Origin of the sequence: Desulfohalobium retbaense DSM 5692 (genome assembly GCF_000024325.1) — a bacterium.
Classification (GTDB): Bacteria; Desulfobacterota; Desulfovibrionia; order Desulfovibrionales; family Desulfohalobiaceae; genus Desulfohalobium; species Desulfohalobium retbaense.
The window spans coordinates 2266312-2323982 of the sequence record NC_013223.1 but is presented as its reverse complement, the minus strand read 5'-3'; the positions used below and the strand labels follow the sequence as shown (position 1 = coordinate 2323982).

General features: G+C 56.5%; 53 protein-coding genes (2 of these 53 only partly in view). 35 read left to right on the top strand and 18 right to left on the bottom strand.

The window, feature by feature from the left end:
• The 21 genes from ffh to thiL all read left to right on the top strand — a co-directional run.
• Positions 1–691 carry the final stretch of a signal recognition particle protein gene (gene ffh / locus DRET_RS10115; RefSeq protein ID WP_015752452.1) on the top strand. The gene continues 791 nt to the left of window position 1, outside the view, so the window shows 691 of its 1482 coding nt (coding positions 792–1482); its start codon lies off the left edge, out of view; its stop codon occupies positions 689–691.
• 207 nt (positions 692–898) lie between these two features.
• A complete protein-coding gene (rpsP, locus tag DRET_RS10110) occupies positions 899–1144 on the top strand; it encodes a 30S ribosomal protein S16 (protein WP_015752451.1) in 246 nt (81 codons plus the stop codon).
• A 127-nt stretch (positions 1145–1271) separates the two neighbouring features.
• Positions 1272–1505: a KH domain-containing protein gene (locus DRET_RS10105; RefSeq protein WP_015752450.1), complete on the top strand. Its 234-nt coding sequence runs from the start codon at positions 1272–1274 to the stop codon at positions 1503–1505.
• 14 nt (positions 1506–1519) lie between these two features.
• The gene (gene rimM, locus DRET_RS10100) at positions 1520–2068 is read left to right on the top strand and encodes a ribosome maturation factor RimM (protein WP_015752449.1); all 549 of its coding nucleotides are present in this window, start codon (positions 1520–1522) and stop codon (positions 2066–2068) included.
• 22 nt (positions 2069–2090) lie between these two features.
• Entirely contained in the window at positions 2091–3368 is a 1278-nt protein-coding gene (gene trmD / locus DRET_RS10095; RefSeq protein WP_015752448.1) for a tRNA (guanosine(37)-N1)-methyltransferase TrmD, read from the top strand.
• A gap of 102 nt (positions 3369–3470) precedes the next feature.
• Positions 3471–3827: a 50S ribosomal protein L19 gene (gene rplS, locus DRET_RS10090; protein ID WP_015752447.1), complete on the top strand. Its 357-nt coding sequence runs from the start codon at positions 3471–3473 to the stop codon at positions 3825–3827.
• Between the two features lie 178 nt (positions 3828–4005).
• On the top strand, positions 4006–4599 hold the full coding sequence (locus tag DRET_RS10085; RefSeq protein WP_015752446.1) for a ribonuclease HII: 594 nt from the start codon (positions 4006–4008) through the stop codon (positions 4597–4599).
• Positions 4581–4985, top strand: coding sequence for a YraN family protein (locus DRET_RS10080; RefSeq protein WP_015752445.1), 405 nt, complete (start codon positions 4581–4583; stop codon positions 4983–4985). Before DRET_RS10085 ends, DRET_RS10080 begins: the two co-directional genes overlap by 19 nt.
• Positions 4927–5766, top strand: coding sequence for a 16S rRNA (cytidine(1402)-2'-O)-methyltransferase (rsmI, locus tag DRET_RS10075; protein ID WP_015752444.1), 840 nt, complete (start codon positions 4927–4929; stop codon positions 5764–5766). The genes DRET_RS10080 and rsmI overlap by 59 nt, the downstream gene beginning before the upstream one ends.
• Before the next feature lie 8 nt (positions 5767–5774).
• Positions 5775–6512: a PTS system mannose/fructose/sorbose family transporter subunit IID gene (locus DRET_RS10070; protein ID WP_015752443.1), complete on the top strand. Its 738-nt coding sequence runs from the start codon at positions 5775–5777 to the stop codon at positions 6510–6512.
• A 24-nt stretch (positions 6513–6536) separates the two neighbouring features.
• Positions 6537–6872: an HPr family phosphocarrier protein gene (locus tag DRET_RS10065; RefSeq protein WP_015752442.1), complete on the top strand. Its 336-nt coding sequence runs from the start codon at positions 6537–6539 to the stop codon at positions 6870–6872.
• Positions 6873–8672 carry a phosphoenolpyruvate--protein phosphotransferase gene (gene ptsP / locus DRET_RS10060; protein ID WP_015752441.1) on the top strand — a complete coding sequence of 600 codons (1800 nt, stop codon included), beginning with the start codon at positions 6873–6875 and terminating at the stop codon, positions 8670–8672.
• 92 nt (positions 8673–8764) lie between these two features.
• Positions 8765–9220, top strand: a complete 456-nt coding sequence (gene smpB, locus DRET_RS10055) for an SsrA-binding protein SmpB (RefSeq protein ID WP_015752440.1) — start codon at positions 8765–8767, stop codon at positions 9218–9220.
• A gap of 14 nt (positions 9221–9234) precedes the next feature.
• Entirely contained in the window at positions 9235–10629 is a 1395-nt protein-coding gene (locus tag DRET_RS10050; RefSeq protein WP_015752439.1) for an FAD-binding oxidoreductase, read from the top strand.
• Positions 10629–11783, top strand: coding sequence for a (Fe-S)-binding protein (locus tag DRET_RS10045; protein WP_015752438.1), 1155 nt, complete (start codon positions 10629–10631; stop codon positions 11781–11783). The genes DRET_RS10050 and DRET_RS10045 overlap by 1 nt, the downstream gene beginning before the upstream one ends.
• Positions 11784–11793: 10 nt before the next feature.
• Positions 11794–14304 (top strand): preprotein translocase subunit SecA, encoded by a 2511-nt coding sequence (gene secA, locus DRET_RS10040; protein WP_015752437.1) that lies wholly within the window; start codon positions 11794–11796, stop codon positions 14302–14304.
• A gap of 106 nt (positions 14305–14410) precedes the next feature.
• Positions 14411–15589 carry a bifunctional glutamate N-acetyltransferase/amino-acid acetyltransferase ArgJ gene (gene argJ, locus DRET_RS10035; RefSeq protein ID WP_015752436.1) on the top strand — a complete coding sequence of 393 codons (1179 nt, stop codon included), beginning with the start codon at positions 14411–14413 and terminating at the stop codon, positions 15587–15589.
• 51 nt (positions 15590–15640) lie between these two features.
• Positions 15641–16261 (top strand): HD domain-containing protein, encoded by a 621-nt coding sequence (locus tag DRET_RS10030; RefSeq protein WP_015752435.1) that lies wholly within the window; start codon positions 15641–15643, stop codon positions 16259–16261.
• A 1-nt stretch (position 16262) separates the two neighbouring features.
• Positions 16263–16862 (top strand): hypothetical protein, encoded by a 600-nt coding sequence (locus DRET_RS10025; RefSeq protein WP_041282008.1) that lies wholly within the window; start codon positions 16263–16265, stop codon positions 16860–16862.
• A gap of 15 nt (positions 16863–16877) precedes the next feature.
• Positions 16878–19022 (top strand): ATP-dependent helicase, encoded by a 2145-nt coding sequence (locus DRET_RS10020; protein WP_015752433.1) that lies wholly within the window; start codon positions 16878–16880, stop codon positions 19020–19022.
• Positions 19023–19148: 126 nt separating this feature from the next.
• Positions 19149–20138: a thiamine-phosphate kinase gene (thiL, locus tag DRET_RS10015; RefSeq protein WP_015752432.1), complete on the top strand. Its 990-nt coding sequence runs from the start codon at positions 19149–19151 to the stop codon at positions 20136–20138.
• A 274-nt stretch (positions 20139–20412) separates the two neighbouring features.
• Here thiL and DRET_RS10010 read toward each other — a convergent pair whose 3' ends face one another.
• Positions 20413–20952 carry a hypothetical protein gene (locus tag DRET_RS10010; protein ID WP_015752431.1) on the bottom strand — a complete coding sequence of 180 codons (540 nt, stop codon included), beginning with the start codon at positions 20950–20952 and terminating at the stop codon, positions 20413–20415.
• Entirely contained in the window at positions 20953–21567 is a 615-nt protein-coding gene (gene rdgC, locus DRET_RS10005; RefSeq protein ID WP_015752430.1) for a recombination-associated protein RdgC, read from the bottom strand.
• 574 nt (positions 21568–22141) lie between these two features.
• On the opposite strand from rdgC, the gene DRET_RS10000 reads away from it, so the two are divergent.
• Complete coding sequence (locus DRET_RS10000) at positions 22142–22684, top strand: hypothetical protein (protein WP_015752429.1); 543 nt, start codon at positions 22142–22144, stop codon at positions 22682–22684.
• A 267-nt stretch (positions 22685–22951) separates the two neighbouring features.
• The gene (locus DRET_RS14020) at positions 22952–23317 is read left to right on the top strand and encodes a prepilin-type N-terminal cleavage/methylation domain-containing protein (protein ID WP_083777256.1); all 366 of its coding nucleotides are present in this window, start codon (positions 22952–22954) and stop codon (positions 23315–23317) included.
• A gap of 104 nt (positions 23318–23421) precedes the next feature.
• Here DRET_RS14020 and DRET_RS09990 read toward each other — a convergent pair whose 3' ends face one another.
• Complete coding sequence (locus DRET_RS09990; RefSeq protein ID WP_015751006.1) at positions 23422–24648, bottom strand: ISL3 family transposase; 1227 nt, start codon at positions 24646–24648, stop codon at positions 23422–23424.
• Positions 24649–25132: 484 nt separating this feature from the next.
• Between DRET_RS09990 and DRET_RS13955 the strand changes: the two genes are divergently transcribed.
• From DRET_RS13955 to DRET_RS13765, 4 genes are read left to right on the top strand one after another with little or no spacing between them, the layout of a single operon-like run.
• Positions 25133–25597, top strand: a complete 465-nt coding sequence (locus DRET_RS13955; protein WP_167317803.1) for a GspH/FimT family pseudopilin — start codon at positions 25133–25135, stop codon at positions 25595–25597.
• 14 nt (positions 25598–25611) lie between these two features.
• Positions 25612–25968, top strand: coding sequence for a type IV pilus modification PilV family protein (locus DRET_RS09980; protein ID WP_015752427.1), 357 nt, complete (start codon positions 25612–25614; stop codon positions 25966–25968).
• Positions 25969–25977: 9 nt separating this feature from the next.
• A complete protein-coding gene (locus tag DRET_RS09975) occupies positions 25978–26343 on the top strand; it encodes a prepilin-type N-terminal cleavage/methylation domain-containing protein (protein ID WP_015752426.1) in 366 nt (121 codons plus the stop codon).
• Positions 26344–26401: 58 nt separating this feature from the next.
• A complete protein-coding gene (locus DRET_RS13765) occupies positions 26402–27280 on the top strand; it encodes a hypothetical protein (protein WP_167317802.1) in 879 nt (292 codons plus the stop codon).
• A gap of 312 nt (positions 27281–27592) precedes the next feature.
• Here DRET_RS13765 and DRET_RS09970 read toward each other — a convergent pair whose 3' ends face one another.
• The 7 genes from DRET_RS09970 to DRET_RS09940 are packed head-to-tail and all read right to left on the bottom strand — an operon-like array spanning position 27593 to position 36738.
• Positions 27593–28816, bottom strand: a complete 1224-nt coding sequence (locus DRET_RS09970) for a type II secretion system F family protein (RefSeq protein WP_015752424.1) — start codon at positions 28814–28816, stop codon at positions 27593–27595.
• 24 nt (positions 28817–28840) lie between these two features.
• On the bottom strand, positions 28841–30544 hold the full coding sequence (locus DRET_RS09965; protein ID WP_015752423.1) for a GspE/PulE family protein: 1704 nt from the start codon (positions 30542–30544) through the stop codon (positions 28841–28843).
• Positions 30545–30559: 15 nt separating this feature from the next.
• Positions 30560–32209, bottom strand: coding sequence for an AAA family ATPase (locus DRET_RS13105; RefSeq protein WP_015752422.1), 1650 nt, complete (start codon positions 32207–32209; stop codon positions 30560–30562).
• Between the two features lie 43 nt (positions 32210–32252).
• Positions 32253–33752, bottom strand: coding sequence for a secretin N-terminal domain-containing protein (locus tag DRET_RS09955; RefSeq protein ID WP_015752421.1), 1500 nt, complete (start codon positions 33750–33752; stop codon positions 32253–32255).
• A gap of 15 nt (positions 33753–33767) precedes the next feature.
• A complete protein-coding gene (locus tag DRET_RS13100; RefSeq protein WP_148214050.1) occupies positions 33768–34286 on the bottom strand; it encodes a GspB domain-containing protein in 519 nt (172 codons plus the stop codon).
• 6 nt (positions 34287–34292) lie between these two features.
• Entirely contained in the window at positions 34293–34871 is a 579-nt protein-coding gene (locus DRET_RS09945) for a hypothetical protein (RefSeq protein ID WP_015752419.1), read from the bottom strand.
• 1 nt (position 34872) lies between these two features.
• The gene (locus DRET_RS09940; protein ID WP_015752418.1) at positions 34873–36738 is read right to left on the bottom strand and encodes a type IV pilus biogenesis protein PilM; all 1866 of its coding nucleotides are present in this window, start codon (positions 36736–36738) and stop codon (positions 34873–34875) included.
• A 540-nt stretch (positions 36739–37278) separates the two neighbouring features.
• Between DRET_RS09940 and DRET_RS09935 the strand changes: the two genes are divergently transcribed.
• From DRET_RS09935 to DRET_RS13095, 3 genes are all read left to right on the top strand, one after another.
• On the top strand, positions 37279–38523 hold the full coding sequence (locus DRET_RS09935) for an EAL and HDOD domain-containing protein (protein ID WP_015752417.1): 1245 nt from the start codon (positions 37279–37281) through the stop codon (positions 38521–38523).
• Positions 38524–38715: 192 nt separating this feature from the next.
• Complete coding sequence (locus DRET_RS09930; RefSeq protein WP_015752416.1) at positions 38716–41178, top strand: glycosyltransferase; 2463 nt, start codon at positions 38716–38718, stop codon at positions 41176–41178.
• A gap of 244 nt (positions 41179–41422) precedes the next feature.
• Positions 41423–42166: a hypothetical protein gene (locus DRET_RS13095; RefSeq protein WP_015752415.1), complete on the top strand. Its 744-nt coding sequence runs from the start codon at positions 41423–41425 to the stop codon at positions 42164–42166.
• 181 nt (positions 42167–42347) lie between these two features.
• On the opposite strand, the gene DRET_RS09920 is transcribed toward DRET_RS13095, so the two are convergent.
• The 8 genes from DRET_RS09920 to DRET_RS09885 all read right to left on the bottom strand — a co-directional run bounded on the left by DRET_RS09920 (position 42348) and on the right by DRET_RS09885 (position 50571).
• Complete coding sequence (locus DRET_RS09920) at positions 42348–42713, bottom strand: amphi-Trp domain-containing protein (RefSeq protein ID WP_015752414.1); 366 nt, start codon at positions 42711–42713, stop codon at positions 42348–42350.
• Positions 42714–42908: 195 nt separating this feature from the next.
• On the bottom strand, positions 42909–44114 hold the full coding sequence (locus tag DRET_RS09915) for a GAK system CofD-like protein (protein ID WP_015752413.1): 1206 nt from the start codon (positions 44112–44114) through the stop codon (positions 42909–42911).
• On the bottom strand, positions 44084–45211 hold the full coding sequence (locus DRET_RS09910) for an HprK-related kinase B (RefSeq protein ID WP_015752412.1): 1128 nt from the start codon (positions 45209–45211) through the stop codon (positions 44084–44086). Before DRET_RS09910 ends, DRET_RS09915 begins: the two co-directional genes overlap by 31 nt.
• A 97-nt stretch (positions 45212–45308) precedes the next feature.
• Positions 45309–46187: a GAK system ATP-grasp enzyme gene (locus DRET_RS09905; protein WP_015752411.1), complete on the bottom strand. Its 879-nt coding sequence runs from the start codon at positions 46185–46187 to the stop codon at positions 45309–45311.
• A 167-nt stretch (positions 46188–46354) separates the two neighbouring features.
• Positions 46355–48001, bottom strand: coding sequence for a PhoU domain-containing protein (locus tag DRET_RS09900; RefSeq protein ID WP_015752410.1), 1647 nt, complete (start codon positions 47999–48001; stop codon positions 46355–46357).
• 124 nt (positions 48002–48125) lie between these two features.
• Positions 48126–48395, bottom strand: coding sequence for an amphi-Trp domain-containing protein (locus DRET_RS09895; protein WP_015752409.1), 270 nt, complete (start codon positions 48393–48395; stop codon positions 48126–48128).
• A gap of 79 nt (positions 48396–48474) precedes the next feature.
• On the bottom strand, positions 48475–49626 hold the full coding sequence (locus DRET_RS09890) for a hypothetical protein (protein ID WP_015752408.1): 1152 nt from the start codon (positions 49624–49626) through the stop codon (positions 48475–48477).
• Positions 49627–49941: 315 nt separating this feature from the next.
• Positions 49942–50571 carry an NUDIX hydrolase gene (locus tag DRET_RS09885; RefSeq protein ID WP_015752407.1) on the bottom strand — a complete coding sequence of 210 codons (630 nt, stop codon included), beginning with the start codon at positions 50569–50571 and terminating at the stop codon, positions 49942–49944.
• A gap of 254 nt (positions 50572–50825) precedes the next feature.
• On the opposite strand from DRET_RS09885, the gene DRET_RS09880 reads away from it, so the two are divergent.
• The 5 genes from DRET_RS09880 to DRET_RS09860 all read left to right on the top strand — a co-directional run.
• Positions 50826–52106: a DUF401 family protein gene (locus DRET_RS09880; protein WP_015752406.1), complete on the top strand. Its 1281-nt coding sequence runs from the start codon at positions 50826–50828 to the stop codon at positions 52104–52106.
• A gap of 352 nt (positions 52107–52458) precedes the next feature.
• Positions 52459–53679, top strand: coding sequence for a glycogen synthase (gene glgA, locus DRET_RS09875; protein ID WP_015752405.1), 1221 nt, complete (start codon positions 52459–52461; stop codon positions 53677–53679).
• 75 nt (positions 53680–53754) lie between these two features.
• Positions 53755–56496: a PD-(D/E)XK nuclease family protein gene (locus DRET_RS09870; RefSeq protein WP_015752404.1), complete on the top strand. Its 2742-nt coding sequence runs from the start codon at positions 53755–53757 to the stop codon at positions 56494–56496.
• A 52-nt stretch (positions 56497–56548) separates the two neighbouring features.
• Positions 56549–56953 carry a VanZ family protein gene (locus DRET_RS09865; RefSeq protein ID WP_015752403.1) on the top strand — a complete coding sequence of 135 codons (405 nt, stop codon included), beginning with the start codon at positions 56549–56551 and terminating at the stop codon, positions 56951–56953.
• Positions 56953–57671: the 5' portion of a UvrD-helicase domain-containing protein gene (locus tag DRET_RS09860; RefSeq protein WP_015752402.1), read on the top strand. Its footprint extends 2680 nt past the window's final position; the window shows 719 of its 3399 coding nt (coding positions 1–719); it begins with the start codon at positions 56953–56955; the stop codon falls past the right edge of the window. The genes DRET_RS09865 and DRET_RS09860 overlap by 1 nt, the downstream gene beginning before the upstream one ends.

The window sequence follows — 57671 nt, the reverse complement described above, 5'->3', positions numbered from 1 at the left end:
CACCGGCAAGCCCATCAAATATATGGGGGTTGGGGAAAAGCTTAAGGATATTGAGGCTTTTTATCCTGATCGTGTGGCATCGCGCATCCTGGGTATGGGCGATATCCTGACCTTGATTGAAAAAGCCCAGACCGATGTCAGCGAGCAGGAAGCCCAGGAGCTCGAAGACAAATTTCAGCGGGCGGATTTCGATCTCGATGATTTCCGCAAACAGATGCGGCGGCTGCGCAAAATCGGCTCCCTGGACAGCTTATTGAAGATGTTGCCCGGGGCCGGAAAAATGCGGGAGCAACTCCAAAACGTCCAGATGCCGGAAAAAGAACTGGTCAAATTGGAAGCCATGATCAGTTCTATGACCGTCACGGAACGGAGTCGTCCGCAGTCCATCGACACCAGCCGCAAGGAACGCATCGCCCGAGGCAGTGGGACCACTGTTTCGGATGTGACTCAGCTGCTCAAAAATTTCAACCAGATGCAAAAGATGTTGAAAAAAATGGGCGGCAAGGGCAAAAAGAATACTGCGGCTATGCCCTCGGATATGTCAGCAATGGCTGGCATGTCCGGGATGCCTGGAATGCCGGGGGGGTCGGGTGGCACCGGCGGTGGCCAGGATCCGCGCAAGCGCCAGAAGGAAATTGAAAAGCGGCGGAAAAAAGCCAAAGCCAAAAAGAAACAACGCAAAAAGAAATAACCCATTTGCGTTGTGCTACAGCGAACCCGCCAGAAGCGATGCCCGCACGGCATTGTCTTGGATACAGTTTGGGGACGCATTCTTTTGAGTATATGGAAGGCCTGACGGAGCCAGATGCTGAGGTGGCATGGGGCCTCCTGCGGCTTGGAATCGTGTTTGTATCTCAACACCAAACGACAGAGTAAGACAAGAAGAGGATCACAGCGTATGGCCTTGAAATTGCGATTGACACGCATGGGTTCGAAAAAACGCCCCTTTTATCGTATTGTTGCCACGGACAGCCAGAACCGCCGTGACGGACGGGCCCTGGAATATCTCGGATATTACAACCCCATGGTCAGTTCCAACGAATTCAAGATCGATATGGACAAAGTCCAGGCCTGGATTGATCGCGGCGCCAAGCCGACGGAGACTGTTCGTTCCTTGATGGCCAAGGCCAGCGGGCAAAAATAGCCTGCCGTGCCGTTTGCTTGCCCCGTGTTGACGGGACCGCTTCCTCATAAGGCATTGAGCACAGCGTGCCGTTTGACGGGACGATCGGACGTGAGATTGACGACCCAGTGCATGTGGAGGTGATACCATGCTCAAGGATCTAGTGGAGTATGTCGCCAAATCATTGGTTGATGTTCCTGAGGCGGTGGAAGTCAAGGAAATTGAGGGCGAGCAAACGACCGTCATCGAACTGAAGGTAGCCAAGGAAGATCTGGGCAAGGTTATCGGTCGCCAGGGGCGCACCGCGCGGGCCCTGCGGACCATCTTGGGGGCGGCCTCGACCAAGGCGCAGAAACGGGCTGTTCTGGAAATCCTGGAATAACCGTCAGCAAAGCTATGGGCAAGATACGCCTGGTGCCCATCGGCCGGATTGCCAAGCCACTCGGGTTGAGAGGGGAAGTCTGCCTGGAGCCCCATGCGGACTTCCCTTTTGTGTTTGCGTCGCTGGAGCGTATCTATCTCCAATTCGAGCGGCGTCGGCCCAAGCCGTATGCCGTGCTGTCGCATCGGGTCCACAAAGGGCGCGATGTTCTCCTTCTGCACGGGATCGAGGGCCGTGACGCCGCCGAGTCCATCCGTGGGCGAGAAGTCCTGGCCCGGGCCCGGGATCTTCCGGAACCGGATGACGCGGTCCTTCTGCGCCAGGATTTGCCTGGATGCCGGGTCGAGTTGGAGGACGGCGCTTGGGTTGGAGAGGTGCTCGAAGTCCAGGACAATCGCGCCCAGGACGTCTGGGTTATTCTGGGCCCGCAGGGTCAGGAGATCCTGTTCCCTGTCTGCGAAGCCTTTGTCCTGGATGTCGATCTTGAGCGACGGGTGGTGGTGATCCGCCCCCCTGAAGGGCTGTTGGACCTCTACCTCCACAACGGCGACGACACGCGTTGAGGGCCTCCTGCCGGAGTCTATTGTGCATTTTTCCCTGGTGACCTTGTTCCCGGAATTCTTTGCGTCACCGCTACAATGCGGGTTGATGGGCAAAGCGTGTCAAGAATCGCTGGTGTCCTTCGCCACAATCAATCCGCGGGAGTTCACTGAGGACCGCCACCGCAGTGTGGACGACCGGCCGTATGGCGGCGGGCCGGGCATGGTCATGATGTGTGATCCCTTGCGCCGGGCCCTGCACTCCATCCCCCGCCGGGGACGGACGCTGCTCTTGTCTCCGAAGGGACGGCCCTTCGACCAGACCCTGGCGCGGGAGTTGGCCGAAGAAGAGGCCCTGACGCTCATCTGCGGCCGGTATGAAGGGATTGACGCCCGAATTGAATCCCTGGAAGCCATTGAGCCCGTTTCCGTTGGCGATTACGTCCTCAACGGCGGCGAAACCGGGGCCTTATGTATCATCGAGGCCGTGGCCCGGTTGCTGCCGAGCTTTATGGGCAAAACCGATTCGGCCACCGAAGAGTCCTTTTCCACGGGGCTTTTGGAGTATCCCCACTATACCCGGCCGGAAACCTATGAGGGGCTCCAGGTCCCGCAGGTCCTGTTGTCCGGGGACCATGCCCGTATCGCCCGGTGGCGGCGGGAAAAGGCCCTGGAGACCACGCTGGCATATCGACCGGAACTGCTCCGGAACGCTTCCCTGTCCGCTGCGGACAAGCACTGCCTGCAAGCGTTGCCCCGGCAGTGGCGGGGACGGAATTTGTATGTCGGGCTTCTGCACCACCCGGTGCTGACCAAATCCGGGGAAGTGGGCACAACTTCTTTGACAAATCTTGACATTCACGATATTGGACGCGTTTCCCGTTCCTACGGCCTTGGGGGCTATTATCTGGCCACTCCCCTGGCTGACCAGCGGGAATTGGCGCATCGGCTGCTGGACCATTGGCGGCAGGGCGCTGGATGCCAAACCAATGCTGACAGGGCCAGTGCATTGGCCGACGTCCATGTGGTCACGGATTTGGAAGCCATTCGGGACAATATTTTGCAACGCACCGGTCAACCCCCGCTCGTGCTGGCCACGAGCGCTCAGGGGCAAGAGACGGTGCGCCTCGAGGAGGTGCGGACGGCGCTGGAGCATCGTCCGGTTCTCCTCGTCTTCGGGACAGGGTCCGGGCTGGCGGACGAGGCCCTGGCCCAGACAGATGGATTGCTGCCCCCGCTGCGTTTTTTGAGCACGTATAATCATCTTTCCGTACGTTCCGCAGCAGCCATCTATATCGATCGGGTTTTGCAGGACTGGTATTGACTGAGGGGTACAGACCCTCCTGATACCGTATTTTTGAGACGACAGAGCAATTCAAGCCGCCTCCCCGGAGCCGGGGCGGCGCCAGATACAAAGGAGCTGCCAATGGATGCCTTGCGGAAAATCGAACGGGACCATTTGCGGATCGATATCCCTCAATTCCGCGCCGGCGATACTGTGAATGTCCACGTGCGGATCATTGAAGGCGAGAAAGAGCGCATTCAGGTCTTCAAGGGCACAGTGATCAAGGTGCGTCGCGGCGGAACCGACGCCACGTTCACGGTACGGAAAATTTCCGGCGGAATCGGTGTGGAGCGGGTCTTCCCCTTGCATTCTCCCGCCATTGAGCGTGTTGAGGTGGTCACGGAAGGAAAGGTGCGCCAGAGCCGCATTTACTATCTCCGCCAGCTCAAGGGCAAAGCGGCCCGCATCAAACCCCGGAACACCATGGGCAGAAAATAGCCTTTTTGCGCATGGCGGGCACGGGGACGGCGTGCACCGCGGCCGTTTTGCAATAAAGTGCCTCAAGGCAGGAGGGTAAGGGATTTCTCCCCGGCCTCCTGCCTTTTTTTTGCCGCGACGCAGGCTCCCAGGCGAGCCTGCTTTCCAGGGTTTCTGGTCTCAATGTGCAGGGTGAACCATGAACGAGTCGTATCGCGTAGCTGGGGTGGATGAGGCTGGGCGAGGCTGCCTGGCCGGGCCCGTCGTTGCGGCGGCGGTCATTTTGCCAAAGACCTGGGATCTGCCCGGAATGACCGATTCCAAGCAGCTTTCGGCCAAACGCCGGGAGGTCCTGGCCGGAGCCATCAAGGAGCAGGCCCTGTACTGGGCATTGGGAGTGGTCTGGCCTCCGGTGATCGATACGATCAATATCCTGCAGAGCACCAAGCGAGCCATGCTGACCGCCATCGAGCGCCTGGGACACGTCCCGGATATGGTCTATATCGACGGCAACCAGCCCGTGCCGACCTCGCTGCCCCAGAAAAGCATCGTTGGCGGGGACAGTAGCGAACCCTGCATTGCGGCGGCCTCTATTGTAGCTAAAACCTTTCGCGACCGGGTCATGGTCAGTCTGGAGCGACGCTATCCAGGGTACGGATTCGCCCGCCATAAGGGGTACGGCACCCGCGCGCACCTGGAGGCGTTGCGCCGCCTCGGGCCAAGCCGCATGCACCGGCTGACCTTCAAGGGGGTTGTCCAGCGCGAGGAGCATTTGTGTCTGCCAGGCATTTGAAAACAGGCCGGGACGGCGAAGAAGCGGCCCGGGCCTATCTGGAATCGTGCGGCTATGTCATAGTGGCCCGCAATTGGCGTGGCGGTGGCGGCGAGCTTGATCTTGTGTGCCGTCTTGGAAGGGAGATTATTTTTGTCGAAGTCAAGACCCGGGCCTCCTCCGGCCGGACACTGCCGATTCAGGCCCTGACTCCAGCCAAGCAGCAGCGATTGATCCGGGCGGCCTCCGCGTATCTGAGCCGGAACCGTTTGTGGGAGACACCCTGCCGGTTTGATGTTATTTCCGTCTTTTCCGGCCCCTCAGGCAACCAAGTGGAGCACTGCACCAATGCCTTCGAACTCTCCAACATTGTGGATAGTCGCCACTCCTCTTGGCAACCCTGGTGACTTGTCGCCGCGGGCCAGGGAGGTCTTGACGGCGGTCGATCTGGTGCTGGCCGAGGACACCCGACGTGCGGGCAAGCTCTTTGAACTGGTCGGCCTGACGGGCCCTGGTTTTTTGAGTTTTCATGAGCACAACGAACAGGCCCGGCTGCAGACTGTTCTGGGACACCTGGGGCAGGGACAGGATGCGGCCTTGATTTCGGATGCGGGAACGCCTTTGGTGGCCGATCCGGGATACCGCCTCGTCCGTGCCTGCCGGGAGGCGGGGTACGCGGTCCGACCGGTCCCTGGCCCTTCGGCTCCGGTAACGGCTTTGATGGCCAGCGGACTGCCGCCGTATCCCTTCACCTTTCTGGGATTTTTGCCGCGGAAAGTCGGCCAGCAACGTCAGATCTGGCGGCAATACGGGGGGCTTCCGTGTACGATTGTTTTTTTTGAACGAAAAAGCCGTCTGGTGGAAACCCTGGCTGTGGCGGCTTCCGAACTGGGTTCGCGTGAACTCTGTCTGGCCCGTGAATTGACCAAGACCCATGAGGAGTTTATTATAACCCGTCTGGACCGGTGGGCTTCTCTTGACCGGGAATGGCGGGGAGAATTCACGGTGGTCATCGGTCCGGCCGAAGAGCAGGTCGCCTCGACCGAAGAAGCCCGGGCCTGGCTCAAGCGGGCCAGTGACGAGGGCGGCCGTCCCAAAGCCATTGTTCGTTCCGCTCAGGAGCATGTGCCGGGATGGTCGGCGAAAGCCCTGTACGAACTGCTGATGCAACTGCAAGGCAAGGAGTAGAGCGAATCGTGGCGTCACTGCGTTGGCCTACACTTTTGCGCTGTTTTTTGCGCACCTATCTGGTAGGGGCCAACTTCAATCCCCGCGGATTGCAGAATATGGGGCTGGCGTACGCCATGGACCCGGGCCTGAGGGCGTTGTACGAGAATGGGCGCATGTTGCGGCGCGCCAGAAAGCGGTATCTGCACCACTACAACACCCACCCGTGGTGGACCCCGCTGCTGGTCGGCTGCTTTTTACATCTCGAGCAGCGCCTGGAGGCGGGCGGTCTCACGCCCCAGAACATTATCTCCATTCGCCAGACCGTGACCTACACCCTTTCGGCCATTGGCGATTCGTTTTTCGGCGGTTCTCTGCTTGTCGGCTGGGCACTGGGAGCTGTTGTCTTTCTTATGCAGGGGATGTATGCCGCGGCCGTCTTGTGGCTTGCGGGAAGCCTGATTTTGCTGCAGGTGTTCAAGATCTGGCTTTTTGGGGTTGGGGTGAGCCAGGGCATGGGATTTTTGCAGCGCCTCAAACGCTGGAATCTCATCAATTGGGGGCGGCGGGTGAAAATCGGCAACGCCCTGCTTGCGTTGGGGATTGTGTGGCAGGTTTTTCCTGTGGCCTTGCCCGAATGGGCGATAGTGCTCTGGGCGGGGATGCTCACGGTCTTGGCAGGTCTTGCTGCTCGCAGTCGCGTGTGGCGGGAAATATGGATCATCGGGTTGTGTGTCGTGGCTCTGGTTGGGATGCTCGGCGTATAACCATGAAGACAAAGGTGCGACCAGATGACTGAGGAGAGGGCCGCTCGAGCCCCTCAGGGGACGGAGTCCGCCGAAGGGGACCAGGAATACACCGCGGATTTGGCGTTGCGTGTGCGCAACGAATTGGGATTGCATGCCAGACCCGCGGGGCAATTGGCCAAAGAGGCCCAAAAATTCATGGCCCAGGTCTGGGTCCTGGTGGACGACCGCCAGGCGGACGCCAAATCGGTTCTGGATATACTTTCCCTGGCCGTCGGCCAGGGCCAGAGGGTGCGTCTTAAGGCCCACGGTCCGGATGCGCATGATGCTGTGGACCATCTGTCGGACCTGTTTCATAATCTGTTCGGCGAGGCGAAATAGATGGCCCGACATATTTTGTCTGGAATCCCTGTCTCCACCGGCATTACTATCGGCCGGGTCTATTATCTCAACCGGGGACGGTTTTGTCTCAGTGCCAGACAGACCGTGGCCGAAGGGCTTGTGGACCAGGAAATCCATCGGCTCAAGTACGCCTTTGACCAAGCCCTGGTCGAGCTTGAGGAGATACGGGCCAAGGTCCCTGAGGAACTCCGGGAGCACGCCTCGATCATCGATTCGCATTTGATGATCCTGCGCGATCCGAAACTGCGCCAGTCGGCCCAGAACTATGTCCGCGAAATGCGTTTGAACGCGGAATGGGCTCTGGAAAAGGCGGTTGACGATATCGAGAAGGTCTTTGCCAGCATCGAGGATGAATATATCCGGGACCGGATTCTGGATGTTCGCTCTGTGGCCGAGCGGGTCTATAAACAAATGCTCGGTTGCGAGGAGGGCCCGAAGGCGATCACCAGTCGGGTCATTCTGGTGGCCCATGACCTGACTCCCGCTGATACCATCGAGATGGAGGTGGACAAGATCATGGGGTTTGCCACCGCCCTGGGCGGGAAGACCTCGCATGTAGGCATTCTGGCCCGGTCGCTGCAGATTCCAGCCGTGGTGGGGGTGACCGACCTTGAAGATTCGATTCAGGATGACGACGAGGTCATCATCGACGGTCTGCAGGGCAAAGTGTTCATTGCTCCCGACAATGAGGAACTGGCTCAGTATACCGAACTCAAGGATCAGTTCGAGGCCTACCAAAGCACGATCATGCGCAGCTGCCACTTGCCCGGGGAGACCATCGACGGGTACCGGGTCAACGTGCTGGCGAATATCGAATTGTTCGAAGAGGTGACCTCGGTCCTTGATCACGGCGGGGAGGGCATTGGCCTGTACCGGACTGAATACAGTTACCTCAATCGCAATGAACTGCCTTCGGAAAATGAACTCTTTGAGGAGTATTGGGACCTGGCCTCCATCGTCGCCCCGGAGCGTCTGGTCATCCGCACCCTCGATCTGGGCGGCGACAAATTGAGCGATCTTTTCGGGCACCTGGAGGAGGCCAATCCGGCCCTCGGATTGCGGGCGATCCGGTTTTGCCGCCAGTACCCCTATTTGTTCCGCACGCAATTGCGGGCCATTCTCCGGGCCAGTGTGACCGGGAATGTTTCGATCATGTTTCCCATGGTTTCCGGACTCAATGAGCTGGTCGAGCTGAAGCGGTTTGTCGAGGGCGTCAAACAGGAATTGCGCCGCGAAAATATCGCCTACAATCCGGATACCCCCATCGGAATCATGGTCGAGCTGCCGTCCGCAGTGATGACCGCGGATATCCTGGCCAAAGAAGTCGATTTTTTCAGTATCGGGACCAACGATCTCATCCAATACTCACTGGGGATCGACCGGACCAATAAATACGTCTCCTATCTGTATCAGCCGCTGCACCCGGCCCTGTTGCGCAGCATCAAGTCTGTTGTCGACGCGGGACACCAGGCCGGTATCGAAGTCAGCCTCTGCGGCGAAATGGCCTCGGACCCGTTTTGCGTGCCCATTTTGATGGGCATGCAAGTGGACAATTTGAGCATCAATCCGCAATCGATCCCGGGAATCAAGCGGATCATCCGCAACGCGACCATGGAAGAATGCGCCTATCTGCTCAAACAGGTCATCAATAGTTCGTCGGTGGCCAAAAATAACGCCCTGGTCCAGGACATTATCTTCAAGCGTTTTCCGGAAGAAATCATGTTCTATTCCTCCATGCTCGGCAACGATGAGGAGCGCCCGGGCGGATTATTCGGGTAATCCTGCCCCTGGTTGCGGTCCGCATATGCGACGCAGGTGTTGCGCTCGCGGGAGGCACTGCATCGCAGGAAAACGAAAGGAAATGTGCGTTCATGTCAGGAATAAAGGTTGTGGCCCAGAACAGAAAGGCCCGCCACTATTTTGAATTTATCGAATTCATCGAAGCCGGTCTGGTGCTGACAGGGTCGGAAGTCAAGTCCCTGCGCGCCGGGCGCATCAGTTTCAAGGATGGCTATGTCCAGTTCCGCGGCGGAGAGGCCTTTCTGGTCGGTGTCCATATTGCGCACTACGAAAATGCTGGATATGCCGGACATGATCCGGACCAGCCGCGCAAATTGCTCCTGCACCGGCGTGAAATCGCCTCCTTGCGGGGGAAAGTGGAGCAAAAAGGCCTGACGATGGTCCCCACAAAGGTGTATCTCAAAAACGGCCGCTTCAAGGTCGAGCTGGCTTTGGCTCGGGGCAAGAATGTCCGGGATCGGCGTCAGGAACTCAAACAAAAGGCCATTCAACGGGACATGGACCGGGAAATGGCCAAGGCCAAATAGGTTTCCCGCCACCAATGTCCCTCCCGCACCCCACGCCCCTCAGCCGCGCCCATAAGCGGTTTTTGCGCTCGCTGTTTCCCGCCGAGGGGTTGCTCCTGGCTCCGGAAGCTATGCATGTCTATGGCATTGACGCCAGCCGGTCCCACGCCATGCCCCAGGCCGTGGTCCGCCCCAGTTCCGTGGAGCAGGTCCAGCGTCTTCTGGCCTGGGCCGATGCCGAAACGATCCCTGTTTATACCCGAGGGCGGGCGACCAATGTCGTCGGCGGCTGTGTGCCTGAGCGGGGCGGGGTTGTTCTGTCCACCCTGCATTTGAACCGTATTCTGGAGATTGATGCCCATGACTTTGTGGCTGTGGTCCAGCCTGGGGTGATTACGGGGGAGCTCCAAAAAGAGGCCCGGGCCAAGGGATTATTGTATGCGCCGGACCCGGCCAGTGCGGCGGTCAGTTCCATCGGGGGCAACGTGGCCACCAATGCCGGGGGAATGCGAGCCGTGAAGTACGGCGTGACCCGGGACGCCGTGCTCGGTCTGGAGGCGGTGCTGCCGGGCGGCAGAATCATCCGGACCGGAGCGCGGACCCATAAGGACGTCGCCGGACTTGATTTGACCTCTCTTCTCGTCGGATCCGAGGGGACTTTGGGTGTTGTGACCCGGGCCTGGCTCAAACTCCTGCCGGCACCACCGCAGACCGCTTCTGTGCTCGCCTTTTTCCCTGAGCTTGAGACCGCCCTGGAGGCGGCGCAAGCCGTTTTCATGGCCGGGATGCTCCCGGTGGCCCTGGAATTTCTGGACCGCGACGTGCTGGGATGCATTCGGCAGATAGCCCCGCTTCCCAAGGCCGAGACCGCTGCTGCGGCCCTGCTGATCCAGGTCGATGGGATCAGCGCCTGTGTGGCCGCTCAGAAAGAGGCGGTGGAGACCGTCTGTACCCAGGCCGGAGCCACAACCCTTTATACCGGCCTTGGCTCTCAGGAGGAGCAGCGGGTCTGGCAGGCCCGGCGGCTGATCAATCAGGCCTCTTTCCGGATTGCTCCGCATAAATTCAGCCAGGATGTGACGGTGCCCCGGGGCCGCGTGGGGCGGTATATCCAGGGCGTGAAACAGATCGCCGCTGAGGAAGGGGTGACCATTTTGACCTTTGGCCATCTCGGTGACGGGAACATCCACACGAATATCATGTACGACAAAGGCCGACAGTCCCAGCGCCAGGCCGTTGGACGGGCCTCCCGGCGCATTTTGCGCTTCGTGCTGGAACTCGAGGGGTCCTTGTCCGGCGAACACGGTATCGGCCGGAGCCGACGGACGTTTGTCCACGAACAGATCGGACGGGAACAGCAATCCCTGATGCGCCGGGTGAAACATGTTTTTGATCCAAACGCCATTCTCAATCCGGACAAGGGATATTGATGGAGCGCTTTGCGTCGGACATCCATCGGGGCGAATGTGTCATGTGCGGCAAATGCCTCGAAGTCTGCCCTCTTTTTCAGGCCACGGATAACGAGGAACTCAGTCCGCGGGCCAAGGCCGATCTGCTCCAGGCGATGGCAGGGGGCGGCGATCTTTCCGAGGCCGCTGTGCGACGTCTGGCCGGTATCTGTCTTGGGTGCCAGCGGTGCCGGGATGTCTGTCCCCAGAATGTCGATGTCCCCCGGCAATTGCAGGCCTTGAAAGCCGCACACCCGGGCTGGCGCAACTGGATCTGGGGGCGTCTGGTGGACAACGCCCCGCGTTTGTACCCCCTTTTGGCAGCCTGGGGGCGCCGCGCTCCGGGGTTGGCCCCGTCAAGCCGCCGGGAGCTTCTGCGCAGCCTCGGCCGCAACCGCTCCTTGCCGGACCAGGTGGAGACAGGTAAAGCTCGGGAGGGCCTTGTTCAAGAGGCCTGTATGCTTTTCCCGGGCTGTGCGGCCCGTTTTGCCAAGACCGGCTGGCTTGGCACGACTGAGGCCGTTTTGAAGCAGGCGGCGGACACGGTCCTCGCCACGCCGGACTGGGCCTGTTGCGGTTTTACGTTGGGCCAGGCCGGATTGCCGGAAGAACAGCACCGGCTGCAAGCGGAAAATGTGCGATTGTGGCGCGAGGCAGGACGCCCGCGCCTTGTGGTTTTTTGTGCGACCTGTCTGGCCGGCCTCCAGGCGTATGGCGCCCTGGACGATGTCTGGCAGGACGCTGCTGAGCGCGACGCCTGGCTGACCTGTCTGACGCCGCTTTGGCGGCTCATTCCCGAGCCCGGACCGGTGCCGGTCCCCCCGTTGGCCGGCTTTAAAGTGGTCGCCCACTCGCCGTGCCACAGTGAAGCGGGGGAAGGGCAGTGGCTCGCAGCCGTGTTGCGCAGCCAGGGGGCAGAAGTTTTGTCCCTGGACCAGTGCTGCGGCCTGGGCGGAAGCATGCAATTGGAACATCCTGAGCTGTGCACCCGCGTGGGGCACGCGTTTTGGGACCGGGTTCCTTCACAAATCGATGCCGTGGTCACCGGATGCGCCGGGTGCGTCATCCAACTTGGAGCGACTGCGCCGGCAGGCATTCAGGTCGGCCATTGGCTGGAATTGTTGACAACACAGTGACGGAGTACACATGTTCGGTGGAATCGCCAAAAAAATGTTTGGCTCGAAAAACGAGCGTTTCTTGAAGACGGTCTGGCCCATGGTGGAGACCATCAATGGGTTGGAACCGCAGATGCAGGAGTTGGAAGACGCAGATTTTCCGGCCAAGATCAATCAATGGCGCGAGGAGGTGGCCCAGGGGCGCTCAGTGGATGAGTTGCTGCCCCAGGTCTTCGCTCTGGTTCGGGAAGCCGGGAAACGGGCCCTCGAAATGCGGCATTTCGACGTCCAGCTTATGGGCGGTATTATTCTGCACCAGGGCCGGATCGCGGAAATGAAGACCGGTGAGGGGAAAACGCTGGTCGCGACGTTGCCGTTGGTCCTCAACGCCTTGAGTGGCAAAGGGGCCCATCTGGTGACGGTCAACGACTATCTGGCCCGCCGGGACGCGGAATGGATGGGCCAGCTGTACAATTTCCTCGGCCTGTCCGTGGGGAGCATCATGCACGGCATGACCGATGAGGAACGCAAAGCCGCCTATGCCGCGGATATCACCTATGGGACCAACAACGAATTCGGTTTCGATTATCTGCGCGACCACATGAAATTCTACGCCGATCAGTTGGTTCAAGGCGAACTCCATTTCGCCATCGTGGACGAGGTCGACTCCATTTTGATCGACGAGGCCCGGACACCGCTGATCATTTCCGGTCCGGCGGAAGATTCCACCGCCATGTACAAACGGATCAATACCATCGTGCCCCAACTCAAGCGCGACCGGGATTTCAACGTCGACGAAAAGGCCAAGACCGTCACCTTCACTGAGGACGGTGTGGCCCGCTGCGAACAGATTCTGGGGCTGGAAAACCTTTTCGACGCCCAGAACATCCATTTCCAGCACCATATCCTGCAGGCGCTCAAGGCCCACGAACTCTTCACCCGCGACGACGACTATATCGTCAAAGACGGCCAGGTCATCATCGTCGACGAATTTACCGGCCGGCTCATGCCGGGGCGCCGTTTCAGCGACGGCCTGCACCAGGCCCTGGAAGCCAAGGAAGGGGTCAAGGTCGAGGCGGAAAACCAGACCCTGGCCCAGATCACCTTCCAGAATTTTTTCCGCATGTACGACAAGCTTTCAGGCATGACCGGTACCGCGGATACCGAAGCCGTGGAATTCAACCAGATCTACAACCTGGAAGTCTCGGTCATTCCGACCCACAAGCCGATGGTCCGTGAAGATTTTTCGGATGTGGTCTACCGGACCCAGCAGGAAAAATACGAGGCCATCGCTCAGGAGATCAGCGACCTGTACACCAAGGGCCAGCCTGTCCTGGTGGGCACCACCTCCATCGACAAATCGGAACTCATTTCGAACCTGCTCAAGAAGCGCAAGGTGCCCCACGAGGTTTTGAACGCCAAGCACCACGAGAAAGAAGCTGAGATCGTGGCCGGCGCCGGTGAGCGGGGCAAAGTGACCATCGCCACGAACATGGCCGGCCGCGGGACGGACATCGTGCTCGGCGACGGGGTTCGCGAACTCGGCGGGTTGCACATCCTGGGCACGGAGCGCCACGAGAGCCGACGGATCGACAACCAGCTCCGGGGACGGTCCGGTCGTCAGGGGGATCCTGGCAGCTCCCGGTTTTATCTGGCCCTGGACGATGATCTGCTGCGGCTTTTCGGGTCTGACCGGATTTCCGGGCTGATGCAGAAGCTCGGCGTTGAAGAAGGGCAGGCCATTGAAAACAAGATGATTTCCCGGGCCATCGAGAATGCGCAGCGGCGGGTCGAGGCCCATAACTTTGATATCCGCAAGCAGCTGCTGGAATACGACGACGTCATGAACCAGCAGCGCGAGGTCATTTACACCCAGCGCCGGGAGATCATGGCCAGCGACGACCTGGAGTCCATGATCGACGAATTCGTCGATGAAGTGGTGGACGTCATCTACCAGCCGGTGCACATGGCCGACAAAGAGGGCCCGGACCAGGAGACACTGGATATGGTTCAGGCCCAATTGGAGGATGTGTTCGGGCTCAAGCGGTGGCTGGACACCTCCGCCGGCCTGCCGGACCAGGAGACGACCCGGGAGACGGTGCGCAAGATTCTGGCGCATCTCAAAGAAGAGGCCGGGGAGCACTATCTGGAAATTCTGCGCTTCTTTCTGCTGGAGTCCCTGGACCGGATCTGGAAAGAGCATCTGCTGACCATGGACCACCTCAAGGAAGGCATTGGCCTGCGCGGTTATGGACAGAAGGATCCGAAACAGGAATACAAGCGTGAAGGGTTTGAACTCTTTCAAGACATGCTTTTCCGGATCAAGGAAAGCACCTTGAAGGCCCTGAGCCATCTGCGTCTGCAGCGGGTGGCTGAAGAAGAACTCAAGCACAAGGAACAGCCGCAGGACTTGAATTATTCCGGGGCCGACGAAAGCGGCGAAGCGCAAAAGACCTACAAGCGGGAGCAGCCCAAGGTCGGTCGCAACGATCCGTGCCCCTGTGGCAGCGGCAAGAAATACAAACGGTGCTGCGGCCAATAAGTCCGGCACAAATGCCCCGTTTTTTCGCCGTTTCTTTCCGGAATCGAACGCCAGCGGTCAGAATTCGAAAATCTGTGGCGTGCATTGGATGAATGAGGAGCAGCGCATGATCCAGGTCCCGCAAGGGTTTTATTTTGCCGCCCACGGCGCGGGGTTTAAATATACCGGACGCGATGACGTGGCCTGTCTCGCCAGCGACCGCCCGGCAGCCGCAGCCGGTGTCTTTACGCAGAATGTCTTCCAGGCCGCCCCGGTCCTTGTGGCCCGGGAGCAACTGCAAAAGCGCCAAACAGCGCAAGCCGTTTTGGTCAATGCTGGTCAGGCCAACGCCTGTACCGGGCAGACCGGCGTGGACAATTGCCGGCAGACGCTGCGCTTGGCGGGTGAGGCCCTGGAGATGGATTCCGCAGACATCCTTCCCGCCTCGACGGGCGTGATCGGGGACCAATTGGTGATGGATCTCTGGCCCCAGGCTGTTCGCGGGTTGCGTACTTCCGCTGGCCAAGCGGGACCGCTGGACGCGGCTAAAGCCATTGTGACCACTGACAGCTTTCCCAAGATTGCCTGGCGCAGCGTGACCGTCGGGGGGAGAGAGATCCGTATTCTGGGCCTGGCCAAGGGGGCGGGCATGATCTGCCCGAATATGGCCACCATGCTTGGCTTTGTCCTTTGCGACGGGGCGATTGAGCCCCAGCTGTGGCAGACGATGCTGGCCCGGGCCGCAGACCGGAGTTTCAACCGTATCACGGTCGACGGCGACACGAGCACCAACGATTGTGTGCTGGGGTTGGCCAACGGCGCCAGCGATGTGACGGTGGACACTGCGACGCCCGGCTTTCAGGAGGCCTTGGAGGCGGTCTGCCGTGATCTGGCCTATTTCATCGTCCAGGACGCTGAGGGTGGCACCAAGGTGGTTCGTATCCATGTCCGGGGGGCGTCGTCCGACCAGGACGCCGAGCAGGCGGCACGGACTATCGCCCATTCGCCGCTGGTCAAAACAGCGCTTTTCGGGCGGGATCCGAATTGGGGGCGCATCGTGGCGGCCCTGGGACGGTCCGGCGCGACTGTTGCCCCGGAATCGACGTCGGTCTGGATGGGCGGATTGCCGCTCTTCGAAAACGGGGTCCCGGTGGATGCGGATTTGGACAGCCTTTTGGCACCGTATTTGGACCGCAGGGAAGTGCCACTGGAAATCGACCTCGGTCTTGGGGACAAGAGCGCTGAAGTCCTGACTTCGGATTTGACCCTGGACTACGTCCGCATCAACGCCGAATATCGGACGTAACTATATGGCGTCGCGATTGGCGTGGCGTCCTTTGTCTTTTGGCGGGAGCCTATGAACGGACAGCAGAAACGTTTGGCCGATTTTCTTTTTGAAGTGGGGATGCTGCGCAAGACGCCGCGCACAGGATACCAATTTTTGGGCTCGGGCTCGGAGAATGTCGCTGAACACTCGTTCCGAACCACGGTCATCGGGTATATCCTGGCCCGGATGACCGGAGCTGACGTCAACCGCACCGTTCAGCTCTGCCTGTTTCACGATGTGCACGAGGCGCGCATCGGCGACTTCAACTATGTCAATCGGATGTACAACACCTCCGCCCCGGAAAATGCCTTGGCCGACGCCTTGCGTGGCACAGGCCTGGAAGAGGAGATTCTGACGCTTTTCGACGAGTTGGAACGTGTGGCCAGCGAGGAGGCCCGTCTGGCCCAGGATGCCGATCAGATCGATCTGATCCTCAACCTGAAGGAAGAACTCGATCTCGGCAATCCCTATGCGGCCAAGTGGATGGAATGCGCTTTGGAGCGGTTGCGTACCGAGACGGGGCGGCAATTGGCCCGGACGATCAGTGAGACCGACCACACCGATTGGTGGTTTCGCGGCCCGGATCGTTCCTGGTGGACGCGGGGCAATGGGTGGAACACCGAGCATGAAGCGGAGGCCAGCGGAGAGTGATGTGAGGCGACATCTGGGATTGTGGGGGGCCATAGCCCTGTCCCTGGCGTTGCATCTCGCCCTGGTCTGGCCCTGGCTGACACCGGATCTGGCGGGCAACGAGCAGGAGCCCCTGGAGTTGCGTCTCGTGGCCCAGCCGGACGATGCTCCGGCCCGCTCGGACCCGGCCTCTTCTGTCCCGCCCAGGCCTGCTTCCCAGCCACAACATCAAGCGCCTTCGGGTGTTCTTTCCGAGTCCGCCCTGGGCAGCAGCTCGGTGCACGATGCTGATCTCCTTGCCCGGCTGCGGCAGATCCAACGCCGGATCGCCCCGCATTGGGAGCGAGCCGATCCGCCGGGACCCGGCCAGGTGGTTGTTCAGGTCCAGGTGGATGTCCAGGGGCGGGTACAAGATGTGCGGATTCCATTGCGCACTGGGCCCGCGTCGCTGGAGCGGGTCGTGCGCGATGTGGTCGCCCGCGGCGCCCCCTATGCCGAAGCCATGCGCGGAGCCACAGCCCCGGTATGGGTCGAATGTGAATTTCGGACCGGTTCGACGGATCCATCCCGAACCGGCACAACGCCAGACAACTCCCCGTCGCCGGTTTCCGGCAACGGATAACGATGATAGACGTGTATGGACCATATTGAATACGAGCGCCATCTCAACCAGGCGCAATTGGAAGCCGTGCAGACGCTGCAGGGCCCGGTGCTGGTCATCGCCGGCGCTGGTAGCGGCAAGACCAGAACGGTGGTCTACCGTTTGGCCCGGTTGGTGGAAAACTCCGTCCCACCGGAATCGATCCTGTTGTTGACCTTCACCCGCAAGGCCGCCAACGAAATGCTCACCCGGGCGGCGCATCTCGCCGGACAGGGCTTGCATGGCGTGGCCGGGGGGACTTTTCACGCCTTCGCGTTCGGCATGCTGCGTCGCTTCGGGCAACGCTTGGGCTATGACCAGGGGGTGAGCATCATGGACCGCTCCGACGCCGAAGGGGTGGTCAAGCAGGTCCGGGAGATGGAGGGGGTCGGCAAGGGAGACCGGTCCTTTCCGCGCAAGGGGGCGGTTTTGTCCCTGATGAGCAAGGCCCGGAACAAGGAACGCGACCTGGAAGACATCCTGGCCAGCGAGGCGGGCCACCTTTTGCCCCATGCTGAAGGGATCCAGATTATCCAGCGCGGGTACGAGGCGTTCAAGGCCAAGCACGGCCTGCTCGACTACGACGACCTGCTGTTCAAATTCGAGACCCTGCTTCGCGAACACGAGGATATCCGGGACTTTCTTGTCCAGCGGTACAGCCACCTGATGATCGATGAGTTCCAGGATACCAACCTGGTCCAGGGACGACTGGTCCGCCTCTTGTCCGGCCCGGAGGCCAATGTCATGGCTGTGGGGGACGACGCCCAGTCTGTGTACGCCTTTCGCGGCGCCACGGTGAACAATATCCTCCAATTCACTTCCGATTTTCCCGGGACCAAAGTCATCAAGCTGGAGCAGAATTACCGCTCTACCCAGCCCATTTTGGAACTCACGAATCAGATTCTCGGTCAGGCCACAGCCAAATACGAGAAACATTTGTTCTCCGAGCGCATCGAAGGCCCGAAACCGCAGGTGGTCCGTCCCCTGAGTGATATGACCCAGGCTCAGGGTGTGGTGGACAAGATCGTGGAATTGTCCCGCACGACCCCGCTGCACGATATCGCGGTCCTGTTCCGGGCCGGGTACCAGTCGTATCCGCTGGAAGTGGCCTTGAATAAACTCGGGATCGGGTATCAGAAATTCGGGGGCATGCGCTTTGCCGAATCGGCCCACATCAAAGATTTTGTGGCCCATTTGCGCCTGGTGGCCAACCCTGCGGATCTGCCGGCCTGGCAGCGGGCACTTTCGCTATTGCCCGGCATCGGCCCCAAGACCTGTGAACGGATCTACGAGGCCACCCTGCACGGCGACGAGGCGTATATGCGCCGGACCTGCAAACGGGTCCCGGAACTCGAAAACACCTTGACGCTCCTGGATAATCTCCGCAACAGCCGCCTCGGTGTCGCACCGGTCATCGAACAACTGCTCGATTATTACCGGCCCCATATGGAGGAGCGGTATCCGGACGATTATCCCAAGCGCCAGGCCGGGCTGGAAGAGCTGGCCCAGATTGCGGCCGGGTATACCAAACTCGAAGATTTCCTGGCGGATATGAGCCTGGACAATCCTGATCCCGGCAGCGGACATGGGGTCGAGGAAGACAAGGTCGTGCTCTCGACGATCCACTCGGCCAAAGGGTTGGAATGGTCGGCTGTTTTGCTTATCGATCTTGTCGAAGACCGCTTCCCCTCCCGTCACGCCTTGTCCCGGCCTGATGACATGGAGGAAGAGCGGCGGCTGATGTATGTGGCCTGTACCCGGGCCCGAGATTTTCTGGGCTTGTATGTCCCGGACACGGTCTACAAACGCAATCAGGGCTCCACCCCGGTCTTGCCCAGTCCTTTTGTCCAGGAATTGCCGAGTTCGACATATGAAGAGTGGCGGGAAGGGTATGCCGGCGGATTCCGGCGGCAGCAGGAGCCAGCTCCGAAACCAGCTGCGCAGCGTAGCGTGCAGGACGACGCCCCGGTCAATTCCGCATCCACGTCTCAGGCCCAGCCCAGCAATGGGTATTGCCGGCACAAGATTTTTGGACGGGGCAAGATCCTTTCGTTTATACCGCCGAATAAGTACAAGGTGAACTTCAGCGGTTTCGGGATCAAGACCATGATCGCTGATTACCTGCAAATGGAAGAGTCTTGAGCGGTTAGGCTCCGTTTTCGAGGCTCAGGTTCTTGGAGGTCGGTTCCGGCGTGAGCCGAAGCCGACCTCCAGCTTGCAATTGCCATAGCGTCTCTGTGCAGCAAACTCTCTCGTTGAGGCCACCGCATGACCCTTCGTTCCGAAGACAGTTTTCTTGCCTTGATCGACCGGTATTTTCCCAATACTCACGCCCATATGCCATTGGGGCGCGGCGATGATTGCGCGGTGCTGCGCGCGCCGGACTGGATGTGCCTGACCGCGGATATGTTCGTGGAGGACGTCCACTTCCGGCGGACCTACTTCAGTCCCGAAGACATCGGATACAAGGCCCTGGCAGTGAATCTGTCTGATATCGCCGGCATGGGGGCCCGGCCGCTCGGCTTTGCCCTCAATTTGATGGCCACAGGGCGGGAAAGCGATGAATTCTGCGAGGGGTTGGTCTCAGGTATGGCCGATCTGGCGCGGGAGCATGATCTGCCCCTGGTCGGTGGGGATCTCAGCCGAGGACCGGCTTTGGCGGTGGCTATCACCATGTGGGGCAAGTCGCAGAAACGGTTTTTGCTGCGCCGCAATTGTCAGCCTGGCGATCTGCTTTTTTGTCTCGGCGATGTCGGTCTGGCCCGCTGCGGGCTGTCCGTGCTCGAGCGCGATGATGAGTCGTTGCGCTGGCGTTTTCCGGAAGCCGTCGAGGCGCATTTGCGGCCCCAGATCCGGTTGGAGCAGGCCCAGACTTTGGGCGAATTCGAGCAGGTGCGCGGGCTGATGGACGTTTCGGACGGCCTGATGCAGGACTTGCCCCGCTTTGTCGGGCCGGGCTTCGGCGTCGAGGTCTTCATGAGCGAAAGTGAAGTCCACCCGGAGGTGGTCGAATTCGCACGGGAGTTTGCGGGATTGCCGGGAGTGGAGCAGGCCCTTCTCGGCGGCGAGGACTACGCCCTGCTGGGTGCGGCGGCCCCGGGGGCGAGCCATTTTCTGGAGCGGGAGTTCCCGGAGATCCTGTGGTTGGGGAAAGTGGTCGAACGCTCCGGGATTTATCTCGACGGCGCCCGCCTGGATCTCAAGGGTTTTGACCATTTCGGCGCCGATTTCCCGGAACACAGTGAAGACGGAGAGTAAAAGGGACACCTGCTCCCGTCATTGCCCGGCCCTCTCTGGCTGTTGGAAAATTCCGTATACCGCCGGTCGTTCAATCCACCCAAGGGTTGGCCAAATAGTTCAAATTCGCAGTGTATGCAGTTGTGCGTGCGAGTTTGAACGTATTGGAGCTTTGCTGCCATTGGGAGATTTTCAACAGCCTGTTAGGCATTGAGCAATCCAGCGAAAATTCCTGCGTTGCCGCACGGATCCTCTTTCAGGCATCCGTGGGCGGTGAGGTGGGGCCCACCGACAGCTAGTCCTGCTCCATGATCCAGGACCGCAGGGCGAGCATCTCCTCGCGCCATTCAGGGCCCAGGCGGGTCTGCAGGAATTGCAGATAGAGTCCGTCCAAAAATTCCAGCGCTTTTTCAATCAGATACATCTTTTCATAAAACGGCCCGTCCGGGTCGTCACCCTCCTCGGCCTTCATTGCGACCTTCGGAGTCTTCAGGCTGCCGAAGCTGAAATCTTCCGCTTTGAGCTGGAATTGCCATTCGTTGGCGTCTTGTTCGAGGCGGACCCGGGCCTGGTTGACCTTCTTGCCCGTGGTCAGGCCCAGCCGGGCTTCGCGCATTTCCGCCTGCGGCCCGCTGCAGACCGCGGTCTCGACATTGTCGCCGTCGCCGCCCTGGACCGCAATGCGCTGCTCAATATACAGGGCAAAGTCCTCACCGGAGGTTGAACGGAACATGCCGGAACTTTTCTCGCTTTTAAACCACAGCCAAGTCAGGAAATCCTGCCCCAGATAGGGATCCAGGGTCGCGGCTTTATTGAGATCGATGTCTTCGGTCATTTAGATCAGGGCTCCCGGTTCGTAGTCGTCGAGTTTGGCGCGGTCCTTGGCTCCCAGGACATTGCGAGCCAGGAAATACGGAGATTGCGGTTCCAGATGGAGTTCAAACGTCTGGGTGAAGAGGTCTTCGAACATGTCCTGGATTTTGGCCTGGGTGGACCCAAGGTAGATCCGGTTGGTCCCGATGTTCCAGACCACATCAAAGGTGGCCGGAATAGGCAGGGTCCGAGCCAGGAGTTTCAGGCGGACCTGTTCCTTGAGTTCTTTCTTCTGGTCCCGGGTGACGTACTTCTGGCCCTGTTCACGAGCCCGGGCAGTGAGTTCCTCCAGGTCCAGGGTGTAGTGCTTTTTGAGCACCGCGGCCGGGATGCGGCGGGTGTCGAGGCGAAGTTTGAACGTCAGGTAATCGCCCTTGTGCGGCGGGGCTGTATGCCATTCGTTGTCCAGCATGTTGTCGAAACAGACCCAGCCGAAGGAGCGCTCGTCGGCGGTGTTGTCGATGTCCTGGAAGGCAAAGCGTTTCAAACGGTCGTCGATCTCACCCCACGTGGTCTGGGGCACGGTGTCGGTGATCCGATAGCGGGTGAAGCTTGAACTTGCGGAAAGGAAGGCCATAGTGCATGTCCCGGGTGTTGCGTTTTGTCAGGTTTTATAAAAACAAGATGGATATAAAAGATGGGTAGGTGAGCGAAAAAATGGTTTACGCCGGAAGGCAAAAGGCGTTGAACCTTCAGCTTGGGACGCGTTCGCTGTCAAAAGACTTCTATCTTGCCGTGACTTCGTTTGCAAAGCAACCCAGCTAGCCAGCCCCGGCGCATGGGGTGTTTGTGCCGGCCATCGAAGGGAAATGCTCACAGCCGTTTTGGGTGTGTGACTGAATGGGCCTGACTAGGCCTTGAGGCTCAGGGACATGCCCGTTGTCGCCCGCATCTGGCTCTTCAGTTCTTCGGCCCACCAAATCCCCCCCACCCAGGCTTTTCATTCTTTGCTTTTTGCAGCCCTTGGCCCAAAACAACCTGCTACAGACTCTCTCGCCCCACGCCACATCAAATGCTTCCAATTCTTCAATACCTCAATTTTCAAATCCCCCAATCTCCCTCCCCCCTTGCTCTTTGCTCATCAAGTGAAGTATACAGCGCCTCATTCGACATTGCACTTCATACACCCATAGTGTTTCCGGATGCCATAGATGCTTCTTTTTTACCGAGTACTGCTGTTTCTGACCGGTCTGTTGGCCGTGAGTTGCGGTCTGCTGGCAGTAGTCCGGCCTCGAGCCGTACAGCAGTTCAACCTGCCCCTCGCGCGAATGCTCGCTCTACTCCAATCCGAGATCCGCGTGGAGCGATATTATTACCGCTATCACAAGGTGACCGGCCCCGTGACGATTCTGGGTGGAGCCATTCTCTGCCAGGCTGCCTGGATTGTGTCCAGTCCCGGCATTTTCCCAGAATCTTGTCGCATTGTGCATCAGAGTTTGGCCATTACTTATGCCTTGTTTGGAATCGCGGTTGTGGGCTTGGGTGTGGTCGTGACCATCAGGCCCAGCGCGTTAAAATCGTTGGAATCGTGGTCCAACACACGCATCACACGGCAGACGCTCCGAAAGCGGATGCTCCGTTTTCGAATGTTCATTGTGGATTGGACCCTAAAATATCCCAGGGGTTTTGGGATTTTGGCTGCCCTTGCCGGTTCGGGATTGCTCTGTGTGGTTCTACGTTCTCTGCAATGGTAATCAGCTTAGCTATTTTAAGGGGTGTTTCCCTGTAACGGCGAGGCATAGCGGTTACTATCTAGAATGATTGGATGATAGTTGGTTGGGAACCTTTGCCGTTTGCGTATACAAGAGGGTGCTTGCATGGAAATGCAAGGTGTAACGCTTTTGTAATAGTTGACAATCATTATTATTTGTGAAATTGAGAAATCCGAAATCCGGTGCGCCGGAAAGTGTGCGAGTTTTTTGAACAGCGCCCGCGGGCGCGGAAAATTTGAGAGGTATTTCATGGAAAACAAAGACATCAAAAAGTCGCAGGGCGGTTTTACGTTGATTGAGTTGGTGGCCGTACTGGTTGTGCTGGGCGTGCTGGCGTCCTTGGCAGTGCCTAGATTTGCAGATCTTCAGACTTCGGCAGAAAAAGCAGGGGCTGCTAGTGCTGCTTCAAGTGAGGCTATGGGGGCAGCTGCAAGTGCTGGAGTAACATGGAATGGGACTTGTTCTGATGTGCCTACTGACTTTTTAGAAGATGTTGAGGGACTTAGCACTATCGAAACTGGTACTGAAGATGGTGGAACCGGCCACTTTACAATCCCTGGTAAATGGACTGAAAATGGCTTTGAAGATCCAGTTTGGTGTCAAGTGAAGTCATAAGACTAATATTTGGAAAAGGCTATTGCAATCTAACGCATCAATATGACTATTTTCTTTAAAATCCGGCCTTCATTTGTAAGGCCGGATTTTTTATTTGCGGTTCCTCACACAAATCTGTGCATAATTTGGGGTTCAGGTAGCCCGCCCATGCAATGGTACAGATTCCGGATGTAGTTCTTGGCCGACCTGAACCCGTATGCTCTGTGACTAATGACTTTAGCCTTATTGTTGAGGCCTTCCACCGAGCCATTGCTGATGGGCATGTCGAAATAACTGAGAATATTTTCTTCTTTGCGGCGCAGCATCCAAGCAAAATTTCGCATTGGCTTCAGCCTGGAATGCGTCGCCCACCAGAACCACTTGTCGAGGAAATCTTTGGCTGAAGTCCTGCACTCATACGACCAGAACTGGCGAAATGATTCCTTGAGTAAATACGCCCTGTTGATTTTGAGATTGAGTTTTTCCAGTGCACTCAACCGAGATGCCTGCTTGTCAGTCAGGTTCCACGGGTTCTTGAGCCAGATATATCGGGTGTCTTTAACCAGATCCTTGTGCTTTTGGCCCTTCTCCCGGATCTCGTCTCTACGGACCTGGTCAACGGCTTCATTGAGATGCCGGACAATGTGGAATTTGTCGAAGACCATCGTCGCTTTCGGGGCCTTGTCTTGAATGACCTGGGTATACGGCTCCCACATGTCGCAACAGACCCCTTCAAGCTTATCGATCTTGCTAGGGCCAAGCGAGGTGAAGAAGTTGGTAATTGTTGCCTTTGTCCGTTTTTCCCCGCTCCATACGAGTCTGGAGGTATTCAGGTCGTAGACATTGGTTAGGTATACTTGGCCCTTTTCTCGGGAGATTTCGTCAATCCCAATGTGCGTCAGATTCGAGAGATCTTGATGGGCCAGACCATACTCGACAATCTGGTCAACAGCAGCGGCCACGGTACCCCAGGAGCAACCAAAAAGCTGTGCTACATGTTTCCAGGGCAGTAACCGGGCCCACGAAGCCAGGAAGTGGGCAAAAGCCGTTGTGAACCGATGTTTGCCTGTGCTCCAGGGGAAATACTCCACCTTGACGCCACAATGTCCGCACCGAACTCTGCGGGGGCTGTACCGGAGCCATACAGGGATCCCCCAAAGAGGGACATGGCGAAAATAGCGACTTGTAAGGGTATCCCGATACTTGGCAGCGCTGCCGCAGCGGCTGCAAAAGAGCAGATGACGCCGGTCTGGGGCTATATCTACGGTGATCCCGCTCGTATCACCTTGAACCCGACCGACACGAAATCCTTGAATATCCAGCGTCAATTTGGTTAACTGGGACACGAGCATGAGTTCCTCCTGGGTGATAGGTTTGTGTGGTAACTACCTAACTACCCGAGAGGGCTCATGCTTTTCAAGTTTTTGGCCTCAAGTCAGGCACAGATTTGTGTGAGGAACCTTATTTGCCCGGCAAAACCGGAAAATCTCTCAGCTGAAAGATGCTGTGTTGGCCCGGACCGAAGGGAAGAAGATCTGACTCGCAAGGGCGCTGTTGGCAACGGCAGGGGCTGCAAGAAGCGATAAAGTTTGCAATGGCCGGAATGAAAATGAGCTTGATTCGGCAGATTAATCGGGTGAGTTTTTAAAACCGGATAGTATCGGTTGTTGTCCCCACGCATAGCGTGGGAACAACAACATCCCCGACAATTCCTTGCTTGCTCTTTCGATTGATTAGGGGAAAATCCTGTGGCAAGGTGTGATTTTCTAGAAGCACACCCGACCCGACTATCTCGCGATGCAGGAATCGATAGCCGCAACAAAGATGGCTCTATACATGACACAACTCCCATCCAAGTTCAGAAGACCCAAACTAGGCTTTACCCTGCTGGAGGTCATTGCCGTGCTGGTGCTTCTGGGGGTGCTGGCGACCCTGGCGCTGCCGCGACTTTCCGGGCTATACAGCTCGTTGGACGTGCAAGAAATCCGGGACCAGTTCATCGGTGATTTGCGTCAGGCCAGGTCCATGGCTCAGGGGTGTGCGAAAACTGTAGTTAATGTTACGACCAGTGGGAATGATTGGTCGGTTGCCCCAGACCCGGATGATTGCGGGTACTCTATTTCCAGAACAAATCTCCCTGATGAGATCGCAATTGCCATAGACGGACCAATCTTATTTCAATACCCGGAAGGCAATTTATCGGGCAGTTCGGTCACGATCACGCTCAGTGCAAATGGTGATAGCCAGCACGTCTGCGTAGATGGCTCGACAGGGGCAATACAGCGCCGGGCTTGCAATTAGGAGCAGAAAATACAATGCGAACCTGGAAATATCAGAAGGGAGTGACTCTGCTGGAGTTGGTCATTGGCCTGGTGCTGTTCGGTATAATTGCCTGGGGTTTTACCGCGGCCATCCTCCCCAGCTTGAAGAATATGACGCAGCGCTCGGAGGCTCCGGAGGAGTGGCTGCATGCAGCTCGAAGCGAAATGGAAGAAATAATCCACGAATGTGATCAAGGTGTGAACGGTAGTATTTGCAATAAAAACGCTGAGGTTACTAATGCTACAATATGTGACAATGATCATATCAGTGATGGCTATTGTGAAATAATCAGATCCGGTTCACCTAATGATGATTACGGAGACATAATACTCCGGTTACCCCTTCAATAGAGGTCAAGAATGGCTGACTTCCTTTCCTCGGTAATTCAGCGACGATCCCCAAAAAAAACGGCTTCGGGCTTCACTTTGCTCGAGCTAGTGGTTGTTTTGGTCTTATTGGGCGTTATAGCGGCCTTTGCCGCCCGACCTGTAGCCCAGACCATGGAGGTGTGGCTGGGCACCATGCGCGGCCAAACAGACCGGGTTGAGGTTCACTATGCATTGGAAAGGGTCGCCCGCGAAGTGCGTGAGGGAAATATTTCCTGCGATGACATGGGAGATATTTCAATAAGTTGCACGGAAACGGAAAGTGGTGGCTTATATGAAATAGAGGCAGAATTAGACGGATATAAAAACTCAACAGATGTATTCAACCGCAACCAGTGAAATTCTACCACCCATCCATACATATAAGGTGATGTTTTTGCCATATGGAGGCTAAACCGTGATGCGTCCACAATCTGATACACAATGCCACGCCCAGCATGGTTCGGTGATTATCGCTGCCATGGTTTTCTTGGTGGTGGTCGCGGCTGCTGCCGCTGGCATCTCTCATCTGACTTTTTCCTCTGCCATGGTTTCCACTGAGCGTGTGGATTCAGAACGGGCCTTTTATGCCGCAGAGAGTGCCCGATTGATGGGGTGGTCTAGGACTGAATCTATAAATTTTGGCAATAATACTGATGATCTTGGAGCGAATTATGATGGTGGGGAATATCGAGGCTGGGTTGGGGACAGCTGGAATGATGCCCGTGCCAGGCATGCAATTGAAACCGGTGGTGGGCCATGGAAGGACCCTAATGATCCGCATTGGGATGAACCCGATAATGCTTACAATCCGGATGACATCAAGGATACGACATTTAACGATTTAGCTATAACAAAAAAAATAAGTGGTGGACCTCATGTGACGATTACAGGCGGTTTGTATATTAACGCAAAAGTAGCAGGATCATCACAGTGGGAAGTACAAGGTGATGCATGTATAGGCAATGATGCTGAACTTAAAGGATGGCCAGGACAATCAGCGTTTGAAGGTAATGTTTTTTTTGAGAATGAAGAAGCAATAGATGCAGTTGAAGTCGGTGGAGGAGGGCCACCAGGCGGTGGAGGAGGGCCACCAGGCGGTGGAGGAGGGCCACCAGGCGGTGGAGGAGGGCCACCAGGCGGCAATTATGACGGCTGCGTATACGTGAACGGAGAATTAGATGAGGAGCGTTCTGGTGCGAGTGGTTGTGATGAAGATAAGTCAATTTGGTGTGGTATAGGTGGTTTTGATGGAGGTGGAGGCGGAGGTTCATGGGGATATGCAAGTTCTGATTGAAGTATACCTCCAGACATAGAAAAAAGAGTGCTGTGAAAAGCATTTTCCTGCAGCGTTGGTGTTACGATGTGCAGGGGTGTATGGGTAGCATGAACCGAGGGAGTAAAATCGAGGAAGGATACCATGTTCCGTAAATATGCAATTATTGGACTTTGAGGGTGCGCCACCGGCGTCCTTTTACAGGTGAAGGGTAAACATTTCAGCCCCAGTAAAACTTCCCGCAGGTGACCTAGTTTAGGATGAAATGCCAAAATCCCAACTCCCTGCCCCTTGCCTCTTCCTTCTTCTCCACGCCCCATGCCCCATGCCTCTTTAAATAGTCTTCGCCAAATCCCACATGGGCAAAAATACTGAGGCGGCAAAAAATCCCACCAGCACTGCCAAGAGGGCGATCAGAACCGGGCCCAGGTTGTCAGCCATGCGTTTGACTGCAAAATCCACTTCGTCGTCGTAATGCGAGGAAATCTCGCTGAGCATCTCGTCCAGATTCCCGGACTCTTCGCCTACAGCCACCATATTGATGACCATCGGCGTGAAATACTTCGCGGATTTCAACGGTGTCGATATCCCTCTCCCCTCCCGGAGCTGATCTTGAATCTTGGCAAACTCCCGGGAAATGGCAGCGTTGCCAATGGTCCCAGACAGGACGGACAAGGTATTCAAAACCGACACGCCACTGGCCTGGAGGATGGAAAAGATATTGGCAAACCGGGCCATGGCGCCTTTCTGAAAAACCGACCCGACAAGGGGCAACTTCAGGAATAGCCAATCCTTGTGGTACTGGCCTGTGGAGGTCTTGAGGTACATCTGTAATCCAACAAAGGCCAAAGCGGATCCTGTCACAAGGACCGGCCAATAGCCCAAGATAAGTTCGTACAGGGCAATATTGATCCGGGTGGGCAGGGGCAAGGCCACGCCGGCCTGTTCAAATATTTCAATGAATTGGGGCAGAATGAAGGTGAGCAAAAATAAAAAGGCAATAAACATGGCTACGAGCACGATCTTGGGATAGCGGGTGGCGCTTTTGATATCGGAGCGCACCTTGTGCTCATGCTGCAAGAGGTACACGAGCCGGTCCAGGACTTCGCCCAGCCGACCACTATCCTCCCCAGCCTGGATCATGCTGCAGTACAGGTTGGAAAAAATTCTGGGATGCTTGACGAAAGCCTCGCTCAAAGAGATCCCGCCTTGGATATCCTGGCCAATGGCGGCTGCGGCTTTTTTGAGCTTCAGATTTTCAGTTTGCTCTTCCAAGATTTGCAGCAAGTTGGTTATGTTGATGCCGGCGTTGAACAGGGTCCGAAACTGCTTAGTAAACAAGATGAGTTCCGGGGTCTTGACTGTGGACAGCATCAGATTAAGGCGTTCTTCCACTCCATTGAGGGAGGAAAAAGAGGAGCTTTTGGCCGGGGACACTTTCTGGGGAATGTATCCTTGGCTGGCCAGCTTTTCCTGGGCCTCATATGGGCTTGTGGCCTCAATGAAGCCATTTACCGAGTTTCCTGTACCGTTTATGGCCTTGTAGTTGTATTGCATATTCCTAGCACGATGTTTGAGGCATTAGGTCATCACCACGGATACGGCTTCCTCAACTGTGGTCAAACCTTGGCAGACCTTGCTGGCGGCATCATGTCTCAATGTTTTGAGCTTGCCCGACTGGACTGCGGCGGCAGTAATTTCCCGGGTGGTGGCGCGTCGGTTAATCATGTCCTGGATTTCTTCATCTATGTTGAGTATCTCAAAGACTGCTATTCGTCCCCTGTACCCGGAATTCATGCACATGTTGCATCCGCGGCCCTGGAGAAAAGTGCAACCGGAGGATTGCTCCAGGCCCAAGGCGCGCAGGCCCTCGCCAGTCGGCTGATATTTCTCAGCGCAATTGGGGCAGACCCGACGCATCAGGCGCTGAGCGAAGGAGACCAAGAGCACTGATGAAACAAGAAAGGGCTCTATGCCCATATCTATGAGCCTGGTAATAGCCCCGGCTGCGTCATTGGTGTGAACCGTCGAGAACACCCTGTGCCCGGTCATGGCGGACTGCACCGCAGTATGGGCGGTCTCAGAGTCCCGGATCTCGCCCACCATGATGACGTCCGGGTCCTGGCGCAGGATGGAGCGCAGCCCCGAGGGAAAAGTCATCCCGGCCCGGCGATTGAGTTGCACCTGTCGGACACCCTCCACCCGGTACTCCACCGGATCCTCCAAGGTAACGATATTGATATCCGGGTGGTTTATCCGGCGCAGGCTGGCGTAGAGGCTGGTACTCTTGCCGCTGCCTGTGGGGCCTGTGGACAAGATCAAGCCGTAAGGCTTGTGAATAGCAGCTTCCATTTTGGCCAGATCGTCCTCCTGCATACCCAGGTCATCCAAGGTAAAGGCCTTGGCGCTCATATCCAAAAGCCTGAGGACGACATTCTCCCCATAAATGGTGGGGATGCAAGAGGCTCGGACATTGATTTCTTTTTTTTGCAAAATGATTGTAAATCGTCCATCCTGAGGAATTCTGGTCACGGAGATATCCATGTTCGCCAAAATTTTAATCCGGGAAACAAGGGCAGGAAAAAGATTCTTGGGAGGGGTGGACATTTCCCGCAGTTTGCCATCTATGCGGAATCTGGTTTGGACCTTCTCTTTTTCAGGGCTGAGATGGATATCGCTGGCCCTCTCTTTGATTGCCTGCGCCAGTATGGAGTTAACCAGCCTGACAACTGGAGCCTGATCCGCCTGGTCTTCGAGGGAACTTACATCAACATCCGTCGCTTGCTCTGTGTCTTGGCTTTCATGGGTGAGGTCCATGTGCTCCACATCTTCCATGACCTCTTCCATGCCGCTGTCTATGCCGTACAGAGTCGTATATATTTGTTCAAATTCGTTTTCGGTGCAGACGACAGGCTCAATCTCCATGTTGGTGTGTACTTCGAGGCCGTCCAAAGCTTCTATATCCAAGGGATCAGAAGTCGCAACACCAAGCACATTCCCCCTGCGAATCAAAGGTATTGCCTGATATTTTTGGGCTATCTCCGAGGGGACAATCTGGGCCAAATGCATATCCAAGGGATACTTGGAGGGAGTGTACCTGGGGATTCGCATTTGTTGGCTTAAAAGTTCAACAACCTTGTCTTCCCGGATGATATTGAACCGAACAAGATACTGACCTAGCTTAAGGCCTTGTTTTTTGTGCTCAGCCAAAGCGCTGTCAAGCTGTTCTTTGGTAAGCATGCCTTGCTCTACGAGCATTTCCCCAAGCCTGATCTTTTGTCTCAAGAACTTATCCTTTGTCTATTCTATGTCTTGCGCAATATTGCCAATGTACATATTATTTGCATCCAGTACCTGGGCACCTGCAAAAATATTGTATTCGACATCTTGCATAGTTTTTTTTGCTTGTTTCGACTGCCGAAAGGGCGTCTTGACTACTACATGGTATTGAAGGCCATTTTTGGAATCCCAGGTGCAGAGAACGCGGAGTCGATCCGGGCCATCCAACATGGCATCATAGGCTTCATCAAGTTTTGTATGGGTAGAAGTGACAATCCAATATTGTTGATTTTCCTTCGCAGGCTCAAATCCTGTTGCGGGGATATGTATCTGTTGACCCTGGTGAATGATGTCAGGGTTTTCAATTTCCGGATTCGCCTGGATGAGTTCCTGTAAAAGATCCTCGCTGCTGGTGCCATATATCCCCTGGGCTATATTCCACAAATTTTCATTTCTGTTGACATGGACGGAACCAAGGAGTTGAGGAAGACTGGGGTTTTGATCATCTATGGGGGATGGAGTAGGTGTAAACTCTGTAGGTGGCAGATTCTGAGGTTCGCCCTGGGCATGGGCACCTTCGGGGCTCCTCTTTGCTAGTGGTGACGTATGTATTTTTTTTTGGATCGGCTGGAGGACAGCAGGTTGTGAATTGTGTTCTTGGTCCGGGGGCGGTGTCGAGGAGAGTGATTGCTCTGATGTTGATCGATTCAGGCTTTCAAAGACAGTGGGGTCCATAAATGCAGAGTTGGTATATATAGCGTTAAAAGTCCACAAGAGAGCCAGTATAACCATACCCCCTGCGCACCAGAACAGTCGTGTCCAGGGCAAAGGGCAATGCAGGGCTTGGAGGTTGCGGGCAGCATGGCGGACCACTGCAGGAGTGACCTTGTGCGTACCTTTGATGATAAGGGTCAAAAGGATATTGTGGCCCAGGTTTATGATCTTGCGGGGATATCCCCCAGTCATGGTGTGCACGAGACGCAGGGCCCGGCGAGTAAAGACGACTTTTTTTTGCTCTGGGTCGCTTGCGCAGGACCGGTCCAGGCGGTAGCGGATGAACAAATCCGTGTCTTTGCGGCTCAAAGGCAACAGCTGGTGATACAGGCTGATCCGGTCAGCGAAATTGGGCATTTGCTCCAGGAGCTGGTCGATCTCCCGTTGGGCAAAAATGAGGATCTGTACAAGCTTTTGCGAATTCGTTTCGAAGTTTAACAGCTCGCGCAAAATTTCAGCCCCGGTGCTGGTCAGCTTCTGCCCTTCGTCAAGCAAAAGCGCAATCGTCTTTTGCCTGTCGACTCCCTGTAGGAAGAGATAATCCTTGATCATCTCCTTATGCTGCCCGGCGTTCTGGCATTGACCGGCCTCACCTGGACCATTGAACATAGAGTTGATGGTGCTCAACATTTCCAGTTCATCGTTAAAGGAAGGATCCAGGATCAGGTGCATTTCCAGGGAGTCATCGTCGACTGTGGACTGGAGCAGGTGCCTGCAAATCGTAGTCTTGCCAGTGCCTACCTCTCCACAGACAACGCAAAGTCCTCTGTGTAGTCGGAGAGCTATTTCAATATTGTGCAGGCAGTCCGCATGTTTGGAAGAGCGAAAAAATAGGTCTGGGTCCGGAGAATTAGAAAATGGTTCCCGGGTGAGGTTCAGTAGCTTGTAGTAGTCCATTGCTTTGGAAAGAATCTCAATATTTCGTCTAAAAAGAAAATTTTCATGATCCTGGTTGATCCAAAATGGTGGGAGTGATGAAAACCATGAACTCCTCCATATCTTCACTTTTATCTATACCCTTGAATAGCCAACTCAGACCAGGCACTTTTCTGAGCCCAGGGACTCCATGTTCAGTGCCACTGACGGTTTGCTTTGATAAGCCTGATATGACGATGGTTTCGCCGTTGCGGACCAAGAGGTTGGTTTCCGTCTCTTTGGTTCGGATCAAGGGATTGCCTTGGACATTCTGGGAAAAATCCACTTCGTCTTTGGTGACAACAATGTCCATAGCCATCAAATCCCCTTCAATTATTCTGGGGTGAACTTTTAGGCCCATTGCCACATCCTCAAATTTAACGACACGATCACCATCTTCATCAGTGGTTTCGTAAGGCACTCTCTCTCCGTGCTGGGTTGAGGCGCTTTGATTATCCATAGTGGTCAGGGATGGACTAGCCAAGATATTGACTTGTCCCTCTTTTTCCAAAGCTTGAAGCTGAGAAAATAATACGTTTCCGGCAATTTCTCCGACGACTGTCCCTAATTTTAAACCACCGAGTGTATCCGTTCCGCTACCTGGAAGGGTGGTGATAGCAGATCCCCAGTCCTCGGGTTCTTGTGCATCGCCTATGATGCCCACATCTTCAATTCCCCTTCCTGACGTCACATACCTTCCTCTCCAGCGCATGCCTAATTCTCGAGCGGTATTTTGGGTGGCCTCTACGATACTGGCTTCAATATGGATTTGTTTTCTGGGGCGTTCCAAATGATTGAGAACGTGAAGAATGCGCTGAGTGTCCTCTTTCGTGGCTTGGATAATTAGGGCGTTGTTTTCCCTGTCCACAAACAACGTCCCTTCCTTGCTTCCTCCACTTGCATTTTTTAGAACTTCCCGCAAGGTCTTTTCCAGTTGATCCAGATTGCCGTTGTCATTGGTATTTCCGCTCTTTACGCCTTTGTCTACAATGTGGGCATAGTCAATATCGACAACAGTCGTTTGCAGGATCTGGGTTTCCTTTTGGATTTGCTGGAGTTCTTTCTCCATTTGCATATCTTTTGGGCTTTGAACTTGAATTATATCTCCCTGCCAGGAATAAGTCAGGCCGTTGGTGGTAATAACACTCAAGAACGCTTGGCTCCAAGGAATATCTTTGACATCTAAGCTCATGGTGCCACTAATATTATTGCTCATGACAATATTTTGGCTAGCTGCCGATGCTAGAGTACGTAAAATAACTTGTATTTTGTTATCACGAAATTTTAAAGAGACTTTCTCCCGAGGCAATTTGTGTTTTTCTTGTTGATGACGCTCTAAACTGGTAAAGGTATCAGGCTCATGAGTATTCGCTTCTTGGGGTACAGGCGAATGGCCTTTGGATTTTTCCGCCAGTTTCTGCCACTTATCTATAAATTCAGGTGCCTTTTCCTGATCGGTGGTAGCGCATCCGGACAAAAGCAGAATTGTGAATATTGCAATGCATATTGTGGTTGACCTGAGCATAAACTTGGGACTCCTTCAGAGATCATTCCCCTGGTAGGAAATAGATATTTTAGCCTGGTTTTCCTGATTTTTTAGGGTTACTCGATTCGGTTGGATGTTGACCAGGATATATGTGCCTTGTTGTAATTTTTCCCCTGTCTGATATTCAAGCCCGTTTATAACAGCCATTCTGGTGTGCCCCATTTCCAGGTATCCAGTGTACGTCAATTTCGGAAGATCTTCCTCCGCCTTCTTTTTCACCTCATCAGGAGTCCTGCCCTCATCTTCAAGTGGGGCAGGCCGGGGGGCAAATGGGTTTTGTTGCGGCCACTGAGTGGCGGCTGCTTCAAGGACATAACGCTGGACCTCTTCCATTTCGACCTGTTTTAGAGCCTGACTTGTTCCCGCCGTGAGTTCTTGGACTTTATCAACGTCAACATGAGCTGTCTTTTGTGCAGAGCGATCATCATTCGAAATAGAAAAGATCAGTTCAAACCCTGCATATATAAGGGCAATGATCATAAGTCCTACAAGTATTTTTTCTCTTTTAGCCATAGTCTATCAATTAAAATGGTTTGAAGTGTTATTTTTTTGATTGTCAGAACCAATAGTCAACCAGAATTGGATTCCATATTCAGTACGGCTCTGTCTGCCAAAAACTTCGAGTGCTTCCAGGTTACTGAAATTTTCCCAGGCAATAAGTTTGAGAAAAAAAATCCTGAAATCCAGAGGATTACCTCGAAAAGAACCTTCCACCAAGAGCTTTTTCTTTTTTCCAGATAGAGACATGGGCACTGGAAAAAATAGAGCGTCTGTCAGCCCGACTGCTTTCGCCATAGTCTCAATTTTCGCTGCGGCATTTTCAATATGTAGAGGAGTGAAGCCTTTTTTAAATTCTTTAAATGTGTTTATACGCCTATTGGTTGTTTTTGTTTTTTTATTTAAATTCGAATAGAGGGGTTGAAGAGATTGATGAAATTCTATTTTAGATGCAAGTTTTTTTGATTTGGACTGGAGGGCGGATATTTCAGATTTAGTAGGCAAAATAAAGAATAAAAATATGAAAAGCAAAATCAAAGCACTAGCAAGAAGTAACGCTAAACTTTTTTTTGTAAGACCTATCTGACCTAATTTTTCCATTTTATATTTGCTCCAGATTCACTTTGATCACGAAGTCAAGTACTTTTCCTAGCGTCCTCACTTCTTGGATTGAGCTCTCTTGGAGTGTTGTTTTGTTGAATACTGGAGATTGACGCAGGCGATAGAGGTAACTTGCTAAATATGTTTGGAGCTGTTTTTCTTCGCCAATTATATAGCCCTTAAGCAGCACTTGGACGTCCTGGCCAGATTTCGGTTTGCCAGTTTCCATGCGAATTTTGAACAGCCTGACACGCTCTGGAGTAGCAGAGATGACGTCTCTCATAGCCGCTACTGGCAGGAGATCGTGGCTGTGGTCCTGAAGTGTCGAACTATCCTTATGAACCTGAGCAATCATGTCTTTGATCATTTTTTGAGAAATAAGGGGTGAAAATTCTTCGAGCCTGTGGTTCAAGCTGAATACTTTCTGTCTGACCTGGGCCAGCTCATTATTAAGTTGCACCCAATACCCCCCTATAAGCAAATAGATCGCGATCACTGCTGAAGCGACCAATGTGGCATTGCGTTTTGCGACCCTTTGCTTTTCCTGATTCTTGGCTGTGTTTAAAAAATTTGGGGTCTGCTCTGTGCTGGACAAAGCCAAGCCAGTAGTGCTGGTTAAAAAAATGCGCTCTTCCTTGTTCAGGGAGCTGATGGGGGAGGAGATGTTGTTTCTGGTGGGGGTGAGAGGTTCCAGGACCTGGACTTCTAGCCCTAATTGGTCTTGCAAGAAAGCAGTGACCGACTCAGCCGGGATCAAGCGTCCACCAAGATAAATTCGAGCAGGGGCTGGATTGCCTAAAACGTTTATTGAATGAGCAATGGTCCTCTCTACTTGTCGAGCTAGCCGCTCCATGGCGGGAGCGATCATGTCCAGAATCTTTTGAGGGTGGTATTGTCTATCTTGGTGATCGTCAGGGTGTGATTTGCTGCCGGTTTCAAGCCAGTTAATAAGTTTTAAGGCTTGCTTCTTGTCCGTTGGACTGTTGTATTGAGGAGGGAAATTATCAGAATCTCCCAGGACGTGGACTTCAGGAGCTGATACCTCCTGTTCCTGAATCATAGATTCCAGCATACTTTCCAGGCCGGTTTTGGTCGTACGACTCAGAAGCAGTTTGTTGTCGCTGTCGTAAATGTTGATCGAGGAGTTATGCTGGTAGATATGTAATACAGCGAAGGGTTTTTCTTTGGAGTCAACCCAATTGTGAGTGAACAAGTTTTGCAGGCTGAAAGCCGGAAGGGTGATGCCCTCTAAGTCTACTCCGGACTTAGAGAATACGTCCTTCAGGTTTTTGACTGTATTCTTGGGGAAGGTAGAAACCATCGCCCAATATTTTTTGACGTCTTTGTCGGCAATCTGGTTTTGAATTCGATAGTCAAAGACCACCTTGTCTTCTTCGAAATCATTGTCTCTCTTCGCAGCCCAAAAGACAGCGTTAGCCAGACCTTTCTTCATAAGGGGAATTTTTGTATGCCAGATTTCTCCTTGGGAAGCCGAAAGCATGGCCCAAACATGAGCTTTTTTTATTCCTTCTATGCTTTGTAGTTGGCTTTTGAGAAAGGACCTGAATTCGGGGCTATCTAAAGCCATTTCTTCCCGCATAGGGATAGTGAGGGCCTGGATCGCCTCCCAGCCATGGCCTGATTGCGCCATTCTAACTACATTTAAGTGCGTGTCTTGAATCTCAACACCGATTGTTTCTTTAGGCTTGAAAGGCACGAAGTGATTTCTTTTTGACTTCTTCGATGTTCTTTTTTGCTTATTGTGGACAGCTTGTGATTCGAACACAGCAACAGTTTCGTCTTCAGGCTTGTTGCGGATAACGTGTAGAAGTTTTTCCGTTGAAGATACATCTTTTTCATTGGCCACGCCAGGCTCTCCTGTGTATGAAAATAATTCTTGCAAGCTTGCCGAGGTGAAGCCGCATATATATTTACGATTGGGGGCTGTGCTCGAGCACGGCCAAGTGGGGGAACAACATGGCAGATAGGATGTTTTGAAGGGGCACTTCGTCCAAGCCCCCACGAAATGCCAAGCTTGTGTAGCGAAATGTCGCGGTCAAGTAAATAAAGACAGCGTCGACTTCTGGAATCGGCCGGATATTATTTCCTTAGCCAGACCAGGGGTTAGGGTAATTTTTTGCGGCAGTCAATAGCTTTTGCGGGGTTGATAAATGTCGGAATGGAGATGATATTTTTTTTATGTAGTTGACAGCTCAGTGTCAACGAACCCCATTTCTCCATTTTTTTTACGCATCAAATTCCTTACTCGTCGAAGGCGGACTTGATTCTCTGCGGTGATTATCGTAGTAACAACTCGAGGCTGGAACCTCCTTGTGTGGTCTGCCGGCCTCGGCGAATATTTTGATATGCGGGTGCGTAAATTGCGGTTTGAATCCGTGGGGTATGTATGTCGGAAGACCAAATAAAAAGTGATGGGGTGGCAGATAATGTGTTTGTCGCTCGCCAGCCTGTGTTTGATGCCTTTGGCGAGGTATGGGGTTATGAACTCTTATTCCGAGCCTCGGGCGAAGCAAGTAATGCGGTAGTCGCGGACGGGAAAAACGCTACATCTCAAGTCCTCATCGATGGTTTGGCAATAGTGAATCAAAGTGTTGGGCCCAAAGCCAAAAAGTTAATCAATTTCGATGCTGAATGTATTGTGGCCGGTTTGGGATGGGGGCTTCCAGAAAATTCGGTGATTGAAATTTTAGAACATGTCCCTCCTTCAACAGAGGTTGTGGAGGAATGTCGCCATCTTTCGACTCGCTATGAATTGGCTCTGGATGATTATACAGGTGATTCCAATTTCAATGATTTCCTGCCGTATTCGTCCATTGTCAAGGTCGACGTCCTCGCCCTTGATCGTCAGGGAATACAAGACATAGCTTCACGACTCAACAAAAGTGGTCTGACGTTGCTGGCCGAAAAAGTGGAAGACCGGGAGATGTACGAGTTTGTTTGCGGCTTGGGGTTTACCCTTTTTCAAGGCTTTTTTTTCAGTCGCCCCAAGACATTAGGGATGAAAAAATTGTCCAGCAGTCAAATTTCTCGATTGCAAATTTTGAAAGCGATTGAACAAGAACAGGAGATAGAGCGTCTCGTCCGCATTGTCCAAAACGATGTTGCTATTACCTACCGATTGCTCAATTATATCAATTCCGTCGGGTTTGGCTTGGTCCAGGAAATTTCTTCTGTCAGCCACGCTATGCGGCTTTTGGGGCAGCGACATGTGAAGAGTTGGCTCAGCGCACTAGTTTTAGCCGATTTTGCCAACCACGGGGAGAAACTTGAGATCGCCCATATGTCTGTTGTGCGAGGCTTTTTCGTGGCCTCGTTTTCTGATGACATACCCACGACACTTCCTTTTGATTCACTTTTTCTTATTGGCTTATTTTCCTTGCTCGATGCGTTATTGGACCAGCCGATGGATGCAATTTTGGATCGTCTGCATCTCCAAGCAGAGATGGCAGCGCCACTCCTTGGTCAGGCATCCCCGGTTGACCCGCTTTTGGATATTGCCCGCGGGTGTGAATACGGGGATTGGTTTGCTGTGAAAAGCAGTGCGAGGGCTCTCGGGGCCTCGCCCGGCCACATTGCCACAATCTACAATGAAGCATTGATGCGAGCTCAGGCCTTGCTCAATGCGGTCTGACCAATTGGTACAATCCCGAAGGGAGTGTTGCTTCTTCTATGGAGGCGCCACCGCATAGTTGGCAAAAAGCCATACGATCGCCACATGGCCGGCCTATTGTCCGGGCGGTTTACAAAAAGGGGCCTGCAGCAGTGCGAGGTGCTCTCAGGCCGTCCGAATTTCCCGGCAACGCCCGTCAAGGGGAGGTAGGCTATGTCCGCGTCGATGCAGTGCGATCTGCACGTGCACTCCAAGTTTTCCAAGCGCCCGTCCCAATGGATTCTGCAGAAAATCAATTGCCCGGAAAGCTTTACCGAGCCCAAGCGTCTTTACGACATCGCCCGGCAGCGGGGCATGGATCTGGTGACCATCACCGACCATAATACCCTGGCCGGTAGCCTGGAAATCGCCCATCTGGACAACACCTTCGTCAGCGAAGAGATCACCACCTATTTTCCTGAGGACCGCTGCAAGCTCCACGTCCTGGCCTACCATGTGACTGAGGCCCAGCACGAAGATATCAGCCGTCTGCGGGACAATGTCTTTGACCTCGTCCCCTATCTCCGCGAACAAGCCATCTTCCACGTCCTGGCCCACCCCCTGTTCGCGGTCAACGACCGTCTCACCCTGGACCATGTCGAGCAGACCCTGCTCTTGTTCAAATATTTTGAAATCAACGGTGCCCGGGACGCCAGTCTGAACGTTGCTCTGCGCCACATCCTGGACAATCTGACCCCCGAGCGCATCGAGCACCTGGCTGAAAAACACGATCTGGCTCCTCTGCCCAAGCGGCCCTGGGAGAAGTACTACACCGGGGGCTCGGACGACCATTCCAGCCTGAACATCGCCCGGACCCATACGACGGTGGACGGGGTCACGGATCTGGCTTCATTCTGGGCCGGTGTCGAAGCCGGGCAGACCCGGATCAACGATATCGCCTCCAAGCCGCAGACCATGGCCCACAACCTCTACGGCATCGCCTACCAATTCTATCGCAGCAAATTCAATCTCGGCCGCCACGCGGGCAAGGACAGTCTGCTCCAGTTCGCGGATGCGGCGCTGACCACCGAGGAACCGGTTTCCTGCTGGTGGGGCAAGATCGGGAAGGTTTTGTCCTACAAGAAGGCGACGTCCCGTTTTTTCCAGTCCGAGTCACCGGGCATCGAGGATGTCCTGCAGCGCGAAGCCCGGCAGATCATCGCCGACGATCCCCGTCTCCAGGCCATGCTCAAGCAAAACGGCCAGACTGGTTGGGACAATGAGGACAAGTGGTACGAGTTCGTTCGTCAGGCGGCCTCGAAAGTGGCGCACCAGTTCGGAGATTCGATCCTGGACAGCCTGACCCGGGCCAAGCTGTTCAACGTCTTCAAGGTCCTCGGCTCAGCCGGATCCCTGTATACGCTGCTGGCGCCGTATTTTGTGGCCTACACCATGTTCAGCCGGGACCGCCTTTTCAGCCGTGAATGCTGCGAGCAATTGGTCCCGCAGGCGCAGGCCGGGGAGGAAACGCCGAAAGTCCTCGCCTTCACCGACACGTATGACGATGTCAACGGCGTGGCCCTGACCCTGCAGATGCAGGTCGAACTGGCCCGGCAGACGGACAAGGATCTCTCCATCGTGACCTGCGGTGCGCAGGCAAAGGACGAAGGCGTTATCGATTTTGATCCCATCGGTACCTTCCAATTGGACGAGTATCCTGAACTGGCCATGACCTATCCGCCGTTTCTGGAGATGCTCGATTATTGCTTTGAAAATGGTGTGACCCATCTGCACGCCTGCACTCCTGGACCGGTGGGCCTGGCGGCCCTGGGCGTGGCCAAGATTCTCCATTTGCCCATCTACGGCACCTACCACACCGCTTTTCCTCAATATATGGCCGAGTTGACCGGGGATACCGGCATGGAGGACATGACCTGGAAGTACATGACCTGGTTTTATAACCAGATGGACCTGGTCTATGTCCCGTCCAAGGCCACAGGTGATGAACTGGCGGCCCGGGGGGTGGAAGGAGACAGGCTGCGGACCTATCCCCGCGGCATTGATGTCGAGCGTTTCCACCCCCAGAAGCGCAACGGGTTCTGGCGTTCCTCGTATGCTATCAGCGATGAGAAGGTGAAACTGCTGTATGTTGGCCGGATTTCTAAGGAAAAGAACCTGACCGTGCTGACCCAGATGTTTCAGGAATTGACGGCACGGCGGGCTGATTTGCCGCTGGAATTGATCCTGGTCGGCGACGGGCCGTACCTGGCCGAGATGCGCCGCGAACTGCGCGGGCTGCCGGTGACCTTCACCGGCGTGCTGCATGGGGAAGAACTGGCCCAAGCCTATGCGTCCAGCGATCTCTTTGTCTTTCCTTCGACAACGGACACCTTTGGCAATGTTGTGCTTGAGGCCCAGGCCTCCGGCATCCCGGTCCTGGTTTCTGATCAGGGCGGGCCGCAGGAGAATATCGATCACGGCGAAACCGGGTTTATCATTCCCGGCGCCGAGCCCGGTGAATTCGCCCGGCGGGTTGAGGCCTTGGCCGATGACCCCGAGCGGTTGCGCCATATGCAGCGTGCGGCCCGGGACGCAGTGGCTGATCGCTCCTTCACCAATGCCTTTCTCCAGAGCTGGCACATGTTTGCTCCGACCCGGGAAGTCCCTGCGGAACAGACCTTTGCGACAGCGAGTTAGAAAACGTTGGCGGATCGAACGCGGGCGGCTTTCTGCATAGCCGGTTCGGCCCTGTGATTTGTGTTTTTGAAACGAGTTGGCCAGTGGTGCGGCCCTGCGTTTGGCGCAGGGCCGTTTTTGCATATTGGCTTTCTGTGCTGCGGCTATTGCGATTGCCCACGGGATGGGAAAAGCGCGTGGGGGCAGGCCGCCGGCGCAATTTTCGTCGTAGTGATCAAATTTGCCCCCCTGGGAAGGATATGTTGTGCGAGTCGTGATTGTATTGCTGTGGTGCTTGGCCGTTGCGGGGATGGTCTGTGGCGGAGCCCTGGCCCAGGCCGGGGAAACAACGTCGCGACTCTACCGCGATCGCACCGGGAAGTCCGAGGTTTTTTTCTGCTGGCAGATAAGTGCGCCGGACCCGGAAACGCGGCGCATCGTCTCCCGCAAAGCGAATGCGACCTATCGCAATATCTGCCGTCCAAACGGGCGCACCCTGCGCTGGGAGGTGGCGAAGCCCGGTGTCACGGGGAAGGCCTGGGTCGACGGGGCTACCCTGCGGCTCCGCGGTGCGGTGGACGGCGAGGCGGTCGCCTGGCAGCGGCCGGTGGCCGAGGCCGGGTGGTTTCAGCCCTTGTCCTTCGCCCTTCGCGGTGTGGCCCGGGGGGAGGAGACCACGAAGAGGCTGGTTACCTTGCGGCCGGACACCTTGGAACCCATGTCTATCCGGGCGACGCGCAAGGGGGTCGAACAGGTTGTGATTGAGGGCCAGGCCGTTGAGGCGGTCCGGGTCCAGATCCGGCTGACCGGATGGCTTCGCATGCTGTGGCACGGCGACTACTGGTTCCGGACCGGAGATTGGGTCTTTGTGCGATATGAAGGGGTCAACGGCCCGCCGGGCACGCCAAAGACGGAGATTGTCCTGATCGAGGAGGATATCGGCAACGCACGGTGTTTGGACCGGATCGGCAAGCAAGAGGAAAGCCGTCTCGATACAGCGGGGCCGTGATCGGGGCACAGTCTGTGACGAAAGAGTTCACTGGAAACGGCGAAAGAGTCGGGTGGAAATTGCGCCCCCAGGAGCCGAAAGGAATCTTTTCGGCTTCTGGGGGCGTTTTCTGGCCTGAGGGAGGGGGAGTTAGGGAGCGGATGGGATGGGCCACCCGCTGTGGGCGATGAGGATGAGCTGTTTAAATCTCAGCGGGCTTTTCCTGCTCGTCGTCCGCGGTCTCTTCCGGGCCGGCGGTGGCCACCACAGCCCCGGGGCTGTGCGCAGGCATCTGCTCCGGCTCTTCAGAACTGATCTGGACTTCGTCCCCTTCTCCCGGCTGGGGGGCACGCCAGGAGAGTTCAAGACTGAATTTGGACTTGCCCTCTTTTTGCTTGGCCTCGACTTCGATGGCGACATCCTCCCCGGGCTCGATGCTGACCGCTTTGTCTCCTTGTTGGACGACAATCTTGCCGTCCTTGTAAGCCTGGACGAGCTCTTCCAGATAGCGGATGGCGTCATCCGTGGCCATGGTTTGTTTCAGGCTGACTTTGTTGTTCTGACTCATGGCAATAGCTCCTTTGTTGTTTTTGTAGCAGCAGGAAAAAGATGCGCGGCGACGGAGGCGGCATCAAGACAGTCCTATATTCGTCGTCTGAGCGGTTGCGTCAACCCTGTCCGAAAAAATGTCACATTTGAAACGACATGGTCTTGGGGCTTTGCAGTGTCGGTCGCTGTCTTTCGGTCACCCGCAGGGGCCGGATCAGGTCAGCGATAAGAGCGCCTCTGTCAGGCGTGTGGCATCGAGAAGCGGGCGGCTTTGTTCTGTGGTCAGGTCGCCGGCGATGACGGTCAACCCCATTTTTTCCAGGGAGTGCCGCGGAACGCCGCCGGGATAGAGCGTCAAATCGTGATCGATGAGCACAAAGTTCAGCAGGTCGCGCGTCGGCAGTGGTTCAGGAAAATCCCGTTGCAAGGTATAAAGGATGGTCCGAACCTGCTCCATGACGTCCTGGCCGTGGAGTTCAGGATCCCCGCTCGTGTTGGGAATGAAAACTTTGGGGCAGGGAGTAGAGGCAATGGCCCGTCCTATGCCCCCGGGCAGGAGGTTGGCGATCAGACTGGAATAGAAACTGCCGATGGGATAGCAGATGAGCTCAGCCTGTTGGATCTGTTCCATGACCTTGTTGCGGACCGGAACCCGCAATGGGGCCGGCTCTTCGGAACTGGCGCAAATCCAGGCCGAACGGATTTTGGTGTTCAGTGGAGCGGTTTCCTTGCCGGTGATGCGGTGCTGCCCGACGACCGTGCTCCCGTCGTCAAGGCGGACGGCCAGTTGGAGATCTTTGTTGAGGACCGGACGGACGACACCGCGGACCCGGACGAGATTGGCGAAGAGAAAGATGACCGGGTCGAGTTGGCGGCGATAATCGAGATACCCGGCGGTGAGGATGAGATTGCCGATACTCGCGCCGCGCAAATCGAAATCTGTGGGCATGGCCTCGGCGAAGCGTCCAAGGTGGTTGCGGATGATCTTGCGCATTGGATCCGGTATGGCGGCCACCAGCGGATGTTTGCCCCGGATCAGGGATTGCAAAAGATCGTTCAGGGCACCGGGATCGGCCTCTTTGGGCAGCCTCAGTGCAAAGAGTTCATAGATCTCAGGGGCACCGTGCAGGCTTTGGTCAGCCAGAGCCATGAGCCGGTTGCGGATATCGCCGATAGCCGGCATGGCAAACGCCTTGCGAAGGACAGCAGAGCTGCCCCCTGAGTCAAACGGGGTGATGAAATGGATGGAGTTGTGCGTGAATTCGATGAGCTTTTGGCTCAAGGGCCGCAAGGCGGTGCCGCCGCTGAAAAAAAGGATTTTGGGACCCAATTCCGGCGCCTTGGCGTACCGGGCGAGCTTGACCGGGTCCGGGAGCAGGGCGCTTTTGGTTACAGTGATGCGGGTGCCGGTTGCGGACATGCGTACTCCCTGGACGAGCGCAGCGGGGCATTGTTCAAAATATCGAGACAGAATTCGGTGGCTGCGGCAAAGTCGACGCCGCCGCTGATCTCATAGACGTGGCATTTGGAAAGGTAGCCCAGGTAGTTGCTTTGCGAAGGCCGGATAATCCGGCAATCGCCGTTGCCACTGGGCCAGAAGAACAGCCCGGGAGCCTTCTGGAAAGCCGGTAAGAGATCCGTGCGTTCATGGAGGTCAACTTTCTGGAAATGGGTCGGCTGGTCGTCGTGGGCCCAATTGAGCAAGATCAATATATCCATCGGAGCGCCCAGGACGAAGCGATCGGGACCGAAAAAGGTCTCAATCGGGGCGTCGTATTTGTCTTCCAATTCCCAGAGATCGCCGCGCTTCGCAAGCGCTTCCCGCTTTTCTTCGGGAATGAGTCCGGCGAGATCAGGGTTGTGCAGGGCCGTCCCCGGGTTGATGCGGGGATGTTTGGCCACGCCGTACATGGTCAGCCGCTGCGTATCGGCCTCGACCATGATGCGGTCGTTGGAGACAAACGTACAGCCACTGCTCATAAGGTGCAGGGCCAAAGTGGATTTGCCCATCCCGGAGAATCCGGCCAGAGCCATGCCCCGGCCGTTGTGGCTAATCCCGGCGGCGTGGCCAAGCAGACAACTGCGGCAGAGCTTGTGCTGGATAAAGCGGTTGTTGATGAAATTGATGATCTGGTTCGGGTTGTCGGTGACCGGGCCCACGGCCAGATGTTCCTGGTCAGCGAGGGCAAAGACGACGCCGGTTTGCCGCTTGCGGATCAGGCGCCCGTCGGGCAGGTCGGCAAATTCCTCTTTGATTTTGGCCTTCCCCGGCTCGGGAGGTTTGACCGTCCAGGGCAATTCCGGGAGTCCGGGATCGCCTTCGTGCACGGTGATGCTGGTGGTCGTGCGCGACGAAAACGGGGCTCTGAAAGTGTGGAGGTATTCTGCGAGAAAGGTATACAGTTCCAAGCTGTTGCAATGCACGGCCAAAGGGAGGTCTTCGAATTGCAAGCTCAGGGTATGCGTCGGTGGATGGTTTTTGCGTATGGATTGGATGATTTCAGTTACTGAATGCATGGCGTCGACTTCCTTGTAGCAGCTCGGAAAAAAACTCCCAATGGGCCGAAACGGCGGTACGCAATAGCTGTATGAACGCACTCAATGTGTATGAGCGTTATACATGGCCGATGCGCTGCAAAACGTAGTCCAGATACAATTGGGCCGCATCCTGACCGCTTGCCTCCTGGATCCCCCGAAAGCCGCCAAACGCCGAGACCTCAAAAACCAGCGGTCCCTCTTCCGTTTCCGCGACATCAACGCAGGTAAAGTCCAGCCCAAACAGGGCCTGGGCTTTGCGGGCGAGTTCGATGGTTTCCGCCTGCGGTGTAAACGGGGCGTATTTGCCGCCGGAATTGGTGGTCGTATTCCAGGCCCCGTTTGTTTTTTGTCTGGCGTAGGTGGTCAGGTATTCCCCGCCAAGAAAGGCCAGTCCCAGATCCTGATCCGGCAGTTCGATCTTTTTCTGGATATACATGATCGGGTTGGTTTCGCGGTAGGCGGCTATGGCCTCCTCCGGGTGGTCGTCAGCCCGGATGATCTCCATGCCCCGGGCCTTGGAGGTGAACAGGGGTTTGAAGACCGCCTCGCCGTATTCCTTGACGATACGCAGGGCCTGTTCAGGGCTCTCGGTGATCTGTGTCGGGGGCATGGGAATGCCGGCCTCGCGCAAGGTCACGGTACAACTGAGCCGGTCCAGCACGCCCATGATTTTTCGCGGGGCGGAGAAAATGGGCACCCCTTTGGATTCCAGAAGACGGAGATATTCGAGCCGATCCAAGAGATCCGGCGAGTACCGTGCCCCAATTTTTTTGATCATGATCGCGTCCATCGTGGAGAGGTCGTGGTTTTCGAACCACACGGTATTGCGCTCCAGATCCAGGACGCAGCGGTTCATATCAACCAGCAGATGGAAGCCTGTGTGTCCGGCCACTGTGGCAGTCAATTTTTCAGAGGACCAGCCGGCGGTCGTGCCGACCACAGCAATTTTGGGCATGTTCAACCTCGTATACGCATTCTGCAATTGAGCCTGTGGTCATCAATGACCGTTCCCCGGTGCCCTGGAGACTGGTGTTGCCTTGGGGCGTTGCGGGGACAGGCTGTAGGCGCAATTTTGAAACCGTGTTCACACGCGAGTTTATCGGCCTCAGGATAAAACCACTGTTAGTAGTATAAGACAGCCTCAGGGAAGGTGAATTCCTCTTGGTGTTTGGAGCCGTGCTCAAGGAGCCGGTCCAGGAGATATCCCCCCCGTTCCGCCATTTCATAGGCGAATTCGGTGTCCAATTCGAATCGGGTTGAGGTCAAAAACGACCGGCACAACCCCAAGGCGAGCCGAAAGGAAAAGGTCGTATCTCCATGTTTGGCCGCAAACCCCCGAGCAAAATGGTAGAAGTGGCGGATCGTCCAGTTAAGCCGGGCCCGGAGACTGGGTTCAAATATGGGCATCCGAAAATTGGAGACCAGAAAGACGGAGACGTCTTGGATGTAGTCGGCCTGTCTGGAGCGGTAGAGATCAATAAACCGGATGCGCTGTTCTTCAAAGTCGTAGACGACATTGTTCAAGTTGCAATCACCGTGGAGCAACACGGTAAACGGCGCTTGCACGGCCTGCTCCAAGGCGGTGCCTTGCTCCAGGCGTTTGCGAAGGGAGGGAATCGTGATGCGGCCGATGCGTTTGTGGGGGGTCAGAATCCCTGGGTGAACCTGTTGGATTTTGTCCAGACGCCCGGAGAGTTGCTTGATAAAACCGGGAGAGGGATGGTCCTGAGGATCAATCGTGTCTTCCCAGACATCGACCAGGGTTTGTTCAAAGACAAACAGGGCGTTGCGGACCTGTTCCGGCTCCGTGGTCAGGACCACTTCATCCAGCGTACATCCCGGCAGGAATTCGACGAGCATGGAGGCGTAGTTGCCGCCTTCGTTGTAGCCGACGACGTGGGGAGCGATGCCGGGGAAGAGATCGCTCCAGCGGTCGATATTATCCCGTTCCTGCTGGATTTTTTCTTTCTGACCCTCCTTGAAGATGACTTCCTTGGAGGGGTCGGGGTTGGTGTTTTTGACCCGCCGGATGCGGCAGCCGGAACGCCCGCCCCAGATGGATTCGAAATCGATTTCCGAGAGCGATCCCTCGTATCCGGCCTGGGAGAGTGTTTCCTGCAGGGCCTGAAATTGGTGGATCTTAATCTTCTCGCCGAGGAAGGCGAAGATAAAGGCCTCGCCCACATTGAGCAGGGCGTCCCCGATCCGTTCGAGGTAGCGGAATATAAAGAGGGCGGTGATCAAGTCCCCGACATCGGCATTGTGTTGGGCCCGCATCTCGTCTTGGATCTGATCGAAACGCTCTTTGTATTGATTGTCGAGTTCGTGCTCAATTTTGCAGATGGTCAGCGCCTGGGCCACCTTTTGTGATCGCTGTACGGGCAGGATCATATCCAGACCACTCTGGATCAAATTGAACATGGAGTGGAATTCATAGCGGTGTAAAAAGGTGGGGTCGCTGAAGTGCTTGATCTGCCGAACGATATTCACGCAATGATCAGCGATCCGTTCGAGATTGACGCAGATAATGTGGATGGCGCGAATCCGGTTGCTTTCGCTCTGCTCAGCGCCTTCCTCGGCGTGGATCCGGGAAAAGCATTTGTTTTCAATAATGGTTTTGAGATTGTCGATATAGTCGTCACGGGCGATAAGCCGTTCGACAAGTTCTTTCTCCGGTTTTCCCAGGATGTCCCGGGTGGCTCGGGCCTGGTTGGCCACTTCCAGCGTGAGAAACCGGAAATTTTCTTCGAGACTTTCCAAGCTGATCATAAACGCCTGCTTTTTCTCATGGCGGGCACAAGGGGGCTTTGTACAACCACCCCATGCCATTGGGTGAAGTGTTCCCTGGGACGAATTCTCTCGTGGAGCTCTTTTCCCACCTCGATCCTTCCGACTAGCTGTCGATATGCATCGTGTCTCCAAGGTGCGGATTCGTGTCTTTCCAGGAAACTTTGATATTGAGTTTACTTTTTCCGTTTTTCCTGCTCGCCTTGACCACGAATTTCACAATATCTTCAGGAGTCAATATGATTTCTTCATCCTCGGAGGAGAAGACGATGCGTTTATTTTCCAAACCGTCTATCAAGGCCTGCAGGTATTTGGCGATCGAGTGGGTGTCTTGCAGGGATTCGTAATCAAAACGCTGCGATTTTTCGTCAGACATGGGGTGCTCCTTTCTGCGGGTTGCGTCGTAGCGGCACAATGCTCGTTGAATCGGATTCGAACTGTCGAAGGCCTGCAGGCTATCCGGCGAGCCGGTCACGATAGGCTTGTATCACATTGTCCTTTCCGGCGCAGGCCTTGACCAGCGTCTTGCTGATCATGAGGTCCTCCCACGCAGATTGGACGCCTATCTCGCGAGCCGCTTTTTCTTCCTTGCGGTCGCCAGGATCTTTGACCTTTTCGCCCATGTGGGTGTCGTCGCCCATGAAAATCAGCAGGGGACGCTGCGAGGCGGAGAGGGTCGTGTTTTTGCGATTGACCACCGAGATGAGGAAGTCAGTGTACCGGCGGGATTGTGGATTCCAGACTTCGTAGCCGTCGACATCGTATTCGGCGAGTAAAATCGGCCAGAACTGTTCCGGGTGCGGGATGACCACTCCGCCGCCCAATGCTCGCGCTTCTTCGATGATTTCCGAGGTCCGGTAGAAATAGCGCAGGGAGAAATGGGCTTTGACCTCTTTTTTAACCGCCTTGAGAAAGGTCTGGGCCCGGTCGATGAGCGGGTCCCCGAAATCTTCCCGCAACAGCTCGAAATAATTGCGCAGCAGTTTGTTCTTGATCGATTCCTCCGGCGTCTGCTCGTAATATTCCTCGAGCATCCGTTGGATCTTGCGCACATAGGCCTGAACAAAACGGACCAGATCCTCGTCGGCGCCGGTGGCCTTGGCCGCTTTGTGCAACCGTTCCTCGTTGGGCTTGGTCAGGGCGTAGATGAAGTCAAAAAGTTGCGAGGAGCGGTAGCGAAAGGTGTGGGCCAGCATGGCTTTGAGGACCGGCGCTTCAGCCACACGCTCGCTGGTAAAGTGGAGCAGCAGTTGGACCTTCTGGTTGAACCCCCGGGAGTAGCAATCGACCTCCACCCCCGCGTACCCGTCATACTCAAGGATGACATTGTGTTGGGTGGGGATGATCAACGCCTCACGTTTGTTGGGAAAGGTCCGGTCGATGCGTTCGCGGATAAGCGGCATGGGGACGAATTCCGGGTGCCAATGCACGGCCAGCACGCTGTGCTGCCGGGGGAAGACTTTGGCCGGCGTCCGGATGCGCTCTTCCTGTTCAGGAGTCAGGTGGGTATTGATGACTTCGAAATACCGAGCGATATCCGTTTCGGTCAGGGTGTGCGGGTCAATATGATCGAGCTGTTCTTGAATCTGGGGTTTGATGAGTTCCATAGTGGTGGCTCCATGAGCGACCTGCTGGGTCTTGGTTTGTCCATTTTCAGGCCTTGCGCGGTACCTGAAGGAGACTTTGCAAAAAGGCTGCCCGGCTTGTCCCGCTAGCTTGAGGGGGAGACGAAGCGAAATGGTGTTGTATAGAATTTGGGGCACCCTGGAAAATGGCTGTTTAGCACCACCAGGTGACAATGCTATGACGCATTTTTGTGAAAAACGATATCGCATTTGAATCCCCTAAGGCAAGGCGCGAGCTCTCCCGCCTGCTCGCAAAACAGGTCGGAGCAGTATGCCCGGCGGTGCGCTTGGGGGTGTTCAATCGAAGACCGTCGGCTGATCGGGGTTTTGGAGACACCGTTGCAGGTCTTCGATATGGCGCATAGAGGTGCGCGGGGAGGACAGCGGCGGCAGGGTGTCGAAGTCGAAAAATTCGACTGCCTCCGTTTCCTCGCTGGGGCGGGCGGTTCCGCCAGTGATGCGGCACAAAAACAGGATCTTGTAGGCGTGGAAAAACGAGAGCGGCCGTCCGGCGCGGTTGGCGTCATAGACTCCGACAATCCGTTCCGGGACCACCGTGAAGCCGCTTTCCTCCAAGACTTCCCGGCTGACCATTTCCGAGGGGGTCTCTCCGACATCGGCCCAACCACCGGGCATGCACCAGCGGCCATCGCGGCGTTCTTTGACCAATAGCAATTGGGAATCCCGGACAAGAGCGCCCCGGACATCGACCTTGACTGTGGCGTAGCCGGGTTGGCTCCCAAACACGGTCATGGCCGTGGTTTGGTCGAGATCGGAATGCGCCGCGGCCATTTCTGCCGCGATCTCCATAAGCCGTGAGAAATTTATCTCATCGTATTGATTCTTGCTGTAATACAGGCCGATCTGGCTGATGGCCTGGATTTCTCTGGCCCAGCGGAGCCAGGCCGGGGTCTCTGTCTCGGACATCAGGCACTCCTTGGCCGAGTGCGGCCGCTTGGTGGTTGTTTTTCAAGGTGAAAAGGGGCAGCATCACCGCCCTGCAACACTTCGTCCCACCGGCGGTCGCGGTGGATGCGACATGGAGGTGCAGGGCTTCAAAATAGGCGAGGCCCGGATATGGCGCAAGTGGGGCAACTCCGACAGGAGACGCCCTGCAGGACTGCGCGTTGGCGGGGATTGCGGGAAGGCAGTCGTCATCTGTTTGTAGAAGGAAATTCTCTATGGCCTCTGTGGCACTCGGGAAAATTGCTCTTGTTTTTGGGGCCATGCTTTTCGGGTTGCGCCTGCGGTGCGATCTCGGGTTGACGATTCTGGGCGGCAGCCTGTTGCTCGGGTTGCTCTTCGGACTCGATCTTTTGGCCTGGAGCCGCGCCGCACTGGCAGTGGGCACCGAATCCAAACTCATGTCCTTGTGTCTTGTGGTGGCTCTGATCCTGATTTTCAGCCGTGTTTTGGAACAAACGGGGCAAAGCCGGCGTCTTATGGACGCTTTGCTCGGTGTCCTGCGCTGGCCCCGATTGCGCCTTGTGTTTTTTCCTGCCCTGATCGGTCTTTTGCCCATGCCCGGCGGCGCCGTTTTTTCGGCGCCTATGGTCCGCCAGGCGGGGCAAGACGCCCAGGTTCCCGATCGGGACAAGGCGATACTCAACTATTGGTTCCGTCATATCTGGGAATTGTCGTGGCCACTGTATCCCGGCATCATCATGGCCGCGTATCTGGCGCATTGGCCACTGACGCGCCTGATCAGTCTGACCTGGCCGTCTGTGCTTTTGTGTCTGGCCTTGGGCTGGTTTTTTTTCCTGCGCCCCGGCGTACTTGCCTTGCCTGCACACAATGGCGGAGAAGAATCGTATCCGCCGCTGCGTTGGTCGCTGATCATTGCCGAGGGAGCGCCGTTGGCCATCACATTGGCCGGGGCTCTCGGGCTGGAAGCGGTGATTCGGCATGCCGGATGGACACTGGACCCGGAATGGGGGTTTGTAGTGGCCCTTGTCCTGGGTATTGCCTGGAGCGGAGTGCAAAACCGGTTTGCCCCCAGGCGGTTGCTCCGTTTGGTTTTTTCCGGGCATGTCGGAAAAATGGTTCTTCTTGTCGTGGCGGTGTTCGTCTTCAAAAATGTCCTGGAGCGAGCCGGTGTGGTGCAGTCGTTGAGCGGTGGGGCGGCTCAAACCGCCTTCGGGGTCGCTGTCGTGCTCTTGCCGTTTTTGGTCGGGCTCTTGTCCGGAATCACGGTGGCCTTTGTTGGGGCGACGTTTCCGCTCCTTTTGAGCCTTATGGAACAAAGTCTGAGCGGACAGGCCCAGACGGCGCTGCTCATGTTGGCCTTGTTTGCCGGATTTACCGGGGTGCTTTTGTCGCCGCTGCACGCCTGTTTGTTGCTTTCCTGTGAATTTTTTGAAACCGGCCTGGGGCATGTCTGGAAACGGCTTGTGCCCCCGGCCGTTTTGTTTTTTCTCGCCGGGGCCGGGTATTGTGCCGTGCTGTATTTGGTCGGGGGCTGAATCGGACTGGGGCAGTCTGGGTCCGGTTCCGGAATGTTGCCCTCGGCCAGGAACAGGCGCGTGGTGGAGTTTCGGGGCGGTGCTTGTCTGCCTAGTCGAGGTTTGGGTCGCGGGATGCGGTTGCCTGGGGGCGCAGGAACCTTCCAGGCCGAGTGCAAAACCCCGGAACCGGTTTGGAGGGGGCAGTCTGGGTCCGGTTCCGGAATGTTGCCCCTTGGCCTGGAACAGGCGCGTGGTGAGTTTCGGGGGCGGTGTTTGCCCGCCTGGTCGAGGTTTGTGTGGCGGGAGCCCTCCAGGCTGAGCACAGGAAATTTGGGCCCTGTTGGAGAAAGTACAGAGCCAGGAGACGGTTATGCGTATCGGTGTGTTGACCAATGAATACCCCCCGCATGTGTATGGCGGGGCGGGAGTCCATGTTGACTATTTAACCCGGGAATTGGCCCGCGTGGAAAACGGCCGGCACTCCGTCGAGGTCCTTGCCTTCGGGGACCAGCATGTCGCTCGCAGCACGCTTCAGGTCAATGGGGTCAACGGCGATCTCGGAGCCCGGCCGCAGTATCCGCAATGGGGCAAGGTGGTCGATCCCCTGTTCAAGAACCTGCTCATGGCCGCTCAGGCCGAGGCCTGGGACATCGTGCACTGCCACACTTGGTACACCCATTTTGCGGGCTGTTTGCTGCAACAATTGCTGGGAATCCCGTTGGTGCTGACCACCCATTCCCTGGAGCCGCATCGTCCCTGGAAAGCTGAACAACTGGGCCCAGGTGGCTACCGGGCCTCCACCTGGCTGGAAAAGACCGCCTACCAAAATGCCGACGGCGTGGTGGCGGTTTCCGGTTCGATGGCCAGCGACGTGCAGACCCTGTACGGCGTGGCGCCTGAGCGCGTGCGGGTCATCCACAACGGCATCGATCCCGAGGAATACCATCCGGGGCAGCAGACCGCCCCGCTGGAAGATCTCGGCGTCGACCCCACGGTCCCCTATGTCCTGTTCGTGGGCCGGATTACCCGACAAAAAGGGATCACCCATTTGCTGCGTGCCCTGGAGCAGGTCCGCTCCGGCACCCAGGTGGTGCTCTGCGCCGCCTCACCCGATACACCGGAGATTGCGCGGGAGACCGAGGCCTTGGTCCAGCAGCTTCGCGACCAGGGGCATTGCCGGGTGCACTGGTTCGACACCCCGATGCCCAAGGAGCAGCTCATACCGTTATACGCCCATGCGGCAGTCTTTGTCTGTCCCTCCATCTACGAGCCGTTCGGGATCATCAATCTCGAGGCCATGTCCTGCGCCACACCGGTGGTCGCCTCCAGTGTCGGCGGTATCCCGGAGATCGTGGTCCACGACGAGACCGGGTATCTGGTGGGATTTGAACCGGCGGGGAGCGAGGACAGCGATCCCAAAGATCCCGACCGGTTTGCCGCGGATTTGGCCAAGGCCGTTAATGCGGTCCTCGACGATCCGGAAAAGGGGGAGGGATTCGGACGGCAGGCCCGGCAGCGGGTGCTGAGTCATTTCAGTTGGCGCTCTGTGGCCGCCCAGACAATTCAATGGTATCAGGCCCTGACCGGATAACCCGCCTCGATTCGGGGTCCCGCTGGTGCGATTTCACTCCGGCCGGCGGCAGGACCCAAGCCAAGGAGTTGCGTTATGCCGAAGCTGGCCCGGCCCCCTGAGGAGGTGTGGCCGCAACATACCGAGACCACGTTGTTCGCTGCTCTCTCGGCAGGGCATCTCGTTGTGACGGCCACGAACCGTCTGGCTCGGGAACTCCGCGGTCGTTTCGCCCGTTGGAATATGGAGCACGGTCGCCGGGTTTGGCGCACACCGGACATTCTGCCCTACGCGACCTGGCTGAGCCGGAGCTATCAGACGATCTGGAGCGATCCGGCCTCTCCAGACGTGCCTCGCCTGCTGACCCCGGCCCAGGAACTCGCCGTCTGGGAGGACGCCGTTCAGCAGAGCCCGGAAGGTCGACGGTTGCTCAATGCCGGCGCTGCGGCCCGCAGCGCCCGGGAGGCGTGGCAGTTGTGGCAGGAGTATTGTCTCAACGAGGAGGCGATCCAGGCTGAAGCCGGGCCGGATACCGAAGCTTTTCTTGGGTGGGCAGCAGCATTCCGCGATCGGTGTCGCAAGCGGCAGTGGCTGGATAGCGGCCGACTGCCGCGGGCATTGAGGGGACTTTTGGCCCAGGGCAAAGGCGATATCCCGGAGGAAGTCACCCTGGCTGGCTTTGATCTTGTCTCCCCGATGCAGCAAGAACTCGTTCAGACCCTGTCCGAGGCCGGCTGCCCGGTCTGGGTTCTGCAGCCCCAGGAGGTGCAGAGCCGGGTCGCTTGTGTGCCCTGTGCGGACGCCCGGCAGGAGATGGATGACGCCGCCCGCTGGGCGCGAGAGCTGCTGGAGGAGTCCGCCTCGATTCGGATCGGCATTGTGGTTCCCAATCTTCAGGCTGTGCGTGAGGATGTCCTTGAGGCACTGGAAGCGGTTCTTGAGCCGGAGCGGCTATTGCCCTGGGGTGGTGACACACCTTCCTGCATCAATGTCTCCCTGGGCGGACCGGTTGCTGAGACCGCTGTGGGCCGTTGCGCCCTGGGGCTGCTGCGACTTGGGCGAACGACGTTCAAGACCGAAGATTTTGGCGCGTTGTTGCGCTCCCGCCATTGGGCCGGGGGCGAGTCCGAATGGGCCGCGCGAGCGGAATTGGAGGCAGCGGTGTATGCGGTTGGCGAGCCGCAATGGACCCGGACGCTGGCGGAGTTTTTTCTGGCTCGGCACGGCGAAACGGATTGCCCGGAGACAGCCCGGGCGCTGCACCGTTTTTGGGCTCGGCTCGATGACCTTCCTCGGAAACAGTCCTGGAGCCAATGGGCGGAAACGTTTGGCGAGGTGCTCCGCAGCGTTGGCTGGCCCGGGGCCTCGGGGCAGCCAAGCGCAAGCTATCAGGCAGTGGAGGCTTGGCAGGAATGCCTGGAAGGTCTGGAACAATTTGACCAGGTCCTGGAACCCGCCGGGTATGGTGAGGCCCTGCAGCGGCTCGAACAGCTCGCCCGGGAGACCCTTTTCCAACCAGAGTCCGGCCACCATCCGGTGCAGGTCCTGGGACTTCTCGAAGCGGCCGGGAGCCGTTTCGATGCCCTGTGGGTCATGGGCCTGACCGACGAAGTCTGGCCTCCGGCGGCCCGTCCCCACCCCCTTCTTCCCCATGCGTTGCAAATCCATTCCGACATGCCCCATTGCGCTGCGCAACGGGAATTGCGCTTTGCCCGGCAAGTGACGCACCGCCTGAGCACTGCCGCTCCGGAGGTCGTTTTCAGTTTGCCGCAACGCGACGGCGACCGTGAGTTGCAGCCAAGCCCCCTGCTAGCCGACCATCCCCGTATCGCGCGAGATGAGCTGTTGCCCACCACTGTCCCCTCCTTGTGGGAGCAGCTGGGTCAGGCAGCCGAACCCCATTGGGAACTGGACGAAGGCGCGCCCGCGCTGGTTGAGGGCACCAGGTTGCGCGGGGGCACCGGAACGCTCAAGGCCCAGGCGTTGTGTCCGTTTCAGGCCTTTGGCCGGTTCCGACTCCAGGCTGCTGCGGTCCGGCCGCCGGAGCCGGGAATAACCGCCCTGGAGCGGGGCAATCTGGTGCACAAGGCCCTGGAGACATTTTGGGCCGAAATGCAAACACGTGAGCGGTTGCAGGGAGCATCTGCCGAAACCATCGCCGCCACAGCCAGAAAGGGGGCCCAAAAAGGCGTGGAGCAACTCGCCGAGCGCCGCCCGATGACGTTGACCGGGCGGCACCGGGAACTCGAAGAGGACCGGCTGACTCGGCTTCTGGAACAGTGGGCGGCTCGGGAATTGGAACGCACCCCCTTTGCAGTGGTCGAACGGGAACACCGGGTGGAGGCCAGTTTTGCTGGTGCCCGTTTACGGATCGTTTGCGATCGGGTCGACCGGCTCGACGACGGCCGCCTGGCGGTGGTGGACTATAAAACCGGCGAAATACGGGTTTCGGATTGGTTCGCCCCCCGCTTGCTGGAACCGCAATTGCCCCTGTATGCCTTGCTCGCGGAAACCGAGGTTGCGGGGATTTTTGTGGCCCGCATCAAGACCGGGCACCTGGAATACGCCGGTGTGGTTGGCGACGACCAGGTCCATTTGCGGTGCCGGGCGTGTGAGTCCATGAAAGCCAATGCCGAGGGGCTTACCTGGCAGGAATTGTTGGAAGTATGGCGCGGTCTACTGACCCAGTTGGTCTCGGAGTACATGCGCGGCGAGTGTGCGGTGGCCCCGGTGGAGGAAAAGCGCAGCTGCCGGTTTTGTGACCTCAGGTCCTTGTGCCGGTTGACCGACCGGAAGCGGTACCCTTTCTTTGAACACGACGGAGTGGACCCATCCTGAGGCCCTCGCGAGAGAAGAAGAGAACTTCGACCAGTTTGACCGGGGAGAACCAGTGACTGCACTACCAAGACAACGCCTTTGCAAATGGGGATTCTGGGCGGGGCTGGCCGGGATCACGGGTGCCGCCCTGGGGCCGTTCGCTGGACCGGAATTGACACCGTCGCACGGGGATAAGCTCAATCACATCCTGGCCTTTCTGGTCTTGGGGCTCCTTGGCGCCGGGGCGCTTGTGCCCGATGCTGAGCGCAGGACCCAAAAATATGGGGTGGCACCGCGAATCACGGCCCTGTTTGTGGGGTTGCTTGGCTACGGCATTGGCCTTGAGCTGGTGCAGGGGCTTTTTCCGGCGCGGCAGTGTGCCCTGGGGGATGTCCTGGCCGACGGGGTGGGCATTGGTCTCGGGCTGGGGCTGGCCAGCCTGATCAGATGGGCAGAGACACGAAAAAAGGCGCAGTGATGGATTCGAATCTCGCCGACGGTAAGCAGCGCAGCAGGGCGCTGGACCCATACACATCGTTTATCGTCCAGGCCCCTGCCGGGGCGGGGAAAACGGAGCTTTTGACCCAGCGCTACCTCGTCTTGCTCGCTGGGGTAAGCGCACCGGAAGAGGTCCTGGCCATTACCTTCACCCGCAAGGCGGCCACCGAGATGCGCAATCGCATCATTGCCGCCTTGCAGCGGGCCGGTGATCCGACGCCGCCGGACAAGCCCCATGAGGCGCTGACCTGGCGTCTGGCGCGGGCGGTTCGCGAACAGGACCAGCTCCTTGGCTGGGAACTGGAGCAGGCCCCGTCACGATTGAAGATCCAGACCATCGATTCGCTGTGCGCGCAACTCACCCGGCAGATGCCGGTTTTGTCTTCATTTGGCGCGGCCCCCGGCATCCGCGACGACGCCAGGGAGTTTTACCGGGAGGCGGCCCGCAACACCCTGGCCGAGTTGGACAACGAAACGTGGTCTGAACCGTTGGCGACTCTGCTCGCCCATCTCGACGGCAACACCGACCAATTCGAGGCGCTGCTGGTGGATATGCTCGGCCGGCGGGACCAGTGGCTGCGGCATGTGCTCCAACAAGACGCCAGGGGACAGGGCCGGCAGATACTTGAAGCGGGGTTGGACAGGATCGTCAGCCGGGCGCTCGCCGAGTTGACCGTTTTTTTTGGCGACGAGCGGGG

Bases quoted from the DNA above. Each gene is read 5' to 3' on its own strand.
- DRET_RS10030 (WP_015752435.1), top strand. From the start codon at position 15,641: ATGAACGGACAGCAGAAACGTTTGGCCGATTTTCTTTTTGAAGTGGGG.
- DRET_RS10065 (WP_015752442.1), top strand. From the start codon at position 6,537: ATGACTGAGGAGAGGGCCGCTCGAGCCCCTCAGGGGACGGAGTCCGCC.
- DRET_RS09915 (WP_015752413.1), bottom strand. From the start codon at position 44,114: ATGTCCGCAACCGGCACCCGCATCACTGTAACCAAAAGCGCCCTGCTC.
- DRET_RS10000 (WP_015752429.1), top strand. From the start codon at position 22,142: ATGCTTCTTTTTTACCGAGTACTGCTGTTTCTGACCGGTCTGTTGGCC.
- DRET_RS09890 (WP_015752408.1), bottom strand. From the start codon at position 49,626: ATGGAACTCATCAAACCCCAGATTCAAGAACAGCTCGATCATATTGAC.
- DRET_RS09880 (WP_015752406.1), top strand. From the start codon at position 50,826: ATGGCCTCTGTGGCACTCGGGAAAATTGCTCTTGTTTTTGGGGCCATG.
- DRET_RS09930 (WP_015752416.1), top strand. From the start codon at position 38,716: ATGTCCGCGTCGATGCAGTGCGATCTGCACGTGCACTCCAAGTTTTCC.
- DRET_RS09895 (WP_015752409.1), bottom strand. From the start codon at position 48,395: ATGTCTGACGAAAAATCGCAGCGTTTTGATTACGAATCCCTGCAAGAC.
- DRET_RS09935 (WP_015752417.1), top strand. From the start codon at position 37,279: ATGTCGGAAGACCAAATAAAAAGTGATGGGGTGGCAGATAATGTGTTT.
- DRET_RS10045 (WP_015752438.1), top strand. From the start codon at position 10,629: ATGGAGCGCTTTGCGTCGGACATCCATCGGGGCGAATGTGTCATGTGC.
- DRET_RS09870 (WP_015752404.1), top strand. From the start codon at position 53,755: ATGCCGAAGCTGGCCCGGCCCCCTGAGGAGGTGTGGCCGCAACATACC.
- rpsP (WP_015752451.1), top strand. From the start codon at position 899: ATGGCCTTGAAATTGCGATTGACACGCATGGGTTCGAAAAAACGCCCC.
- glgA (WP_015752405.1), top strand. From the start codon at position 52,459: ATGCGTATCGGTGTGTTGACCAATGAATACCCCCCGCATGTGTATGGC.
- DRET_RS09920 (WP_015752414.1), bottom strand. From the start codon at position 42,713: ATGAGTCAGAACAACAAAGTCAGCCTGAAACAAACCATGGCCACGGAT.
- DRET_RS10010 (WP_015752431.1), bottom strand. From the start codon at position 20,952: ATGACCGAAGACATCGATCTCAATAAAGCCGCGACCCTGGATCCCTAT.
- DRET_RS09945 (WP_015752419.1), bottom strand. From the start codon at position 34,871: ATGGAAAAATTAGGTCAGATAGGTCTTACAAAAAAAAGTTTAGCGTTA.
- DRET_RS13955 (WP_167317803.1), top strand. From the start codon at position 25,133: ATGACACAACTCCCATCCAAGTTCAGAAGACCCAAACTAGGCTTTACC.
- rplS (WP_015752447.1), top strand. From the start codon at position 3,471: ATGGATGCCTTGCGGAAAATCGAACGGGACCATTTGCGGATCGATATC.
- DRET_RS09905 (WP_015752411.1), bottom strand. From the start codon at position 46,187: ATGCCCAAAATTGCTGTGGTCGGCACGACCGCCGGCTGGTCCTCTGAA.
- DRET_RS09980 (WP_015752427.1), top strand. From the start codon at position 25,612: ATGCGAACCTGGAAATATCAGAAGGGAGTGACTCTGCTGGAGTTGGTC.
- DRET_RS13100 (WP_148214050.1), bottom strand. From the start codon at position 34,286: ATGGCTAAAAGAGAAAAAATACTTGTAGGACTTATGATCATTGCCCTT.
- DRET_RS09975 (WP_015752426.1), top strand. From the start codon at position 25,978: ATGGCTGACTTCCTTTCCTCGGTAATTCAGCGACGATCCCCAAAAAAA.
- rsmI (WP_015752444.1), top strand. From the start codon at position 4,927: ATGCCTTCGAACTCTCCAACATTGTGGATAGTCGCCACTCCTCTTGGC.
- DRET_RS09955 (WP_015752421.1), bottom strand. From the start codon at position 33,752: ATGCTCAGGTCAACCACAATATGCATTGCAATATTCACAATTCTGCTT.
- DRET_RS09970 (WP_015752424.1), bottom strand. From the start codon at position 28,816: ATGCAATACAACTACAAGGCCATAAACGGTACAGGAAACTCGGTAAAT.
- rdgC (WP_015752430.1), bottom strand. From the start codon at position 21,567: ATGGCCTTCCTTTCCGCAAGTTCAAGCTTCACCCGCTATCGGATCACC.
- DRET_RS10105 (WP_015752450.1), top strand. From the start codon at position 1,272: ATGCTCAAGGATCTAGTGGAGTATGTCGCCAAATCATTGGTTGATGTT.
- ptsP (WP_015752441.1), top strand. From the start codon at position 6,873: ATGGCCCGACATATTTTGTCTGGAATCCCTGTCTCCACCGGCATTACT.
- smpB (WP_015752440.1), top strand. From the start codon at position 8,765: ATGTCAGGAATAAAGGTTGTGGCCCAGAACAGAAAGGCCCGCCACTAT.
- rimM (WP_015752449.1), top strand. From the start codon at position 1,520: ATGGGCAAGATACGCCTGGTGCCCATCGGCCGGATTGCCAAGCCACTC.
- DRET_RS09910 (WP_015752412.1), bottom strand. From the start codon at position 45,211: ATGCATTCAGTAACTGAAATCATCCAATCCATACGCAAAAACCATCCA.
- DRET_RS14020 (WP_083777256.1), top strand. From the start codon at position 22,952: ATGGAAAACAAAGACATCAAAAAGTCGCAGGGCGGTTTTACGTTGATT.
- DRET_RS10050 (WP_015752439.1), top strand. From the start codon at position 9,235: ATGTCCCTCCCGCACCCCACGCCCCTCAGCCGCGCCCATAAGCGGTTT.
- DRET_RS10085 (WP_015752446.1), top strand. From the start codon at position 4,006: ATGAACGAGTCGTATCGCGTAGCTGGGGTGGATGAGGCTGGGCGAGGC.
- argJ (WP_015752436.1), top strand. From the start codon at position 14,411: ATGATCCAGGTCCCGCAAGGGTTTTATTTTGCCGCCCACGGCGCGGGG.
- thiL (WP_015752432.1), top strand. From the start codon at position 19,149: ATGACCCTTCGTTCCGAAGACAGTTTTCTTGCCTTGATCGACCGGTAT.
- DRET_RS13105 (WP_015752422.1), bottom strand. From the start codon at position 32,209: ATGGACTACTACAAGCTACTGAACCTCACCCGGGAACCATTTTCTAAT.
- DRET_RS09885 (WP_015752407.1), bottom strand. From the start codon at position 50,571: ATGTCCGAGACAGAGACCCCGGCCTGGCTCCGCTGGGCCAGAGAAATC.
- secA (WP_015752437.1), top strand. From the start codon at position 11,794: ATGTTCGGTGGAATCGCCAAAAAAATGTTTGGCTCGAAAAACGAGCGT.
- DRET_RS09990 (WP_015751006.1), bottom strand. From the start codon at position 24,648: ATGCTCGTGTCCCAGTTAACCAAATTGACGCTGGATATTCAAGGATTT.
- DRET_RS10020 (WP_015752433.1), top strand. From the start codon at position 16,878: ATGGACCATATTGAATACGAGCGCCATCTCAACCAGGCGCAATTGGAA.
- DRET_RS09900 (WP_015752410.1), bottom strand. From the start codon at position 48,001: ATGATCAGCTTGGAAAGTCTCGAAGAAAATTTCCGGTTTCTCACGCTG.